Source organism: Mucilaginibacter lappiensis (assembly GCF_900155965.1).
GTDB lineage: Bacteria > Bacteroidota > Bacteroidia > Sphingobacteriales > Sphingobacteriaceae > Mucilaginibacter > Mucilaginibacter lappiensis.
This window is the reverse complement of record NZ_FTMG01000019.1, coordinates 57672-115342: the sequence shown is the minus strand read 5'-3', so window position 1 is coordinate 115342 and position 57671 is coordinate 57672. Positions and strand designations below refer to the sequence as shown.

Below are 57671 nucleotides of genomic sequence, written 5' to 3'. Positions count from 1 at the left end.
GAGCAAGTATTAAGATATTCAAATCAGTAAAATCCGTGTCATCAATTGTTTGGCTTATTTGCTGGCCATAAAACTTTTTAAACCTTAAATTTTAACACTTTTCGGGTCGAAATGGATGGAAAATTGCTCGAAAACTGCTTGAAAAACCCTCATTTTAACACTTTTTAACAAATTTTAACACAGTTTTGAGTGGTTTTAAAAACTTTAAAAAGTATTAATTTATTGATTGTTAAATAGATACATATAAAATGGTCAGTTTTGGGCCCTGTTGGAGTCTTAACAAAACAGCCCGGTTTTCTTTAAAAAAGGAATCGGGCTGTTGACATAAATATACTAAAAATTATAGGGATTGGAAAATTCTATGTTACGTTATTGTTAATCACACGGTAATTGTTGAAGTATAAACTTTCTGATAACAACCGGCACAACAGGAGTATCCTTTACTCTTCCTTTCAAGGCAAATATAGCTACATAACGAGGTTCTGTAATTAAATCTTTTACGGCTAATTCTTTAAAAGCGTCATTAACCGTTAACCCACCGGCATAAAGAAACCGGTAATGCCGACCCTGTTTTTCTATACGCAGGGCTGTGTGTTTTAAATTTCCAAACAATACGGGCTTTTCTGCCGCGCTATCGGGTGCTAATACTTTAAAATGGATAAATTCCTCTGGCTTTTCACCGTTTCCGGGTGTGGATATCGCCTGCACGATAACTTCTTTTGGTTGTTGATTGCCACCAAAGAAATCATTGTAGCCCAATGAAATTCGTATACTTGGGCTGTTAAGACTACTATCGGCTAATAACAAAAGGCCCGCCTGCTGCCATTCTCCGGCCGGAATAAAGCTTTCCATTTGCAATTCGGCTTTAAAGCAGTTTTGGGGCAATTTCCTGATCAACAGATTTTGTATAGATGGCGCACTGGAGGTATCGGGCCAGTTATCTCCTGGTAAAGTAAATAACGTTAATGAGTTCGCCAGGCTATTTCGTTTCATCCAGTACTCATCATTCTTATTAACCACCTGCCATCCCTTGTTTTGAAAACTCTGCTCATCAGTTCTTTTAAAATCATCCGTAAATGAAAGAGCTGCCTGTGATTTATACCACCAATAAAGTGCTATACCGGAAATTAATATGATGATCCCTAATACCGCGAAAACCGGAAAACGATTCTTTGCTTTTGGAGCTACCTCTACTTTTTCAAGATAACGCTCCCGGTATAAAAACCAATAAGGATGATGAGCCTCGTTATTTTTTCTGGTGACCTCGTTTGTATAAGGTGCTTTTAAAACGTACCGGGCAAGTGCATCCAGTGTTGCTATCGATGGGTTTTCTTGTTTTTCATTTTCATTACCCAATACATAAAAAGAATAGTTTTTTAGGCTGCGCCAGCCAATACTAAGACCAGTATGTTCCCAAATCTGATTATAAAAGAGCTTGCTTTCCGTTTCCGATACGGGTTGTTTCAACGGTTGTTTAAAACACAACACATATGCCTCTCGGTACAAAGTCGAAAAAACTAAATAATCGGGATGGTCCATATTGTCAACTAAAGGGCTTTAGGCTATAAATATACAATTCCGTAAGATTTCCGCTGCCTTACCGCATTAATTATACCATCTGCGCCAGTTTTGCAATGTGCAATATCGCCGCGTTTTTATCTTATTCATGAAATTTTTATTGTTATCGGTTTTGTTATTTTTAGGCATCAATGTTAGTGCTCAATCATTGCAGCTCCATTATGATCTGCGCCATACATTGGATCCTAGTCACAACCCACAAAATTTCCCAACGCTTTACTTTGAATATTTTAAAATCCAGGATACCACTAAATCCTTTGTTAAGCTTGGTGCATTCTTATTAAAAACTCAAGTTGATTTTACTGGCGAACAATCAAACATAGGGCAATTTTATATGCAGGTATTCCAGCAGTTTCGTTTCTGGAAACCTAAAATATTTATTAGTATACAATATAGCGGAGGACTTGGCATCACTACGCCAAGACAATACAGTTATTATATTCAAAATACCTATTCGATAGGTTTAACATATCCTTTTAAACTGGGAAACGCATTTGTGAGCAGCGGGGTTGATTTAAAACATACCACTTTCGCAAAACCCAGTTCTGATCTGTCGTACTCGTTCTATTTTTGGAAGGGGCTATTTAACTACAGGATGGAGTTTTCGGGTGATTTTTCCATTTGGACACAAAACAAAAATCATGGTGACAATTTAACCATAGGGTTGCACGGAAAGCAATTATTGTTTTTTGCCGAACCCCAATTCTGGTATAAGCTTAACAAAACGGTTGCTGCAGGTACTAAAATAAACATGTATTACCACACGCTCACTCCTGATGATATTTTACATACTTATCCATCAATCGCGTTCAGGCTTAAATTATAATCATACAACCAGATAGTTAAATCTTAAAATCTGATGGATCAACATTCGCTGCTTCTCTTATTAAACGAATATTTAAATGGTAATTGCTCTGAAGATGAAAGTTCAATTGTAAAGAGTTGGTACCAATCGTTTAAAGATCAAAACACTGAAGTTGCCGACTTGGATGAGCATGAACTACAAGCAATTGGAGAACGGATTTTTCAACAAATATTGATAAGGCTGAAAGAAAAGCGTGAAATTTGAAGGACTGGTCTAACCTTGTGAAATAAAGGGTGATCAATAAATCACTATCTCTTCCGCCCCAAAGTCATTTCTTTCAGAACTTCCTCATTCAGGAGTTTGATGCTTTTACCATCCAGGGTGATGAGTTTGTTTTGTATAAATTCCTGGGTCACTTTAAAAAAGGTTTCGTACACCACACTGGCATAAGAAGAGATATCCTGCCGGGTTAATTCAATATCTACATAGCCATCTTCATTTAAGCCAAACTGATTACGCAGTGATAGGAGTGCCTGAGCAATGCGTTCCTTTACCGGCATGTGCGCCAGGTTGCGCATCCTTTTTTCTGACTCCTGCAATTCATTAGCAAAAAACTTCATGAGCTTGTAAGTGAGCTGACTGTTCACATTTAATGACGACTCAAAGAAATCCATTTCAACATAACACACTACCCCCGGTTCAATAGCCGTGGCCGATATAGGGTAAGTTGAGGTATCGCCCAAGCCTAAATGGCCCAATATATCGCCCTGTTTGGCAAATCGCAAGATCAGGTCTTTTTCCTGGTCCCATTGCTTGTGAACCTTTACCACGCCTTTATACATAAAGTATATACCGGTTACGTCGTCGCCTTCTTTAAAAAGCTGTTGTCCTTTTTTCAGGGTGATATTCTGTTTATGGGCACCTATGGCAGGCAGCCAGTCTTTGAGGCTGTTGCGGCACAAAAAACAGGTGCTCAGATCGCAGGTATGGGCGGTTTTTGTCATAAATGTTGCGTATGCAATAATAAAAAATTCACCTCACCTAATCCTCTCCAAGGAGAGGACTTTGAAACAAAAACTATATAGAACCCTCTCCAAAGGAGAGGGTAGGGTGATGGTTTTATTGTTTAAATAATATAATTCATGTAAAAATATAAAATTAATTTTTTATTTATATTGTTTATGCAATATTTATAATAAAAAAATTCTAATTTTGTACCCCGAAAAGCTGGCCCAAACAATCATTTGCTGGCATCATCAAAATGGAACCATTAAAAAAAGCCGCAAATAAAGCTGGGATACCCATATCGCCCGCGTTAAATTATATAGAGAACCCATCCAATTCCGGAAACGGTTTTATCCAAAAGAAACGACTCCTGTTTATTTCCTGTTTATCGATAACGGTGGCAATTGCTATCAGCCTTATCGCCAAGGTTTTGATCTATTTGATCAATCTGGTTACCAATATTTCTTTTTATGGTTCGTTCAGCCTGGGTTTTCATTCGCCAGCTGGTAATCATCTGGGGTCATGGGTTATTATTATTCCGGCTATTGGCGGTGTGTTGGTGGGTATTATGGCTTTTTATGGTTCAAAGGCTATCCGCGGGCATGGTATCCCAGAGGCTATGGAACAGATATTGGTAAACGAAAGTAACATCAACCCGGCCATTACTTTTCTAAAACCCATATCATCAGCTATAGCTATAGGTACCGGCGGTCCGTTTGGTGCCGAAGGACCCATTATAGCCACGGGCGGCGCTTTAGGATCAACTTTGGGACAGCTGTTCCGGATAACTGCCAACGAGCGGAAGATCATCCTGGCGGCAGGGGCCACGGCGGGTATGTCGGCTATTTTTGGTACGCCTATAGCAGCGGTGTTCCTGGCTATTGAATTGTTGTTGTTTGAGTTTTCGCCAAAGGCTATCCTGCCTGTGGCTTTAGCCTGTATCACGGGTGCAGCGGGTCATCATTTGCTGTTTGAGGCAGGCCCGGTATTTCCCATGCCCGATCTGCCTTCGCCATCAAACCTGGCCTTGGGTATTTACAGTTTTATGGGTATCATCATCGGCTTTTTATCCTTAGGCATCACCAAAATAGTATACATTATTGAAGACAATTTCGAAAAACTACCCATTCACTGGATCTGGTGGCCGGCTATCGGCGGTTTGGCTGTAGGCGTTATCGGCTTTTTTGCGCCGCATACGTTGGGTGTTGGATACGATAATATTACGGGCTTACTATCGGGCAAATGGCCGCTGATCATTATTTGCAACCTGTTGTTTTTAAAATTTTTGTCCTGGGCCATCGCGCTGGGTAGCGGTACATCGGGTGGCACGCTCGCCCCTTTACTTACGATGGGGGGAGCTGCCGGGGCGCTTATAGGCACGCTTATTTTATTGGTGTTCCCTAACTCGGGTATTAGCATTCCGATGGCTGCACTGATCGGCATGTCGGCCATGTTTGCAGGGGCTTCGAGGGCCTATTTAACCAGTATCACTTTCGCGCTGGAGGCCACCATGCAGTCGCATGCACTGTTGCCTTTGCTAGGTGCCTGTACTGCGGCCTACATGGTTTCGTTTTTCCTGATGGAGAACACCATTATGACCGAAAAGATAGCCCGCCGTGGTATTTTTACGCCTGATTCCTTTGAGCCCGACCTCCTACAAAAAATGGTAGTTTCGCAGGTGATCAATGACGAAGCAACGGTCATTAACCTTAATAACAGTATCGCCGATGTACGTGCCTGGGCAAGTACCAATAATATCCATGACAATTACCTCATTGTAGTAAATAATGATGGCGAATTTAACGGTACTTTAAAGCTGACGGATATTTATAACAGTAGCCTTGATCCGGCCTTGCCTTTGGAGGATATGCTCAAAAAAGAGGTGTGGGCCTCAGTTAAAAGTAACGATACACTGCGTTACGCGATGGAAATGATGTCAAAAACAGATGTGGAGGTATTGCCGGTATTGTCATCCGGCGAAGAGCAGGTGATGGGGATATTATCCTACCGGGATATCATTTCGGCCTTTAAAATGGAGGCTGATAAAACCCAGCAGCCTTATGTGAAAATATCCCTTAAAAGGCAGCGTATGAAAATGCTGGTGAAGGGAAGGAAGACCTCACCCAACCCTCTTCAAAGGAGAAGGTTTTAAAAATAGCCGGGCCGGGATTTTATTTGCACATACAAAACCCCATGTCCTTGACATATTCTTTTTGTGTTTAAAAGATCATTCATCAATTAGTGCTGCGAGCCTTTAACGATTTCTCAATACCGTCAATAAAAACTCTCGTAATATCACCGCGTGATTTTGCTGTTCGTCATGAACCGAATACAATAGTGTAACCGTGTCATGGGTCTTGATCAGTTCTGCCAGTTCATTAACGGCTTCCGGGGCTTGTTGTAGCTCCGCGATGTAGTTGTGCTGAAATTCTGTCCAGTTTTGCGGGTTGCCATGAAACTGTTTGCGTAGCTCGGTTGATGGGGCTACATCCTTCATCCAGCGGTCAATTTGCGCCCGTTCTTTGGTTACACCACGCGGCCACAGTCGGTCTACCAGTACGCGCAGTCCGTCTGCTTTTTCGGCCGGGCTATATATTCGTTTTATTAGTAGTTCGCCCATAGGGATTTTTAATTACTGAATTAGTGATTAAGTTAATATTTAATTCCATTAAAAAGCCAAGGCCCTGTGCGATTCCTTCCTCGGAGAAGGGGAGGAAGGGGTTTAACCGTCGGGCAAGTTTAAGCCAGCTGTATAAACCCCCTCCCTGCATTTACGCTCAACCCCACCACACCCCTCCCGTCAATGTCATTAAGTTAAGCACATGGAGCCCCACCTAAATCCTCCCCGGTAGGGAGGACTTTAAAAAATTGAAGCTAAGTCTCCTCTTCCGGGGGAGATTATTACATGAGGGCTTCGCCGTTTAGAGGGGGCTTTTGCTGAATTGCTTTTGCGTTTCCCCTTAACTTAATGACATTGCCACTCCCGTGGGGAGGGAACTGAAAAATATGATTTTAGAAACTACGGTCAAATTTCTTGATTCTTAACTCTTAATTCTTGACTCTCTCTTAACTCTCTGTTTTATACTCCTCTATCTCCTTCAAAAACTCCATGGCTTTAATGATCTTCTTGCCCCCAAAACTTTCAATAAAGCTTCTGACCCATTTACGGTGAATGTTTTTATATGTTAATGTATTGAATAAATAGACAGACAGTATAGTAAATAAAGCAAGAACGGTAAGGTTAATGGCCCAAAATGTTGTTCCCCCATGATTAACCAGTTGCTGATTATACCAAAACGTGCACCAAAAAGGGGTTTGCAGTATCATTATTCTGCTTACCATGTTAAAGGAGCTTTGTATAACTGCCAGCTTTTCTTGTGTGTGGGTGATTGTATCGGTAATGCTCACGCGTTCTAACATAGCCAGGTGTCTGATATAGGCGGCTACAGCAAAAACATTGAACAAGGCGATAAGACCAATTGAAATAGCGAAATAGATATTATTAAGGCTATTGACCACCAGGAAAACCAGGAAAACGGTAAATAGTATACCTACCACCACGCCAAAAACCTGGTTGCGGCGAAACGAGTTTATGTGATCCTCTATTTTTTTGGTTTGCATTTCCCTGATGATCTTATAATTGAGCTGCAATGCTCTTTCCAGCTTCTGATCGTAATCTCGCCACATTTGTTTTATTGTAGACTCTTCCATGGTATTAAGCGTTAATTTTTGAAAATTTTTGTTTTAATTGTTCTTTAATGCGGTTGGTCTTCGTCCTGACGTTTGCTTCAGACAAACCCAGTATCTCGGCTATTTCCTTGCCGCTTTTTTCTTCCAGGTAAAGCAGCATCAGGGCCCTGTCCAGCTCCTTTAGCTCGTTAATAAACTGTTGCAGGAGGTTAATTTGTGTTTCGGGTGATGCCTCTGCTTCCTCGCTAAAATCCATCATACTTTCAGCCAAAGGGACTATCACATCATTCTTCTTTTTTTCTTTCCGATAGGAGCTGATAGCCACATTGAGCGACACCCGGTACATCCAGGTAGATAGTTTACTGCGGTCATCAAAACTGGGAAAGGCCCGCCAAAGCTGAAAGATGATTTCCTGCACCAGGTCCTTTTTATCATTTTCATCCTTCTTGAACGAATTGGCGATCTTGTAAATGATCCCTTTGTTCTGTTCAATTACGGTTAAAAATATTTCCTCTTGTTGATTACTCATTTAATATCTACGATGATTGTGTTGTACCAATTATTCGCACGGGGGAGTAAAATGTTACAGTTTTTTACCTTTTTTTAAATAGAGAGCCGGTGCGGAGAGTCAGTATCAGAATCGTGAGCCGGACTCTAAGGTACACACTCTGGATTTTATCTCTGGAACCTGGCGCTCGGCTTTGTCTTCGAAACCGGGCTCTCAACTCTGTCTCTCGATTCTGTTTCCGGTTCTCCGTTCTATCTCTAAATTTTTTTAAAACAGAGTCAGGGTAAAGTTCATGGGGCGTGTCATAGCTCCAAATACACGATAAATCATATAGACATGAACTTTTACACTAACAATGACAGCCTCTTATTAACTATTTTAAAAATATGGACATTTCTTTTAATAGTATTAGTAGGCACCAATGCCCAGGCACAGGATCATGACCGGGCACGCACCAATGTGGGTTTAGTTTACCCGCTCAGCAGCAACTGGACAAATGCTCCTCGTGATACCAATAGTTTTTCGTTAAACCTTATTGCCGGAGTATCAGCCGCCGAACGCGGGGTTACCATTGCCGGATTTTCCAATATTATCCATAAGGATGCGCGTGGTTTCCAGATAGCCGGATTTTCAAACCATGTAGGCAAAAATGCAGATGGTACTATGGTAGCCGGATTTTTAAACACTTATGGCGGTGGCCACGGTGTGGCCGTGGCTGGCTTTGCTAACATAGCAGCTAGCAGCAGTGGTGCCCAGATAGCCGGCTTTTTGAATAAAGGCGGTAATGTTTCAACCTTGCAACTGGCTGGTTTTATGAATATAGCCCGTGATAATAAAGGTACACAGATTGCCGGTTTTATGAATGTAGCTAAAAAATCAAAAGGTACACAAATAGGCTTTATCAACATTGCCGATAGTGCAGGTACACAAATAGGTATTGTAAACGTCGCCAAAAACGGCGAAAAAAGCCTTGGCGCTACCTTCGATCAAAATCAAACCGCGTTGTTAACCTTCCGCTCTGGTGGTAAAGTGTTTTATGGTATTGTGGGTATTGGTTATAATTTCAAGAATAAAAAGCAAAAGTATGCTTACGAGGCCGGTTTTGGCGCGCATGTGTTAACCATCCAGTCGTTCCGCCTGAATACAGAATTAGTTAATGATGGATTGGAAAGCTTTAAAGGCGGCGACGAATATTGGAGATCAACGTTCAGGCTGATGCCATCATTCCGGATAGCGAATAAGGTGGAGATATTCGCTGGGCCATCTATCAATTATGTGAATACCAATACAGAAGAGGGCAGGGAGATGACCAAAAAATACATTAACAGTTGGACACGCCATGATGGCCGCGACCTGTATGGATTCTATCTCGGTTATACAGCCGGTATACAGGTGGCCTTGTAGACGATACAAAAAGAAAGGTGTCATGCTGAGCTCCGTCGAAGGGTAGAGCGCAGAGGCCACACCACCATGCTTCGACTTAGCTCAGCATGACACCCTCTTTTAGTATAAATCAAATTTTTTTCAAAACACAGTCAGGGTAAAGTCTACCGGGCGTGTCATACTACCAAATAACACAATAAATAGAAATGATCACAAACAAAAACCCAAAAATGAAAGCAATTAAATTATTTGCAACAGCAGCTATCCTGGTTACTTTAGGGATAGGCTCTGCAAAAGCGCAGTCGTCATCACCAGATCTTGAATTTGGTATCAAGGCAGGTGTTAACTTTTCTACCTTAAAAACAGGCCTGAGCGCTATTAACGATAAATCGGGCAAAATAGGTTTTAACGCAGGTGTATTTGCCAGGGCCGGACAAACCATATATTTTCAGCCGGAGATAAACTATGTAACCTTCAGCGATAAATACCGCTTCAATTCAAACTCCTATGAAGCTAAATTCAGGCAATTGAACGTACCTTTAATGGTAGGTTACAAGATTGTGAACACTGCCGATCTGAACTTCAGGGTATCTGCTGGTCCGGATCTGTACTATAACCTTAAAACACCAATTGCTCCGGAAGGCTTTAAGTACAAAAAATTTAGCGCCGGGGGTGTACTAGATGCTGGTGTTGATATTGGCAGCTTAACTTTTGATGCCCGCTACAGTTTAGGCTTAAGCAAGGTTAATAAAGATTTGGGTCAAAAGGTCAATATCTTTAGCCTGGGAGTTGGCTTTAAATTTCAATAATTAAAATAAGAGTCAGGAATCAAGAGACAAGAATCAAGATTCGGGAAACAAGAAAAGCAATAGCAAATTAATTTACTTTTATCTTAGCTCTTGATTCTTGACTCTTATATCTTGATTCTCAATAATACCTAATAGCCAATAATGGATAATAAGGAGATGACGGCCGAATTGATCAATGAAAATGAAGCCGTTTTTGAGCAGCTGTTCAAAAAACACTTTAGGGAACTCCACGCGTATGCTTTCTCGTTACTGAAGGACTGGGATGTGGCGGAAGAAATTGTGCAATCGCTGTTCCTTAAACTCTGGGAAAAAAACGAATGGTCGCATATACAAACATCCATCAAATCGTACCTGTACAAATCGGTATATCATGACAGCCTGAATTATATCAGGCGGCAAAAAGTTCAATTAAAATATCAAACCTCAACAGCGTATGCCATGAAGAACGATACAGATGATGCGGCTGGCAAACTAAAAATGAGCGAACTGGAGCAGCATTTAAGCCGGGCCCTGGGTAAACTGCCAGAAAAGTGCCGGGCTATATTTCAGCTGAGCAGGTTCCAGGAATTAAAATACCAGGAAATAGCTACCCAGCTGGATATATCTATAAAAACGGTAGAAACCCACATGGGCAAAGCGCTGCGGATATTAAGAAAAGAAATGAAAGAGTTTTTACCACTAATTGCATTAATGCTATTTAATATGTTTAGATCATGAAACAGGATATGAGCGAAGATATACTGATCAAATATATTTTGGGGGAGGCTAGCACTGGCGAAAGGCAGGAAATTGAAACCTGGAAAAGAGACAGCGACGCTAACGCCAAAAAATTTGAAGAGGTAAAAATTATCCTGGAAACCAGTAAGCGTTTGGCGCAGGCTAGTCCACTGGGTGAGGCCGAGGCCTGGGAGAAATTTAAGGAGAAAAGAGCTGCCCCTAAGAGAGAACCGGCCAAAGTGGTTCCGATGAGGAGGAATACCAATTGGCTACAGATAGCTGCGGCAGCAGTATTAGTACTAGGCGGCGGATGGATAGGTTATTATCTGTACCAGCAAAATGCCGCTACGCAGGTGGTGAACATCCAGGCCAAAAACCAGGTACGGGTAGATACCTTGCCCGATGGTTCGGTGGTACATCTGAACAAAAACTCGGGTATAAGCTATGTGGGTACTTTTAAATCAAAGCGTGAGATAACGCTTACGGGCGAGGCTTTTTTTGATGTGAAGCATAATGAGGCAGCCCCCTTTACTGTGCATGTGAATGATGTGACCATTAAAGATGTAGGCACAGCCTTTAACGTAAAAAGCAAGGAACACAACACCCAGATCATTGTAGAGAGTGGAATTGTACAGGTAACCCGAAGTAATAATGCGGTAAGGTTAAACCGTAATGAAATGGTGAGCATCAATCCGGAAGATAAACAGTTGAAGGTTGAAAAAAGCACTGACAACCTGTATGGCTATTATAAAGAGTCTGTCTTTAACGCCAATGCAGTACCTCTATCACGTTTGATCGATGTATTGAATCAGGCTTACAACGCGAATATCAAAATTGAGAACGCCGCCCTGCGTAATATTCCCATCACCATCCCCATCAAATGGACTGATCCCTTGAGCAATGTATTGAATGCCATTAAAGGAACAACCCCTGCTATGAAAATCATAGGAACGGGAAATAATATCATCATTCAATAATAAAAGAGGCTGTATCATCAATCATGATTAGCCTCTTTTTCTTTAATCCGTTCGGATACGCAGTGTTATAAAAGTGGGTTTACATGGTTTACACTTTTTATGGTTAATATTGATTTATATAATTGATAATCAATTAGTTATTTATTTTTTTAAGAAAAATGTGTAAACCCACTTTTTGTATAAATATCACTGCTGGTTCAAACGTCCACGCTTGAACCCATACTTAAGTAAGCGTGGACGCTACCTAAAATAATATCCAGGCGTGGACTCCTGGATTGGCGGACAGCCGACCAAAAAAAGCTGAAGCCCTGTGCGATTCCTTCCCTCGGGAAGGGGAGGAAGGGGTTTATGGAACAGGATAATCATCGCGCGTAGAAACCCCTCCCTGCCATTACATCTACCCAGCGCGCCCCTCCTGTGGGGAGGGAATTAAAAACAATTATCAAGGGCGGTCAATTTGATTTGCGATACAGTCCTCTTTTTACCCCTATTTTTTAACTGTAGAGACGCATCACATGCGTCTCTTTTTTGTTACCAAACAAACTGTAAGCCGCCGGTTACGCCGATACTTACAGTAGTGATGTTATTACCGCTGATATGTTTGCTCAGTTCCCAGCCGTGAATTTGGGCATCATCATTTGGGTCGGAACCGGTAATATCAAACGTTGGGCCTGCAAACAGGCGCAGCAACTTATTCAACTTATAACCCGGTAATAATTTAAAGGATTGGGTTTGGTAGAATTTCTTTTTGGTATCGGTAATGAGTTCAACTGTATACTCGCCGTTTAAGGAGAATTTGGAATGATTGACGATATGCGCGCCAAAACCCAGGTCAAATACATATTTGGATGCGGCATTGCCAAATTTATAACCGGCACCAATCAAACCGTACATGACTCTGCCGCCCGAGCGGAAATCAAGATGGGTGAACAGATTTTCATCGGTACTGATGGCCAGGCTTTTTTCGCCGTTTTTGATAAAGTTTAAGATACCTATGGAATAATCGCTGCTATCGGCAACGTTTACCAAAGCAAACTGGAATCCTTTTACTTTTTTGGCTCTATTGACAAGAGCCGTAAATTGCGAACCGGTTTCGCCCGAACGGTTAAATAAACTGGAGAGTTGTATGCCTTTTAAGGTATCTGACTTATTAAATAAACCGGCAAACTGAATACCTTTAAAGTTATGGGTATGGTTAAATATACCGGCAACCTGAAATCCGCTGGCTTGCTGATCAATATTGCCTATGCCCGCCAGCTGCATACCGCCGGTAAAATTCTGGACCCTGTTAAACAAACCTGCTGCCTGCAAACCCCAGGCATTATGTGATACATTGTTATAGAGACCGGCAATCTGGATTCCCCTGGTGCTACCACCCACAAAATTAAACAGGCCTGCCGCCTGCAAAAATTTCATGTTTTTATGATTGATGTTAAATAAGCCGGCAATTTCAACACCATCTATTCCCGCGGTATAACCACCCAGTAGGTTCCACGAAAAATGATCAATGATCTGGCTGTTATACATGCCGTGCGAACTTACGCCTGGTACCAGCGAAACCTGGTAAGGGCTTGAAGCAAAAAAGTTGCCCAGGTTCATGCCTTGTACCAATTGTTTGGAGCTGATAAAAAAGCGGGCAAAGCGGCTATGCTCCACGCCGTTCCCGGAACCTTCGTCAGGGTAATATTTGTAATTCTTGTTATTGTTATGCTTGGAGTCCACGTTAACTACTGGTAATATATAAAGGGCGGTATCGCGGTAATTCTCCTTGCTTACGCTTAAGGAGAGCGCGCCGCCTGGGTTTTTAAGCCGGAGCTCAAAATAACCCTTGTCATTAGTTAAGGTTGATACCAGCTGGTTCTTTTCATAAACGCTGGCTTGTGGTATAGCCTTTTGTCCCGTAACATCATTTACGTAACCTTTAACTATTCCCAGCTCTTTATCAACCTCGGCAGTGATGTATAATTTGCCGGGCGCATGCCTTAATACAATGTATCCGGGTACTTCTTTAAATTCGTAACTATCACCCAATAATTTATCCAACAGGCTAAAAAGCGTTCCGTGGTAACCCGCGACAGATACCATACTATCGGCCGGGACGGTTTTGTTGTTATAGGCAAAATAAAAATTGCCTTTGCTGGCAATTTTATCCAGTACATTGCCCATACGCTGCTGTTTGATCTCGCCGATAGAGATCTCTTTCATCAGGTTATTCTGAGCATAAAGTTTTGTGCAAAAAAGCGCGGGTATAAAAAGCGCAAGGCCATGGGTGATTAGTTTTTGGTTGATGGTCATTAATTTATAGATGCTTTGTGTGTTATAATACACCTGTTTCATGAGCCGATTTGGGGCTGCATAAAGCAAGGCGCGTATATAACACGCTCAAGGGCTTTTACCCTTACGCTGTTTTTAAATTATTTTAGGTTAGATGGCAGTTTTGCCCGATAGTGACAAAATTATTTATAAACAATGAAAGGACTGATATTTTTCCGAAGAATTAATAAAGATATCGGATTGTAATTATAAAACTCTCAGAGTTTAATGATCACTTTTCCAAGTGATTTTCCGGTTTCCAGGTATTTAAAAGCCTCCCGCGTTTTGCTAAGCGGATAGACAGTATCTATGATAGGTTTAATATTATTTACTTCAACTGCGCTTACCAGGTTTTCAAGATCGACCCGGCTGCCAACTGAGTATCCTTGCAATCTTATATAATTCATGATCAGATTATGGGCGTCAAACTCAAAGTTACCACCTGTTAAAAAACCAATTACAGCTACATAACCGTGTTCCCGGCATGAAAGAATAGATTGGCTGATGGTGCTGCTACCACCTACATCAATGGTAAAGTCTACCCCTTTGCCTCCATTAAGCCTCTTTACTTCTTTGCTCCATTCTTTATGTTTTTTGTAGTTAAAAGTTTCGTGAGCCCCTAAAGCTTTTAATTTATCGAATTTTTTGTCGTCGCCTGTGCTGGCAATTATTTTTACGCCTAATGTGTTAGCTATCTGTAACGCAAATAGAGAAACACTGCCGCTACCTTGTATCAGTACCGTTTGCCCGGCTTTGACATCAGCATTAGAAACTAAATTTGTCCAGGCTGTTAATCCGCTTACCGGTAATGTGGAGGCTTCTTCATCAGTTAAATTTGGGGGCGATGCAACCAGTCCATATTCAGGAACGGCCATGTACTCTGCCAGGGTGCCGGGTATTTGCAGACCTATACGCAAGCTGTTGGCTTCATTGTTTGTTTTACCTGCAAGCCATTTCTGAATAAAATTGATCAGTACTCTGTCGCCGGTTTTCCATTTGGTAACCTCCTTGCCCACCTTTTCAACTATTCCCGCGCCTTCAGAAACCGGGGTATGCGGCAAAGGAAGCTTAGGATCTATGAGGCCATTGATAACCTGCAGATCAAGATACTGCAATGCTGCAGCCGTTATTCGTACCAATACCTCGTTTGGTTTAATAATGGGCAGGGGTATATCAACCAATTCTAAATTATCAACTCCAAAACGCTTTATCTGAATAGTTTTCATGACTGTGGTTTATACTGATATAATACCCAGTTGTGGATATTGTTTTTAAGGGCACATCATCTTAACAGATCGTGTATTTAATTATATCCGTAATTATCATCTTTTATCACCGGGGTAAAGGCAGCCGCCAGGACAGGTGCCGATGAACAAACACTCCGTGATATTGCCGATGTAGCTATTGCATCTTTAAAATAAAAAAGCGGAGCCATTTTAAATGGTCCCGCTTTTTTATGCTTTTTCGTTACTGACTGTTTTAATAGTACCGTTTATTTTGACCTTGACCGGGGCGGTAGGATATGATAATCAATGACCCTGCCATCCTTCCATTTCATCTTAATGGTGTAGTTGCCCTCCTGTATGGGACTAAATCATTTTTTTAAATAACTATCCACACTCCAGTAATAAACAGGGATGGTTGACAATAAAAGAGCCGCGGCACTATCAGCAAATACCGAATAGTTAAAAGGTATTCTTGGGCCAACAAAAATGGCCATACACAAGGCAAAGACCAGGGTAAGCGCGAAGCTGCCCAGCGCGGTCAATTTGGTTTTGTACCCGATAATCAATAAAACACCAAATAAGGCTTCGGCAATGGTAGCGAGAATGGCCATGGCACCCGCTGCTGATTTACCCAAAAATGGAAGCAGGGTATTGGTATAAGTTACAAAATTGGCCCAGTTGCCCCAGGCATTACCGTTTATGCCGGCTTCGCCCAATACACCCAATCTGTCCAATACGGGGAGGATAAAACCAATACCAAGTGCCAGGCGCAAAAATAACTGCGGTACTTTAGTTGTGTTATTCATGATGATAGTATGTTAAGGTGCGGGTAAAGTTAGATAACATTTACACACCCAAAGGCTTTACGTAGTTAGACCTTTAAAATTGACATACTTATGGCAGCAGCTATTGTATTAAACAAATACGGGCCTTTTGGGTCCGTATTTGTTTAAATGTTAGCTTTTTGATTTGACAGTGGGATTTCCACACTTCCAAACAATGGTCACTATCGGAATGATCAGCGTTATCCATGAAAGTATATACCATACACCGGTGCCCAACAAGGCAGCCAGCAATCCAAATATGGTAATAAGTGCTAATATCAAGGGGATGCCCCAAACTTTTCTGTTCATCCTTAATTATTGGTTATCAATGATTCGTTATTTTCTTCGGCCGATAGGCGCAGGAAATATTCTGCGTAAAACTTACGGCGCGTAATCCACAGGTAAACACCGCTGATAAGCACCACAATGGCTATGATATCAAATATGGCCCAGATAATTTTTAAAGGCGTACCTCCATAGTTACCGAAGTGCAGGGGCCTTGATATTTCTATGGAACGGAGATACCAGGGCATTTTCACTACGGCAGTAAGCTTGCCCGAAGGTGCATCTACCAATATAGGATTATATAATTGCGATGTTAAAGGGGTATTACCTTTAGCCCAAAACAGGTAATGAAAAGGGCTGCCATATAGATTGCCCGGATAAACAATACTGGTTATGGTGGCATCGGGCAGGGCTTTTTTTGCGGTTTGATACGCAGCCTGTACCGAACTTAAGTCTTCTGTTTTTGGAACCGGTTTGCCTTTGTACTTATCCAGCATGGCTTTAACATCGGTTATTTGCCATAAGCCAAAGAGCGGGGTGGAAAGTTCATTCAACACACCAGTAAAGCCTACCACCAGTAGCCAGGCTGCGGTGGCAATACCCAGCAGGTTATGCAGATCGAGCCATTTAAGCCGGCGCGAACGTCCCGACCGTATGGTTCCAAAATCGAGCTTTTTCATGAACGGGCCATATAAAACTATGCCCGAGATCATGGATATTACAAAGAATATCCCCATCAAACCCACAAACAGTTCGCCGGGCAATTCCATGAACAGATCGCGGTGTAAGGAAAGCATCACGGCTATAAAATCTGGCGGCCGGCTGTTAAGCGGTGGCTCATCCTTAAGCAGTTTGGCTGTGCGTGCATCAAACTGCATGGAATGGGTTAACTTCACATCCGAGGCATAGGAGGGCAGCATATTCACTACCACCTGCGGCTCGTTGTCATCCACAAAAATATAAGTGATTACATCTTTAGGATAACGATGACGCGCCTGGCTAACAAAGTTATCCAGGTTGGCCGTTGGTGTATTTTTAGGCATTACCGCATACGGCGCATCGGTGCTTAACCATTGCTGTATCTCTTCTTCAAATATGAGCGGCAAGCCGGTAAGGCATAGCAGCAGCAAAAACAGGGTACAGATAAGGCTGGTCCACCGGTGAACCCAAAACCACTTTTTGATATTTTTTAATTGTGTCATATTATAATTTAAAAGCTACCGTAGCGCTAAACCTGCGCGGCATCATCTGGCTTACATAGCTACCCCAGTAAACTTTGTTGGTGAGGTTATCCATTTTCAGGCTCACACGGTAAACGGGTTTATCATAGCTCAGTACCGCGTTTAATACCGTATATGAGGGCATATAAAACTCGCCTCGTGATCTGGACTGTTGGATATAAGCTTTTCCACCATAATTACCGCCAAGACCTAAACCCAATCCTTTCAGATCGGTGTTTAAAAAGTGGTAGCTTAACCACAAGTTAACGGTTTGGGCCGGACCGGTCCATTGATGCAGTCCGTCCACATCGGGGTTGGTATTAATGGTATAGATATTATTATAAGCGTAGCCTGCTATCAGGTTAAAACCTCTAAACGGATTGGCTATCAATTCGGCCTCGAAGCCTTTGCTTAACTGGCCGCCATCCTGAACCTGGTAAGCCGAACGACCTGGTGTAAAATCATTATGGATCACATCGCTTACTTTGATGTGGTAATAGCTCAGGGTACTGTTCAGCTTGCCATCAAACAGATCCAGTTTTACACCGCCTTCCCATTGATTGGCCTGGCTCGGTTTAAAGGACGAAAAGTTGCCATCAGGCTGACGCGTTGGGGCATTATTGCTAAAACCATTCATATAATTACCAAACAGTGATACATGATTAGGTACAATCTGGTATACCAGGCCCAGTTTTGGGGAAAAAGCAGTTTGGTTAAACTTTCCGGTTGTAGTATCCTGGTTAATGTTTTTATTACCGTTGTTTACAAAATGGTCAATACGTAAGCTGGCCATAACTAATAAATTATCGGTTAGGTTTAATACATCCGACACATAGGCACTGTAAGTGCTTTGGCTGGTTGCGCTTTTGTTATATGGTTGTTTAGAAAGCGCCGCATCCAGCGATGTTTTGGTCAGCTCATTATACCGGGGATCTTTTCCCTGTATGCGTACCCGGTCAAAACCATATAATGTAAGCGATGAACTGGTGGATGTACCGGCAAAATAATCCAACCCGATCACGACCCTGTTCCGGAGTTGGCCTATTTTAAAATCTCCGTTAAAATTTTGCTGTACCTCGGTATAGTTATAGGTGGTATGTTCATAGGCTGGATTGCGTACTACTACGCTGTCGCCCTGAATGCTGTTATAGCTCCAGTAACCCTCTACACTGGAGTTGGTATGCGAAAAAGAGGATTGTGAGGTCCAGCTATCCGATAGTTTATAATTTACCTGTCCGTAAACGCTTACCGATGGGGTGGTTTCATACAAGTCATTGCTGCTATATGATTTTGTCCAGTCGATACCCAGGTCACGTGGATTGGTTTTGGTGAACGATGCCTCCGGGAACAAACGATTAAAATCATTTGCTTTTTGGGTATAGATCTCGGCATCTAATGATACAGAAAGACGATCGTTTACCTTGTAGAGTAATGAAGGGGCCACAAAAAAGCGCCTGGTAAAACCGGCATCCTGAAAACTGCCTTCATCGTCATAAGCCACATTGGTGCGTAAAAACAAACCTTTGGTCTGGTTTAAAGGAGTGTTTATATCGGCAGTTACCCTGCTTAAGCCAAAGCCACCTACGGTGTAGGCTATTTCGCCGCCAAAGGTTTCAAATGGTTTTTTGGTTACCCGGTTCAATAAACCACCAAAAGAGGTTAAGCTGCTGCCAAATAAAGTAGCCGAAGGCCCTTTTAGTACTTCAATACGCTCGATGTTAGCTACTTCAATGCTGTTGGGCTTATTATCCTGCAAGCCATTACGGAGATAACTGGTGGTGAAAAAGCCGCGCAGGTTAAAGGAGTTTGAGCCATTAACTAAGGCCTGACTTACCCCGGTAACGTTCTTTAATACATCGTTATAACTAACAATTACCTGGTCCTGTAATAATTCTTTAGGCACCACATTGTATACCTGTGGATTCTCCAGGTTTTTCAAAGGCATTTTGGCTACGTAACCGGTTTCCTTTTTTGCAAACTTGTTATAGCCAGAAGTAATCACAACTTCCTGCAAGGCCTGGTTGTCTTCGTTGAGTGTAAAATCAGCGGTAACTGACTCACCTGCTTTAATAACAACTGTTTTGCTTTGTGCAACAAAACCTACATGTTTTACAAGCAGAGTATAAGTGCCCGGTTTAATGTTTGAAATTTCATAAGATCCATTATCATTGGTATGTGCGCCCTTGGTGCTACCTTTTATAGTAATGCTCACTAATGCCTCTGGTTTTGCCCCGGCCGTAGTTGCTGTACCTTTAACAGACCCCGTTTGCGCCTGCGCAAAAGAGGGTAAGCAGAATAAAAGGAATAAAAAGGCGAGGACACATCTGTAAAGTACATGGCGACTTGCTATGATAGGATTAGATGTAAAACGGAACTGCGATATAAAATTCATGGTTGGTGCAAATGCTTTGTTAAGGGCGATTAAAATTTGAACGCGATGCTACCAGAAATGCTCCTTAATTGCTGTGGGTTTACGGTGTACCAGCCAATCCAATATTTTTTATTGGCGAGGTTATTTACTGCGGCTGTCAGGCGGAATTTGCCGGCATCATAAAACACGCTGCTATTTAACACGGTGTATTCCGGAACATAAAACTGACCAGAACTTTTGCTGCTCACAACCAGACTTTTGCCCGAATAATTACCTCCGAAGCCAAAACCCAATCCTTTCGCCGATCCTTTTGTAATACGGTAGCTTAACCACAGATTTGCCATATCTTCAGGGCCCGAGCTGTTTGGCCTTAATCCATTCACGTCATCATCGGCATTGGTGTATTTGCTGTTATTATGGGCGTAGCCTGCCACGATATTGAAGCCGGTAAACGGATTGGCAATAATCTCAGCCTCTAAACCTTTACTTAGCTGCGTACCGTTTTGTACGGAGAAGTTAGGATGATCGATATCTGAACGTACAATGTCCTTCACTTTAATATCGTAATAGCTTATCGTTCCGCTTAGCTTTCCGTCAAAAGCATTCAGCTTAACACCACCTTCCAGTTGATTGGCTTGCTCTGGTTTGAAAGAATGCCCCGCATAATCAGTTCCGGTCTTGTTGGTAAAACCGTTTTGAAAATTACCAAACAGAGATACTTTGTCTTTAAATACCTGGTAAACCACCCCAAATTTTGGTGATAAGGCAGTTTGTTTAAAGCCGCCGCTGGTTGTGCCACTAGTTGGGTTGTAATTGCCCGCATTGTCAAAATGGTCTATTCTCAATGCTGCATTAACAATCAACTGATCGGTGATATTAACAACGTCTGATATGTAGGCGCTGGTTATATATTGTTTATTGGATATAATGTAGGGGTTTTTAGACGCAGGGCTGTTGGCATAGGCCGAATCTACTTTAGCCTTGTTAAAATTTAAGTAATTAGGAATATTGCCTGTCGAGTTGATCACATCAAACAAATCATCGGCAGTTTGCCCACCTGCTGTGCCCGAAAACTCATGGTAAACCACATTGGCATTGTAATTATAATAATCTATACCAGCCACAACCCGGTTTTTTACCGTTCCGATATTGAATTTGCCTACAAAATTTTGTTGAATATCAAGCGTGCGGTCATACCCGTCTATAGTCCAAACGTTACGTGCAATCTGCTTGTTGCCAGCTAAAAGGTAGAAGTATGGCATTGGGCCATATGAATTGGTATTGACTACCGAGATATTGGTTTGCGAGGTCCAATTGTCAGATAGCTTATAATTCATCTGGCCTACAAAATTAAGGTTCGATGATCTGAGCACCAGGTCATTGCTGATATAGGCGCGGTTATAATCTAAATTGAGCTTATCTGCACTGTTAACACCTAGCTGAGGTACGGTGGCATAGAAGAAGAAAGTGGTTGGTGTAGTCCCTTCCGATTTATACAGTTCCGCATCAAATGAAAAAGATAACCGCTCATTCACTTTATAAGTAAGGCTCGGTGCAACAAATATACTGTTATGAAAACCGGCATCCTGCCATGTCTTTTGCGTATTCAATGAGGTATTGATGCGAAACAGAAGGTTTTTAGCAGAATCGAGCGGTGTATTAACGTCTGCCAAAAGACGATTAAAGCCATAACTTCCGCCGCTATAAGCAATTTCGCCGCCAACATGGTCATAGGGTTTTTTGGTAACACGGTTAATCAATCCGCCGTATGATGTTACTGCGCTACCGAATAAGGTAGCCGAGGGGCCTTTAAGCACTTCAATACTTTCAATATTTGCGGCATCTATCGTAGTACTTACATTACTGGGTAAGCCGTTTCGTAGAGAAGTATTCAACTGGAAGCCCCGCAGTGCAAAAGAACTACCATTACCAAATCCAGATCTGTCTGTTGCTGCCCAAAGCCGGTTAATACCAGGCACGTTTCTTAAAGCGTCGTCCATAGAAAAAGCAGACTGTTCTGTCATCAGAGCGCTTGTTACGGTTGAATATACCTGAGCATTTTCCAGGTTATTTAAAGGCATTTTAGCCGCATCACTGCTTTTGGGTGCTGAAAAACGATTTGCTTTTTTACTGCTTACCACTACCTCATGTAATTGCTGACTGCTTTCCTGAAGCGTAAAATCTAACTGGAGGGTTTCACCAGCATTTACGACCACTTGCTTGGTTTGTGTGGATAGACCAATAAGGCGTGCAACCAAACTATAAGTGCCTGGATGGATATTTTTTAGTTCGTAATGTCCGTTCAGATCAACCATGGTGCCATGGGTAAGCCCTTTTAACGAAATAGACACAGAAGCTGCTGGTTTTCCGTCGGCAGTTTGTACGGTTCCGGTAATGGTGCCGGTAGAGGCCGACTGCCCGTAGCACCAATGAGTAGTAGCTAACAGAATAATCAAGCTTAAGAATTTTATGGTTGCTCCGCGATAAAGAGATAGGCTCTTCTTAGCTTGTGTGGAGTTAAAACGTAAAACGGGGGGGTAAAAAAAATGCATAGTTGGTTTAAATAATTAAATGATTAAAGGACCGGTTAAAATTCAGAGCCTGAAATTTTGCAGGCAGGCTCCGGAGTTGTTTGTGATCAGAGAGATCAGGAATAAAAGAGGTGTAGATACAGGAAGATAGGCGTGTGTTAACCTAACCATGACTATAATGTATTATGGAATCTGTACCTCTTGTTATTTCCCTGGTGATAATCACGCCGCAAAATAAATTCTTATTTAGATTAAATCCAAATAAAAATAGCAATAAAATGACATTGTCATATTCTTCAATTAAAACAGGTATAAGAGCGATCATTATTTTCGCATCAGGCAATTAATTAATATATGATTAACCCGGAGATAGCATTACCTGCTTAGATTTGCCCCGGAATTAAAAGAAACTATAATTTATTTATGGTAATAGTAGAGCGCTGGATGGCAGCACGCTGAAGGTTCGAATCCTTCCTCTACGTCTGAACCCAATTTAACTGGTTATGAATTATCCTTTAATCGCACTGATCATTCTATTAGCGCTTGGAATTATTGGCTTACTGGCCTGGAAAAATCAGAAGGATAAGAAAAAGATAGAGAAGGAAATGAATCGTTCTGAGAACAGGCCCACAAAACATAACGAAAATAATCCCAACGCTTAAACGATATCCGGATCTTTCCGGGTTAATACCCTCGTAGTATTGAATTGTTATTTCAATGTTTCCTTAATGTAATCTAGTGGTTTGTTAACATTAAGGTTACATTAAAATGTTTTCTTTGTTTGCTATTCCAGATAGCGAGTTAATGCCCTGTTTAATACTATGATCACCCATTCAATTTTAATGTATGGTTAGCATTTATGCCCGGCCCTCGCAATTCATGTTGGTTCTGTTTGGGCTTTTGTTATGTTTAAACATGGCCGCCCGTGCCCAATCAGAAAAAAGCGCCCAGTTTCAGCAATTACAATCATTAGGGCAACCGCATCCAGATTCGGCACTTATTATACTTAAAAAAGCGCATGCCAAAGCCATTCAGGATAATGATAGCATGGCGGCAGGCCGGATTTTGCAGCAAATGGGACAGATTTGCTTTAACCAGGGGCACTACGCCCAGGCCCTGGATTTTTATTTACATGCCGATAAAATATTCGCGCAGGAAAACAACAAAGACCTGCTGGCGGAGAATATGGGCAAAATGGGGATCCTGTATTATTATAACAAGCAATCGGATAAAGCATTCCAGCTATACAATAAAGCACTGGCGCTTTATACGTCTACCGGCAATAAAAAGGGACAGGCAGAAATATTTGGCGCTATAGGGCACCTGTACGAGAAACATCATCAATACGACAGTTCTTTTTATTACCAGCATTTGGCCCTACGTACCTATAACCAGATTGGGGACAATTACGGGCAGGCAAAAATATACGAAAACCTGGGCAGTATCCACGAGGATCTGGCCAATTACGATTCATCTTACACCTGCTTTAAAAAATCGCTGGAGATTTACCGGCAACACCATGACGAGGTGGCCAGTATTGAGGTGATCAATAACATCGGTGATATTTTGCGAAAAACGGGCAAATATGCACAGGGAATTGAGCAATCGCGCCTGGCTTATACCTTGTCTGTAAAAAACAATAACCTTTATCAGCTTGCTGCCGCCTGCCGTGACCTCGGCAAGGGCTATCAATTGCTTCACCAAATGGATAGTGCCTATCATTACCTTGAACTGAGCCGTAAGTATTCGCTCGAAGTATATTCCAGGGAGAGTCTCAAGCAAACCTCTTTTTTGCAGGTGTTGTATGATATGGATAAGAAGAGTGATGAAATTGTAAGGCTCAATAATATCCGCAAAATAAACCAGATAGTTACCATTGCTATTGTCACTATTGTACTGCTGCTGATTGTTTTGGGATTGGTAACATTTAGCCGCCAACGGTTAAAGATAAGGGATCAGCGCGTTTTGGCTGAACAAAACAAGTCGATATTTGAAGCCCAGCATGAGTTGATGCAACTGGAATTAAAAAATAAGCAGCTGGAAGAGGAGAGCCTGAAACAGCAGTTGGAGCTTAAAAGCCAGGAGCTATCAACACATACATTAAACCTGATCAAAAATAACCAGCTACTGGAAAACATGCGTAATACCCTGCAGGATATGGTGAAGGAAGATAAGCGCGATCAGAAAAAACAAATGCAGCAGATTATCCAGCAAATAAACCAAAGCTTTAACCACGAGCAGCAGTGGAAAGAGTTTACGCTTGCTTTTGAACAGGTACACCAACGGTTTTTCGATAAACTGAAACTGCACAGCAGCGAGCTTACATCAACGGATATGAGGTTGATTGCATTGCTTAAAGTAAATATGGACTCCAAAGATATTGCAGGTTTATTGGGCATCTCCATCGATAGCCTGCGTGTTGCCCGCTACCGTCTGCGCAAAAAACTCAACCTTGAACAGGGCGATAACCTATCCACCTTTATACAAGCTTTATAGGGGGCGGTGAGTGGTGAGTGAAATTAGGGGAAACAGGATAGAATAAAAATCCAGGGAGTTAATTCTAAAAATCGTGGTTCAAATAATCCTCATTTGTCATTCTGAACGGAGTGAAGAATCTGTTCTACAATATGCAAAGCTCGTGAATAGATTCTTCGTTCCTCAGAATGACAAATTGTTCGTTAACTACTCACCACTCATTACTCTCTACAAGGCTTAATAATTGCTTAATGTAACGGTAAAGTAATGATAATGGAGGTTTTTTAAGTTGTTATATGATTGTTAATTAGTGTATTATGATTTCTTGTTGCTGTTGCATATATGCTGCTTGTAACGCTGTTTCCTTTTTGTAACGGCAAATATTCATCAGCAAAGAGATGGTTTAAACACCTTTGCCCCGTCAAAAAAATCAAACACAATTGTATCAATCGTTCACAAAAATGAATAAATATTTACAGACCTTATTATTCCTGCTGTTATGCGTTACCGCAGCGAACGCGACAAAACTAAAGGGCCATGTTTATGACCGTAAAACCGGCGAACCCATGGTAGGGGCCACCGTTAGTCTGGATAAAACTAATAAAGCAACTACCACCGGCCTGGATGGCTCATTCGAATTAAAAGATGTGCCAAAAGGTACATTCAATCTCCGGGTTTCCTATGTCATGTATCAAACAGTGATACAAGAGTTGGAGATAACCAAAGAGGATAACCCTCATCTGAAAATTTACCTCGAAGAAGCCGGAAAGGCGCTGCAGGAGGTAACCATATCCACCAAAAAGAATGCGGCTTCCGAAAACACCGCCAGAAGGCTGGAACAACAGTCGACCCAGGTAATGAACGTAGTATCGGGGAGAGCCATTGAAATATCTCCCGACTTGACCGTAGCCAATGTTATTGCTCGTGTATCCGGTGTATCGGTTGAGCGCAATAGCAACGGCGATGGGCAGTACGCCATTTTGCGCGGCATGGACAAACGCTATAATTATACCCTGGTTAACGGGGTGAAGATCCCGAGCCCGGATAATAAATACCGCTACGTTCCGCTTGATATTTTCCCAGCAGATCTGCTGGATCGCCTGGAGGTATACAAAACCCTGACACCCAATATGGAAGGCGACGCGGTTGGCGGTGCCGTTAACATGGTGATGAAAGACGCTCCCGATCGCCTTCAGATAAACGCCAATATAGCCGGTGGTTATAGCCAACTATTTATTGACCGTAAGTTTATGAGCTACGATTACTCTGGTATCAATTACAAATCCCCTTCGGAAATAAATGGTAAAGCTTACCAGGCTACCCAAAACGATTTTTCGAAAGGTACTTTAAACTACGCTTTAAAGCATCCGGCGCCGAATGTAGTAGGCAGCCTGACCTTAGGACAGCGCTTTTTTGATAATAAATTAGGTGTGCTTGTTGCCGGTAGCTATCAGAACACTTACCGGGGTAGCAACAGTATATTCTATAGTTCAAAAGTTGTTCCGACGGCTCAGTACGCCGCTGTTACCAGCAAGAGCGACAGGGAATATTCGGAACAGCAAAAACGTTATGGCTTATTCTCTAAAGTTGATTATGTGATGGATAAGCGTAATAAGTTGAGCTTGTTTAATACCTATGTTAACCTGACTAACATACAGGTTAGGGATGAGGTTTCAACCAACTTTTCGACCGATTATGACCCTGATAAAGGGAATGCGCAATTGGGTTATTCTACACGTAGCCGTTTAACCAAACAGCAAATTTATAATGGTATGCTGCGGGGCGATCATCAATTGTTTAATGATAAATTAAAAGTGCAATGGTCGGCAGTTTACTCATCGGCAGAAAACGAAGTTCCTGATAATACCACCATCAGTCTGAATGGCGTGCGCGAAAATTTTGTAGACAGGCGCACATTGCTTACCAACGGCACGCCGCTTACCCATCGTTGGGAACGTAATACCGATGAGGATAAAGCTGGCTACCTCGACCTTACTTATACCACGCCGGTTGCAGGTGTAAATGTCGATTTCTCTGCAGGTGGTTTATATCGCGATAAGGAACGCAGCAGTTTCTATAATAACTACGCGCTTACGCCGGTTAACCCCGGAGCAGTATATGGTACCGATTTTCAGAATTATACCGATCTGTCTTTTACGGTAACCAACCCCGGTGGTGCTGTAAATAATCCTTTAACTTATGATGCTTCTGAAAAAATAGGAGCAGGGTATGGTATGTTCAAATTCACTACCAAAGCAGTACAGGTTGTTGGTGGTGCACGTGTAGAACATACCGATCAGGGTTATCGTATGCTTTTCCCGGCCGGCGAAACCCGCCCTACAGGGAATCAAATATATACTGATGTGTTACCAAGCTTAACCATCAAGTACTTTTTAACAGATAAGCAGCAGCTGCATGCTTCTTATTTCAGGTCGCTTAACCGCCCCGGGTTTTACGAGATAGTGCCGAGCAAAGTGGTTAATGAGGAATACCAGGAACGCGGTAACCCCGATCTGAAACGCGCCATTGCCGATAACTACGATTTAAGATATGAGCTTTTCCCGGATGCAGGAACGCAGTTACTGGCAGGTGCTTTTTATAAAAACATCAAAAACCCAATCGAGTATATTTTCCAGGCCGATGCTACCCGCGGGCAGGATACTTACTATACGCCGGGTAATTTTGGTACAGCACATAACTATGGTTTGGAGCTGGATTTCATTAAGTTCTTTAACAAGATTGGTGTAAAGGCCAATTACACTTATACCCACTCCCGTATCACTACACCAAAGGATACCTATGTAACCGATGCTAATGGCGATACCCGTAAAATATCAGTGAACCAATCGCGCCCGCTTTATGGCCAATCTGAGCATATCGCTAATGTTTCCCTGTTGTATAAGGATACCAAAAAAGGCTGGGATGCGCAGATTGCAGGTGCTTATACCGGTCCCCGTATCAACACGGTATCGCAGTTCCTGAATAACGACCTGTGGCAGCAAGGTTTTATACAGATGGATGTCTCGGCCGAAAAACGGTTTAAAAACGGGTTGAGCGTATTTGTTAAAGGCGGTAATCTGCTTAACACGCCAAGCAAGCTGTTCATCAAAGGAACCAATCCGGCCAATGCAGCCCTGAAGGACGACAACATCGAATCTAACGGACATACGCTGATCCGCAGTGATTATTACAAACAAACATACCTGATAGGTGTGCGCTATAAACTTTAAAAAATGTCAATCATTTTAATCAAAAATAGGATGAACTTAAAACCAATATTTACAGCACTGCTGGTATCGGCCGTAGCCATTAGTGGTTGCAGAAAAGCCAATCTGGATGTGGATACGAGCTCCGGCAACGGATCGGCCAGCGGCGAAGTTTCAGGTGTTTGGGCCAAAGGCAGCACCCAGATCATCAAGGGCGATATTATTATCCCGGCAGGCAAATCATTAACCATTGAGGAAGGTGTTACCGTATTGATGGATACCGTTGCCAAACCAGAATTTATCGTAAAAGGTAATCTGTACTCGATGGGTACAGCCGAGAATCCAGTTAGGATCACTGTAGCCGAACAATACCGTACCGATGCCAAAAAATTCGGAAAGATGTGGGGTGGTATACTCGCGGCCCCAAGCTGTGCAGAACTGGTGCTAGATCATACCATTTTGGAGTATGGTGGTAATACCACATCAGATGCGTCAACCTCGGTAAAACAAGGCTTGTATAAAGCTGTTGCAGGCGAAAACTTACCGGCCCTATGGTTCTCGAACGTTAACGGTAAGCTTATCGTGGTTAACTCGATTGTTCGTAACTTCCAGGAGGATTGTACTTATATTGAAGGCGGTAAGATCATTTTTGCCAACAATACTTTTTATACAACCGGGGTAACCGGGGGCGAGGCGATGAATTTTAAATCGGGCTGTTTGGCCGATGTGGGTTTTAACCTGGTTTATAGTGCCAATACCAATGCCCTTAAGTTATCAAACTCAGGCGATCGTAACCCGCAGGCTTATATTATTGCCTATAACAATACCATGGTGAATACCGGCTGGCGCAGACCGTCAGCCAAAGGGGGTTCTATCTGGCTGGAAAATAACGTACATGCCGATATTTATAACAACCTGTTTGCCAATACCCGTTTTGGTATCAAAAGAGATACTAAATCAACCGAAGATAAACGTACGGTGATCGGCAATAACCTTTATTATGGGTATGATCAAACCACGGTAAATCAGTTTCAGCCATCAAAAGATATTGTTGCAGGTGTGAACGATATTATCAGTACCAAAGCGGGTGACAACGACCCTAAATTTGTGAATTACCCGGAATCAACCCCGGTACTTAACGCGGTATTTAATACCGCCTGGGATTTTCATTTGCAAAGCGGTTCACCGGCTTTAAATCATGGTAAAACCGACTTTACCCGCCACCATGCTGCAGGTATTACGGTAAATGGGGTAACCTACGTATCGCCAGATCCGGCAACTTACATCGGCGCATTCGGAACAAAATAAACAAACAGAAAAATCTACAGCCCCTGCTTATGCAGGGCATTTTTTAATATAATTAATGAACAAACTAAACACTTTTTTATGGGCATCACTGGGCATCGTGTTGTTTAACACCGCTTATGGCCAGAGCCAGGTACGTGATCACAAGGGAAATATGATGCCTGCAGTTTCCCCGCAAGCTATTAAGCCTGTTATTATTACCGAACCTGTTTTGTTTGATACCGACGATCCGGCAATATGGATAAACCCGGTCGATGCTTCCAAAAGCCTCGTCATAGGAACCGATAAAAATAGCGAAGGGGCACTTTATGTATTTGACCTGCAAGGAAAAGTTGTTAAGGATAAAGTGGTACGTGGTTTAAAACGACCCAATAATGTCGATCTGGCTTACGGCCTGATGTTAGGTGGCAAGCCTACCGATATTGTTATTACTACCGAACGTATGACCCATAAGTTGAGGATATTTTCCATGCCGGATATGAAGCCGGTAGATAATGGTGGCATTGACGCATTTGTTGGCGAAACAGGTTTTGAATACCGCGACTTGATGGGTATATCTATTTATACTTCAAAAGCAGGTAAGATGTACGCCATAGCCGGTCGTAAAAATGGGCCGAAAGATGGCAGTTACCTGTGGCAGTATTTGTTGGAAGACGATGGCACCGGAAATGTTAAAGCCACCCTGGTACGCAAGTTTGGCAAATACAGCGGTAAAAAAGAGATAGAAGCCATTGCAGTGGATAATGAACTGGGCTATATTTACTATTCCGACGAGCAGGTTGGTGTGCGCCAGTACTATGCCGATCCGGAGAAAGGGGATAAAGAACTGGCCATGTTTGGTACATCAGGTTTTGAGGCTGATCATGAAGGGATCTCTATTTACAAACTGACAGACAAAACAGGTTATATCCTGGTATCTGACCAGGGAGCCAACCGTTTCCAGATCTTTAGCCGCGAGGGAACAAAAGCCAATCCTTTTGAACATAAGCTGGTGAAAATTGCTGATGTAGCAGCCCAGCAAAGTGATGGTTCAGATGTTGTAGCTACACCGCTTAATGCTACGTTTAAACACGGTATTTTTGTGGTGATGAGCAATGACAAAACGTTTCATTACTATCGTTGGGAAGACATTGCAGGTAAAGAATTAAAAATTAAATAAAAAGTTAAGTAACTGATTATTAAATCAATTATCAACAATAAAAAGGTCGTTTTGAGATTTCTCAGTGCGACCTTTTGCTTTGCCTATACCGTTGATAAGCGTTTAAACTCATAAATAAATTGCTAAAAATATTAGTATTTTATTAAAATTTAATTTAGGTTTGTATCTCAGAATCGCGACCAGTATCTGGCTTTTCTGATAGCTATAAAAACACACTAATGAAAATTGAAGATAAGATATACGGTAATTTTGAGGTGGGACCAGTGTTGGAAGAGCTTATCTTGTCGGCACCTGTGCAGCGGTTGAAGAACGTTCACCAGGGTGGGGCAATATTCCTGGTAAACCCGGCTTTAAACCAAACCCGCTATGCGCATTCTATCGGCGTACTTTACCTGGTAAAGCATTTTGGCGGAGGGATTGAAGAACAAATAGCTGCTTTACTGCACGATGTTTCGCATACCGCTTTTTCGCACGTAGCTGATTATGTGTTTGAAAATATTAAGGAAGATTATCACGAAACCATATTTGATGAGGTGATCAATCGCTCAGAAATTCCTGTCATCCTCAAAAAATACGGGTTTGATAGCACCACTTTATTTAAACAGGCTCATACTATTTTGGAGCAGCCACTCCCCGGGCTTTGTGCCGACCGGGTTGACTATACTTTGAGAGACTTATACCAGGCTGGCTTTATCGGACTAACCGAAATCCGGAACTTTATCAGTGAACTCACCATTCAGGATGGTTGCATGGTGGTCAGGTCTGAAGCGGCAGGCGACTGGATCAAAAATCAGTTCCGGCGTTTAAATGAGGCTTATTTTAAAAAGCCGGAGCATGTATACGCCAACCTGAAACTGGCCGAACTTATTAAAGACGCTTTGACCGAAGGGCTACTTCAAAAAAATGATCTTTTACGGGATGATTTCCAGGTATTGCGTAAATTAAATACAAACATGGTCATGAGCCAGCGATTAACTGATATCGGAAACCTGGTACACTTTAAACAATTTACCCATAAAGGGGCAACAGAACGATTTAAGCAAAGATCGCTATACCCTTTGGTTATGGTTTAAAATTGTATCTTCAATAAGAAAATAAATAAAACCTAAACTTTATACAAAACGAAACAAGCCCGGAGATTTCTCCGGGCTTAGTTCAAGAGAACGAAGCGAAAACTTATTTTTTTAAATGGCAGTCTTTAATTATGAATTATCAAAAATGACTTGAAAATCTATTTCAATTTAACTCACAACATCATCAGTCAGAAGTTGAATATGCTAATAACCAAATGGCTTTCGTTTTTTTCGCCACAAGTATCAGTGTTTCGCTAAAAGTATAAGGTCCAGCCATAAACCAGGTATTCCAAGGGGAGAAAGTTCTCAAGCAATAGTTATTTCGGTTCTTGTAATCGTCTTCAAAAATCTGTTCGCAAAATGATTTTGCCAAGTGAAAAGCTGTTTCAGAAGATCCTTGAAAATTCGTGCTCCCATGTATAGAGCCTGTGAAAAGTATTTCAGCAAGGGTTTCATCGACTATTTCGTTATCGTTTAATTCTTGAAGATCAACTTCTAAGAGTAATGCGTTTGCACTTATATATTGACTGGGGCCGCTGTAAACTTCTTGTTGAAATTGATCTAATACCGTTTTAGACATCAAAAAGGTACGACTTACTTCAGATGGATTAATCTTGCCTTCTAAATAAAGTGTATTTAAATCCTCATCCCTTTCAAATTGGAAACAAGTAAGAAGAAAAAGATCAGAAGTGAAACTATCCTTTAAAACTTTGCAATATTCATAATCCTTTTCTATTACATTTATACACATAATTAATACGTCTGGAACTCTTAACCGAAAACTAAAACTACTGATATTTTCTTTAAGGAGAGCAAATCGCTCATCTCTTTTAAATTGCGATTGCTCTTCCTAATAAAGCTTTGGGATAAATTGTAGAATTTATTTTTCGAGAAAATTTTATACAAAAACTAAGCCCGGAGATTTCTCCGGGCTTGTGTCATTTTAAGCTTTAGTGCACCTTTACTAGTATAATGGGTATTAAATTTTTGATGTAGGTTAGATGCCGGCTATTTGTAACGATATTATTTACCTTTCACCGCGGCCAAAACCGCAGCTCCATAACCTGTTGGGTCGCTGTTAAAGGCATAAACAAATACGCCTCCTTTTTGGCCCTGCGTTGGTGTCCATTTAGCAATATCAACAGCATCACTTTGAGAGCTACCTGTTTCCGCATTGTGCCCATAAACCATTTTGGCCGATGGTATTTTATTGGTACCCGTAGCATAATTATTCATTAACTGGGTACGGGTTGAGTTACCATCATAAGATTGTACGCCGAAATAAGTAAAGTTGTTTACAAAATTGCTGGCAATATTGTTCCAGGCATAGCAGTCCAATCCTGATGCTATTTCCAACTCATTGCTGGCCGTAGTGCCGAAGTATTTTGTCATTTCTTTGATGCAATTGATATAGTTTGCATTGGCAGCCATGCTTGAACTATACCAACCATAATAACCAATCTTATTATACGCTGGGAAGGCCGGAATTGGAGAAGGTGCTGCCCCGCTATGCTCTACATCTAAAGTTATACCGTCTAAATGTAACTGATCAAGCAATACCTGTTTCATTTTTAAAGCATAGGCCGATGCACTAGCGTACCCGGCAGGTTTTGTGGTTTGCCAGCTGGCTTCGTCGTCTATGTTTTGTATTACCTTAATTCCGCGTGCTTGCAGCTTTTTTATATCACCATAAAAAGCACCATAAGATTTGTAAGCACCAATATAGCCACCGCTGGCAGGATATTTTATGGTATCAATGTAATTTGGAAGTTTAACCACAAACAAAACCACAATATCTACCCCGTCTGGAATATCAGTCAATTTATAAGTAGGATTTCGTCCATCAGTTACAAAGTAGGCGATGAATTTTTGAGCATTAGTACTGTTAGTTACTGCTCTGTTAATCGTATGATTTGCCGGAGCTTTTACCTGGCTATCTTTTTTACAGGATGGAGCGAATGCCAGCACTGACATGCAAAGCACGAAAAGCCCGGTTAGGGAAATAAATTTTTGTTTCATAATTGATTTAAAAGGGGGTGTCGGTAAAATTGGTATGGTAGTTTTTAGATGCGTTTTGATATTGCCCGGTATCGCTTCTTACAAAAAGAGTTTAAATGGATAGTTTAGAAGGTCAAAAAAAGAACCCTTCCTAAAAAGGGTCCTTATACTAACCACTTAATCAACCATATCCAGGTCTCACTCCGGATAGCAGCCAATTTTTTTAATTGCCGGACATTAGGGCTGCCAGCATTTTTGCGTAATAACAGTGTTATAACCTATCTAACACATAAGTGAATGTAAATCAAAAAGATGTGATTTTGTATTATTATGGTTACACAAACGTTTGCGTAAATTGGGAGTCCATGATAACAATATCTGTAGCAGGTTCGGTATTATGATTCTCAATTGTTAATAATTAGAACTATTAGCGGGTAAAACTCCTTAGAACAGAGGTGTTTGCATGCGAAGTTTTAACAGAGCGTAAAATAGGCATTGGATTATCACGCAAACGTTTGCATAAAGGTTTTACACGGGGATATTTTGTCAGGTTTTTGAAAGGTTAAGCTTTGTGCACAGTAAAAACATCGCGCAACATGGCAGGGGCGCCAGCTCTAACGGAATAATAGTTACCACTTAGTTGTAATTGATCACCGGTTTGGGTAATAGTGATTTGCAGAAACCCATGCTCATCATCACAGAAAGATTTCAGGTGAATCCCGGGGAAAGGCAATGGTTCAAAACGACTGTCATCCAGCGTCGCAATACGGTGCAGTTCATCAAAACCACCTGCGCCCGAAACGACATAGGGTACTTCGATACCATCTGCATATAATTTATGAAACCGCTGATAGTTATGTACATGGCCGCTGAAAACAATGTCTGGTCGTACCCCAGTTGTGTTAAAAGCATTTTCCAGTACCTTGATCATCGGCAGGCTTGATCCATGATTGGTATCGGCGGAATATGGTGCATGGTGTAAACATAAGATCAGCATTTTATCTGATGGCGCCGACTTCAGCTCATTATGGAACCAATTCTCTTGGTCTTTGGAAACTGCGCCATACTTTGGTACATTAGTGTGCAAACCGATGATAGTGGCCAGGGGTGTTTCCAGCGTCCAGAAGATATTGGGCTGGGTCATGCTTTGCCTTTTACTTTTCCCGCTGAAAACAACATGCCGGGGTTCAGTGTCACAAAATACAGTGGTAAAAGCATCCAGGCTTTGGTATGGACTTTTGCTGTCCGGGTTTACATCACTGTCATGATTACCCGCTATTGCGAAAATCGGTCCGGGGTATTTTTCAAAAGGTTTAAAAAACTGATCAGAATATTGTGATGCCTCCCCATAATGATAAACCAGATCGCCAAGATGATATAAAAAGCTGCCTGGCTTATATTGCAGGCTCATTTGGTCAATTATTTCCTGACTGGCTTCGGGATTACCTGTGCCGCCGGTATCGCCAACCATGTGAAAATCCATTTGATTGGGGTTGGTGACCGGGTGAATATCAACTACATGAAGATGATAAGGGTATTTACCTATGGGTTCCGGGAGCGGTTGAGTTTTAAAAGTATCGTCCGGCTGGTCTTTTTTTATGACAGGGGTGGTATAATTCATTATTCATGCAGTACAAGGATGGCTTTAACAGACCGGCTCATGATCTGGTTAACGGTACTCCGGTTAAATAAACGGTATATAATATTATGATGATGTTTAACCAGGCAGAGGATATCAGTTTCGTTTTCTTCAATAAATTCCATGATCCCACTGAGTGGCGTGCTGTCCTTCAGGTAATTAAACATAAGTTCCGTATGGGGGAGAAGCTCTTTAAGCCGTGCCTCTCCGGTTTGGATATGTTTAACATCTGATTTTTCGTCCACGTACAGTACCTGCATTTGTTTGGTATGGAAGGCTTTGATCATTTCATTAAGCGCAGTAACATCGTTTGGCGACAACTTTGTTTCATAATCAGTTGCCAGGGTAATGGCCGGAACATCCGGAAACCGGCTTTCCAAGGGAATGATTAATGTTGGTGTCTTTACCCTGGCGACCATCATGCTGGCATTGCTGCCAACGATACCGCTCAGGCCGGTAGCGCCGGTAATACCCATAGCCAGGAGTTCGACAGGGTAATTGTCAATATAATGGGTGATAACGGTTTTTAGAAAACCGATGTCGCATCGGGTGGTTACACTAACACTTTTAAATTCATCTTTATCTGTATAAACCGTTGCCCAGGCCTTTAATGCTTCTCTTTTATTGCGGTAATAGTCTTCAATGAAAATGGCATTATAAATACTGTTGTTGATGCCCTCGGTTGGGTGAATGGCATGAATAACGCATACTTCCAGTTTCAATAATACCGCGAGCGACATCGCATACTCCATCGCATTTGCGGCACTTGGCGAAAAATCAGAGGCAACCAGAATCTGTTTCATTTTAGGATAATTATCTATATAAACAAATGAAATAACATAAACAGCAACATCGCTAAAAGAATAGCTACCGGCAAAGTTAATACCCAAGCCAATGCTATATTTTTAAGGGTTTTATTGTTAAGATTACCCTTGCCTCCCGATGCAACCATGGCACCTGCAATACCGCTGGACAGGACGTGTGTGGTACTTACCGGCAGACCAAACGCTGTACTAAGTCCGATAGTTGAAGCCGCCACTATCTCGGAGGTAGCACCCTGGGCATAGTTCAGGTGTTCATTCCCTATTTTTTCTCCAATAGTAACAACTATCCTTTTCCAGCCAATCATGGTGCCTAGTCCGAGTGAAAGGGATATGGTAGCAATAACCCATATGGGCGCAAAGTCGGTAACATGTTCCAGTTCGTTTGAGGCTAATGTAAGTGTTTCTTTTTCCTCCGGGGATAGAGTTACACGGTTATCTTTTAGGAGTGCCCTGATATCTTTAACAACGCTTTCTACCTGTTTACGGTAACGGTAAGTTTTGGCGGCATCTTTTTCATTCTTCTCGGCCAGGCAGGTTTTGGTTTGATTAACCGCATCCATCAATTTTGTAAATACTATATTTTTAGATGCATCATTTTTTAATTTCTTAGCGATTACCTGTTCGGTTTGGTTCAATGCAGCAGATATCTTGCTATTCGGAATTGCATGATTGACGGCAAAGCGGGCAGGCAGAAACGCGATCAGGATCAGCATAAATAAACCTACACCTTTTTGCCCATCATTACTGCCATGGAAAAAACTCACCAATGTACAGGTAGTAATCAGCAATATTCTGATGTGGATGGGCGGCCGGTCATTCTCGCCAGAGGGAATATGAAAAAGGGCATGTGATTTGGTCACATGCTTCAGGAACAGCATGAGTAAGGCGGCCGCGCCAAAGCCAATAATTGGCGAAAGAATCAGCGATGACCCAATCTCTTCAGCTTTTTCCCAGTTCACCCCGGGGCCGTTATAGTACCAGGTAAAGGCCAGGCCTGCCCCAATCATTGCTCCAATCATAGTATGCGAGCTGGAGCAGGGAATGCCGAGATACCAGGTGCCAAGGTTCCAGATAATAGACGCTAATAGTACGGATAAAACCAGGCAGGCACCCACGCTGATGGGAAGGGTCATCAGTTTATCCAGTGGTACCAGTTTAAGAATACCCATGGCAACGGTTACGCCGCCCAGGAAAACGCCCAGGAAATTCCAGGTGCCAGACCAGGGGATTGCGTAAATTGGTTTCAGGGCTTTGGTATAAATAACCGTTGCTACTGCATTGGCTGTATCATGAAACCCATTTACGAATTCAAATCCAATAACTGCCAGAATGCAGAGGATGAAAACGACCATGAGATAACCGCTTAAATCAACCTGGCCAATAAAAGGGAAAAAAGTTGCAATAAGTGAGTGATTCATAGAACTACGCTTCTGACGTCAGATTTCATAATCTGCTGCATGCTTCTCAAATAACCACTTCTTAGGTTGCCTTAAGATCAATTTAATATTACTATATCATTCAATTACTGGTTTGGCTGATTTCTGTAGATATCGAAATCAAAGTTCCGGTAGTTATTACAAAAAGCAAATGATGATCATTAATAAGATAACGGCCGTATTCTTCAGTATAGATCTAAGAAATTTCAAGGCCGTTGTAATTTGATTTTCTACCGTACGTTTCGAGATACCGAGCTGCTGTGCAATTTCATCATTTGTTAAATTACGCATCCTGCTTAAAAGAAAAATTTCGCGGCAGCGTTTAGGTAAATCGCTTAATGAAGTTTCTACAGATTTTTCTAATTCTAAATAGGTTATATTTTCATCAACACGATCTGTGCAGTTATTTACAGCGGTGATATGATCATAATTCTCAATATATAATATGGCAGAGGATTTTTTTGCTTTTAACTTTTTATAAACATGATACCGTGCTGCAGAGGTGAGATAGTTTTTTAAACAGTCTATTTTAAACACGCTTCTTTTTTGCCATATGTTCAAGAAAATATCCTGCACAATTTCCGAACAAGTTTCCTTGTCCTTTAAATATGAAAAAGCGGTTCCGTAAATAACACTCCAATAACGTTCAAATAGCGTTTCAAACGCTTTGGTATTATTGCGTGTTATTTCCTCCCACAGTTCAGAATCGGAGCAATTGTTTAAATACATAATTGGTAAAAATAAAAGTAGGTAATTAATTCAATAATGAATTGTATTTGTTACAATTAATATTGAAGTTTTGCTATGGGGTAAAATTTATTTTTTATTTTATGTGTGTCCGGTGGATAAAAAGTCTCTACACTTCAATAACCGGATAAACTTTCATGAGCCCACAAGAATTTATTGATCTTTATGAGAAATACCTGTCTGGTAATTGTACCCCAGAAGAAATAAATCAGCTCGAGGCATATCGTGATAATTTTGAACTGAAAGATTTGCCGTGGAATGATAGGATGGGAAATAAAGAAGAAGTTAGGCTTGATATACTATACCATTTAAAAAATAACATAACTGCGTCAAAAAAAAGTTTTAAAGGATATTGGATAGCAGCCGCCGCGATGTTAATTTTTGCTGTTAGTTTACTATGGGTGATTGGTAACAGAGCTCATAACGGATCAACTGAAATAGTTAAAAATTCATCAGTAGGAACTAAAGGGCCGGTGATACCGGGGAACAACAAAGCTACTTTAACACTTTCAGATGGTTCCAATATCGATCTCACAGATTCCAAAAAAGGCTTACTGTCAAAACAGGGAAGCGTAGCTGTAGGCAAATCCGGTGAAGGCGAAATAGTGTATAATGCCAAACATGGCGAAGCAAAAAGCGTAGTTGCTTTGTACAATATAATCAGTACGCCACGGGGAGGGCAATATCAGGTTGTTTTATCCGACGGTACAAAAGTATGGCTTAACGCTGCATCTTCCATAAAGTTCCCAACGGTTTTTACTGGTCATGAAAGAAAAGTAGAATTAACAGGTGAAGCTTATTTCGAAGTAGCGAAAAATAAGGATATGCCTTTTAAAGTCGCTGTTGATCATATGAGTGTTGAGGTTTTAGGAACACATTTTAATGTCGATGCTTATAAAGACGAAGAAGTTATTAAAACCACCCTTTTAGAAGGGGCGGTAAAATTAGTAACCAGCGATCATCAGGCTTACCTAAAACCAGGACAACAAGCCACACTAAATCAGCAGCAATCATTTAATATCCGATCCGTGAATACGGAAGAAGCCATAGCCTGGAAAAATGGCTATTTCATATTTAACAATGAAAACATTCAAAGTATCATGCGGAAAGTTTCACGCTGGTATGATGTTGAAGTTGTATATAACGGTAAGGTTGATGAACGGGATTTTGGTGGTACGGTATCACGTTTTGATAGTGTTGCCGATGTATTAAAATCATTAGAATTAACCGGTACAGTTCACTTTAAAATGGAAGGAAGGAGGATTATCGTAATGCCGTAAACTTACTTATTACTACTAATAAATAAGTTACCATAAAACCAGGAGCGATTGCAGCGCCCCCGGTTAAATAGGCTTGCTTTTTAAGCAGCTAAAAGGGTAACAATCAATTGCTTCTACAACCAATTTAATTAAACCTTTTTTCAAATGTATAAAGATAATATTGCATTTCCATGCAGGAGGGTCTCCTGTGTGCCATTTAAAATTTTTAGGGTGATGAAACTTGTGTTAATTTTATTAATTACCACTATTATTCAGGTAAATGCTGCTTCTTATGCCCAAACTGTAAGTCTGAACTTAAAAAATGCTTCCCTGAGAGAAGTTATAGAAGAGCTAAGGCAACAAACCGGGTACCATTTTTTATATAAGATGCAGATGCTGGATGAAACCCGGAAGATCAGTCTTTCGGTAATTAATGAGCCCCTGGTGCAGGTACTCGAAAAATGTTTTACAGATCAGCCGGTAACCTATACCGTTAATCACAACACCGTTATTTTACGGAAAAGGATAACAGATAATAGTAGTCAAGCCCAGGCAGTAAAAATAACGGGTACAGTTACCGATGAAAAGGGCTTGCCATTGCCAGGTGTTAGTGTAAAAGTAAAAGGTACTAATACAGGAATAATTACCGATGGTAATGGTAAATACGCCATTACTGTTAATGATAATAAGGCTGTATTGGAGTTCACTTTTTTAGGGTTCACCAAACAGGAAGTTAACATTAATGGCCGTGCCGAAATAAACGTAAAGTTATTGGAAGCCCAAACCGCTTTAAATGAAGTTGTGGTTATCGGGTACGGAACGGTAAAGCGTTCGGATCTTACAGGGGCCGTGGCATCGGTTAAAGGCTCAGATATTAAAGCCCAGGGTGTAAGTGATGTTACTAAAGCGTTACAGGGAAAAATGCCCGGAGTTACTATAGAAGCAGCAGGGGGTGATCCCGGATCCGGAACCCGCATCCTGATCCGTGGGGTTGGTACTCTGGGTAATTCGGCACCGTTATACATTGTTGATGGGGTACAGGTAGCCAGTATCAATAACCTGAATCAAACTGATATTGAATCTATTGATGTATTAAAAGATGCGTCGGCTGCCGCTATTTATGGTTCAAGGGCTGCAAATGGAGTGGTATTGGTTACTACCAAATCGGGTAAGAACGGGGCACCCGTGGTGCAATTTACTTCTAACGTTGGGCAACAGAAAATAGCGCATAAGATTGATGTTCTTAATGCTCAGGAATGGGCTACAGTAAGTAATATGGCGCATGATAACGCGGGTTTACCCCGGCTCGATATCGCTAAAAACCCAGATCAGTTAGGTGCAGGTACCAATTGGCAGGATGCTATATACAGAAATGCTCTTGTTCAACAATATAATATGCTCGTAAGCGGCGGCAGCGAATCAACCAAATACAGCGTTTCTGGCGGGTATAATGATCAACAAGGCATTGTTGATGTAACCGGCTACAAACGCTATAATATGCGCGTGAAAACAGAAACCACTAAGGGCCGCTTGAAATTTGGCGAAACCGTGTTGCTTTCAAGAGAAAAGTTTATCACCATGCCAGGTGGCTGGGGTGGTCAGGGTGGAAACCCGGTAGGCTCAGCCGCAAAAATGATCCCTGTTTTTCAAATTTATGACCCAACAGCTGTGGGTGGTTTTGCTGGAGCGTATGGTCCGGTAGTTAACGTGGCCAATCCGGTAGCTCAGTTAAATCTGGAAAATATTAACCGCGAGTACACCAGTATTTTGGCTAATGCCTATGCCCAGGTAAATCTTCTGCCCGGCTTGAATTATAAAATGAACCTGGGGTATACCAATGGCTTTAACAGCAATTATGATTATGCTAAAAGATATAGTGTAGGTACACTGTTCTCTCATCCAACCAATGATATTAACCTGAGTAAAGATCAAAACGTATTAACATTGTTGGAAAATACGCTGAATTACGATAAACATTTTGGCAAACACAGCATACAAGCTTTAGCGGGTTATACCTATCAAAGCACTAAATACAACTATACTGCAGCAGGCAGGACAGATTTACCGGATGGAATTGACCAAATAGACGCGGGTGCAGGTATTTCAACTTCGGGAGGTAACAGTACAGTGAGTAATTTGGTATCGGTGCTTGGACGTGTTATCTACTCATATGATAACCGTTATTTGTTAACCGCCAGTTTCAGGCGCGATGGCTCATCCCGGTTTGGTGATGCCAATCGCTATGGTGATTTTCCTTCCGTTGCTTTAGGCTGGAATATCTCCAACGAAAAATTCTTCCAGTCGCTAACCAATACTTTTTCCACCTTAAAATTAAGGGCGAGCTACGGCGTTTTGGGCAACCAGGAAATAGGTGATTATCAATATAGCGCTGCAGTCGCTTCAAACATCAACTATGTTGTTGGTACCGATCAACAAAAGTGGTTCGGGTCAATTCAAACCGCCTTTGCATCACCTTATATCAAGTGGGAGAGTACCAAAACCTCAAACGTTGGTATGGATGTGGGCTTTTTTCACGATAAACTGAATATAACAGTTGATTATTTTAATAAAAAAACTTCTGATCTCCTTTTAAACGTTCCTATACCTGGCTCTGCTGGTTCCACATCAAACCCGGTGGTAAATGCCGGAGCCCTGCGTAATAACGGTATAGAGTTTGGCGCAAACTTTAATGATCATATCGGCAAATTAAATTATAGTGTTTTTGGTACTATAAGTGCGGTAAGAAACAAAGTATTAGCCCTTGGTACAGGCTCACAGCAAATATTTGGTGGGCAGCCCACGCATCACGGAGCTTCCAGTACTTTAACTGAAGCCGGTGGCTCTATCGGGTCTTTTTTCCTGATAAAAGATATAGGCATATTTAAGTCGCAGGCAGAAATTAATAGTTATGTTAATAAGGATGGTAAGCTGATACAGCCTAACGCTGCTCCCGGCGATGTTAAGTTTCAGGATACCAATGGCGACGGACAAATAAACGATAACGATAAGGTTAACGCGGGAAGCCCATTTCCTAATTTCGAATATGGGTTTGGCGTAAACGCTTCTATGTATGGTTTTGACATCAACCTATTTTTCCAGGGTACGCAGGGTAATAAAATTTACAATGGTTTAAGGCAGGATCTGGAAAGTACAAACCTCGATTTTAATTATTCCAAATCGATGCTTAACGCCTGGACACCTCAAAATCAATCTAACATACCAAGAGCGGTTACCAGCGATCCTAACTTTAATAACCGTACATCAACCCGTTTCCTGGAAGATGGCTCTTATTTAAGAATGAAAACCCTGCAAATTGGATACACATTAAATAGTGCACTGGTAAAAAAAATGAGGATAACTTCTTTACGGGTTTATGCAAGCGCTGATAATCTTTTTACCATAACCAAGTATACCGGTTTTAACCCCGACTTAGGGAGAACCGGGAGCATTTTTGATAGGGGGGTAGATTTTGGCCATGTGGCCTATCCGTTGGCCCGCACTATTTCATTAGGTGTTCAATTAACATTGTAATTAACTGGCGCTATTAAAACTTAAATTATGAAAAATTTAATAATTATATTTTGTATAGCTGCTGTGTTTTGTGGCTGTAAGAAAAGCACATTAGAACTTCAAAATCCTAATCAGATAACTACAGAAACTTTCTGGAAAACCGAAAGCGATGTGCAAAGCGCCTTTGCTGCAACCTATGGGCTGTTAAGGGATGTAAACGGCGGCTTTTGGGGCGTACGGGGTATTGAGCTTAGTAATGGCCGCGGTGATGATTTTTTTATCCGTAACGATGTGGCCGATTTGTATAAACTATCAACATTTACCAATACGGCCGATAATGGGCCTGCCAATGATCTGTGGAATACATCGTACCGGGCAATTTTCAGGGCAAATCAAATATTAGCTAACGTTGATAAGGTGCCTTTGAGCGCTTCGGCCCAAAAAGCTTATATAGCTGAGGCTAAGTTTTTGAGAGGGTTGAATTATTTTATCCTGGCCATTAATTTTGGAGATGTTCCACTGATATTAACCGTACCGGCTACAACGCAAAACTATTTTACAGCCAAATCCCCCGAAGCTGATATCTGGAAACAGGTGATCGCCGATTTTACAGCAGCCGGCGCCGATCTGCCCGCGTCTTATTCTTCTCAATGGGTTGGCAGAGCAACTAAGGGTGCAGCCCTGGCTTACCTGGGCAAAGCCTACGTATATACCAAAGATTGGGCCGATGCAGAAACCGCATTAAAACAGGTAACAGGGTTATCCTATCAACTGATGCCTAATTATGGCGATAACTTTATCGCTTCTAAAAAGAACAATCAGGAATCGGTGTTTGAGATTCAACTGGCTGATGTTGGCGGAACCAATCCCTGGGCGGGTGAAAATGCAAATCAATCATTAGGGGTAACTACTGCTCAGGAATTTGCACCGTCAGAAGTAAGCGGGTGGTTTGAAGTGAGTCCTACCGATAAGCTTTTCAACGAATTTCAAAAAGAAAAAACTACAAGTAATGATTTTGACCCGAGGATGTATGCCACTTTAGTTTGGGATTACCCCGGTTGTACTTTTTACAATAAACCCTTTAGTAGTTTTACACTGATATTCGGCTATCATTCTCTATTTAAAAAATATCAGAACTACACCCAAAATAATGAACTCACGGGAGCAAGTGGCGCTTCGGATTATACATCAAGTAATAATGAAAGAGCTTTCCGTTATGCCGATGTATTGTTGTTACTGGCCGAGTCTTTAACCATGCAGGGGAAGGTACAGGATGCCTATCCTTATATGAAACAGATTCGGGATAGGGCCCAATTGGCTGCCTTACCGGGTGGATATACCCTAGACCAGATGATGACCGAAATAATGCACCAGCGGATGATTGAGTTTGCCAGGGAGAACCAACGTTTTTACGATCTGAAACGCTGGGGAAAATTGGCGCAGGAGATTGGCAATAGCGATAAAGTAGGGAAGCAATTTTATGTAGCGGGTAAATATGATTATTTCCCGATCCCTCAAAATGAGATCAATAGTAATCCATTAATGAAACAAAACTCCAATTGGTAACAATCAATTGGTTATAACCTAAATTGCCTATTCACCTTTTTTGATCTGGTTACTTCCACAAACAGAAGCAACCGGATCATTCTGTTAAAATATAAATACCAATTATAAACAGATGAGAAAACTAACTTTGCTTTTGTTAATTGCCTTTTTACAATTAACGCTTATAAACGCTGTTAAGGGCCAATTAAAAAGAAGTTCTGTAACGTCAGATTACAAAATAGATCTTTCTGGTAAATGGGCCTTTCAGGTCGATTCTCTTGATCAGGGAATACCAGAAAAGTGGTATAAAAATACGCTGAGAGGTAAAATAATACTTCCGGGATCAATGACCACAAATGGGTTGGGGAATGATATTAACGTAAATACCCCCTGGACAGGGAGTATTGAGGACTCCACCTGGTTCCGTAACCCAGAGTACGAGCAATATCGCCAGCCGGGTAATATCAAAATTCCGTTCTGGCTTCAGCCCGATAAATATTATAAAGGAGCGGCCTGGTATCAAAAAAAAGTAACTATTCCTGCCACATGGTCTAAAAAGCATATTGAACTATACATTGAAAGAAGCCATTGGGAAACAATTATTTGGGTAGATGATAAGCAGATAGGTATGCAAAATAGCCTTTCTACTGCCCATGTTTTTGATCTTTCTAATGAACTATCTCCAGGGGAGCACCAAATAACCATTCGTGTTGATAACAGGATAAAAGATTTTAATGTTGGGCAAAACTCGCACAGTATTTCCGATCATACCCAAACTAACTGGAATGGGATGATTGGTCAGTTATTCCTGAAAGCTAAGCCTTTAGTATACATTGATGATGTACAGCTATACCCGGATATCAAAAATAAACTGGTTAAAGCGCATGTACAGATCATTAATCGTACCGGGAAAATAGTTAGTACTTCCATTAACTTGTTAGCTGCTTCCTCCAAAGTCACAACGTTAAAAACAGTATCAAAAAAAGTATCGGTAGCAAAAGATACCGTGGTAGAAATAACTTACCCGATGGGCGAAAAGCCATTATTATGGAGCGAGTTCAGCCCTGATGTTTATAAAATGCAGGTGAGGTTGGCTACTGCTGCAAATGAAAAAGATGAAAGATCGGTAACATTCGGCATGAGAAGCTTTTCGAGCCAGGGTACACAATTTACCATTAATAATAAACCGACATTTTTACGCGGGACTTTGGAGTGCGCGGCCTATCCAAAAACCGGTTTCCCGCCAACAGATCTGCAATCATGGATGCGGATCTTAACGATTTGCAGATCCTATGGACTAAACCATCTGCGTTTTCATTCCTGGTGCCCGCCCGACGCTGCTTTTGAAGCTGCCGATCGTTTAGGTTTTTATTTCCAAATTGAGTGTGCTTCCTGGGCCAATCAGGGGGCTTCTATTGGCGATGGAAATCCTTTGGATCAATATATCTATGATGAAAGTAACAGGATAGTAAAAGCCTATGGCAACCACCCGTCTTTTTGTATGATGAACTATGGTAACGAGCCCAATGGCAAAAACCTGGTTAAATACCTGACAGATTTTGTAGCCTATTGGAAAAAGAAAGATCCCCGCCATTTGTATTCTACTGGTTCTGGCTGGCCCATTATTAGTGGCAGTGATTATAACAGTACACCAGATCCTCGTATCCAGGGGTGGGAGCAAGGCCTTAAAAGCATCATTAACGGCGAGTCTCCCAGGGCTGATTATGACTGGACCAATATCATTAAAAAATGGCAACACCCAACAGTAAGTCATGAAATTGGTCAATGGTGTGTTTATCCCGACTTTAAGGAAATAAGCCAGTATGATGGTGTATTAAAAGCAAAGAATTTTGAAATTTTCCATGATCAGCTAAAAAAACAGGGATTGGGAAATTTGGCTGAAGATTTCCTGTTTGCATCGGGAAAATTGCAGGTTTTATGTTATAAGGCAGATATCGAAGCTGCTTTACGTACACCCGGTTTCGGTGGATTTCAATTATTGGGGTTAAATGATTTTCCAGGGCAGGGTACAGCCCTGGTAGGTGTGCTTAATCCGTTTTGGAGGGATAAAGGATATATTACCGGAAAGGAGTATAGCCAGTTTTGTAATGCGATTGTGCCGCTGGCCCGTTTGCCCAAAATGATCTACCTAAATAATGAAATATTTACTGTACCTGTGGAGATTGCTCAATTTGGGCGACAGGAACTAAGCAGTGTAACCCCCAAATGGAGTATAAAGAATGACAAAGGGGATGTTTTATTTAGAGGAGAGTTGGGGACAACAAATATCCCTTTAGGAAATACCATAAAGCTGGGTGTAATTAAGCAAGCATTAAACTCAATAACCAAACCAGCTAAACTTACATTGGCTGTATCGGTTGCCGGTTATGAGAACTCCTGGGAGGTATTTGTTTACCCAGCTGTACTACCCAAAGTTAATCAGGAAATCATGGTTACAAATACCATTGACAACAAAGCAGCTGAAACCCTCAATAAAGGTGGCAAAGTATTGTTGACCTTAAAAAAGGGAGCTCTAAAAGGAGATAAGGGAGGCAATATAGCCATTGGTTTTTCAAGCATATTTTGGAATACCGCCTGGACCCATAGCCAGCCACCCGTTACTTTAGGTATTTTATGTGATCCGCAACATCCTGCTTTTAAGGAGTTCCCAACACAACGTTATAGTAATTGGCAATGGTGGGATGCGATGACACACTCCAATGCCATCCGCCTTGACTCAGTAGCCACCGATTTGCAGCCAATTGTAAGGGTTATTGATGATTGGGTAACAGCGCAATCGCTGGGTTTGATATTTGAGTGCAGGGTTGGAAACGGTAAATTGATTGTATCGGGTATCGATTTGCAATCTGATCTGGATAAACGACCAGAGGCCCGTCAGTTATTATATAGTCTTCAAAGCTATATGAATAATGATAAGTTTGAACCCAACCTGAAAGTTGATATTCAAAAAATAAGATCATTGTACCAAACGAGACCGGAACCTAAGTAAGCGACAATACTCAAGCCATTCAAAACTTTTAAGTGTGCCAACAATTGGGTCGATTTAATACCTTTTACGATACCGTAAAGGGTATTTTTCATTTTTAAGTATATGTTTAAATCAAATAGAAGTGTTTTTTGGTTCGTGCCCAGTTAGGTTATAAGAACTAATTAACAGAATTTAAAAACCTGCATTTTGAAGCTAAAAAGCGTTTTAAACACAAAAAAGCCACTTAGTTTACACTAAATGGCTTCTGATTGCTGTGGTATCAGCTGGGATCGAACCAGCGACACAAGGATTTTCAGTCCTTTGCTCTACCGACTTAAACAGTGTTTTAAGCGGCTTTTGACCTCTTTAAACTACCGAACGCGCCAAAAACGCGCCAAAGTATGTTTACAATACCTACAATTGTAACGAGCAACGACCTAAAGAAACGTTCATACGTTACGTTCTATTTTAACAACCAAAGGATAAGGGAATACAATGGGAACAATCTAAACATCAAACTCAAACCTAATCTAGCAACTTCTATAAGCGCGAGAGATGAGTTACTACAGAGGCTTCAATTCGAGCTTCGTAAAGCCTTGGAGGTTGGGGCCTATCCCAGTATAAATAAGCCTTTAACCATAGAGCCTATTAAAGCGGAAGAACCTATTGTCATTACAGCTAAATCTCTACTAGCAGAGGCCTTAAGTGACAAGCTAAACTCACAACTCAGTAAAACCTACAAGAGAGACCTTAAAACCATTCATGACCAATTCGTAAGTTTCATGCAGCCATCAGAACTGGAAGCTTCTATTGAGTCCATAACGAAGATGCGAACAGAGAAGTTCCTATCACAATTTGGATCTTCAGGAACCTACTACATGAATAAGCGAAGAAACTTAGGAGTGCTCTTTTCAGCAGCCAGTCGCCTAATCGATAAGCCACTAAAGTCGGTAAAAGACACCAGTCGAAGAAAATCTAAAGCTAAGTTACACGAGAAATATGAGCAAAGTCAGCTTAAACCTATCCTTAATTACCTTAAAGCTCATTACCCTAACCTTTATATTTGCTGCTTACTGACCTATAGTTCATGGCTTAGGCCTCATGAGGAGATACGGCTATTAACGCTTGACAACTTTAAGAACAATATGACCGAAGTTCACCTTGGAGGTGACGAGAACAAAGGTATGAAAGTGCGGGTGGTTTATATACCGGATTACGTGAGGGCAGAACTCTCACCGGTGTTATCCAAGCTTAACCGAAAAGATAACATATTTAGTCTAGCCCCAGTCCCATTTAATGAGTCATACTTCAATACCCAATGGTCTAGGGCATATGCGAAGATGTTTGTTCTTGGTTTGGTTTATGAAGATCAAACCATCTACTCATTCAGGCATACGGCCGCTGTCAAAACGTATAGGCGCACAAAAGATGTGTTCCTATTACAAAAACTATTAGGGCACTCGACAATAGTAGTTACGCTTAAATACCTAAGAGGATTAGGTGAGCTTAATACAGACGAACTCAAAGAAGCAGCACCACAGCTTGACTGACGATTACTAAATAATGAGCAGGACATGGAAGTGTCCTGCTTTTTTTATAATATAGCGACATGGGTTACGCTATCAAACTACAAGTGCATCCAGCACTGATTAAAAAGTACAATCTTGGATTTCAGTATGGGGTGGAGACATTGGATGAAGCTATTAAAGCGAATGAGTTGCTACCTGCTGTTTTTGAAGACGATGTAATTGGTAGAGAAGAAGAGGGGAATCGAATTGAATATGGATTTAAGAAAATAGTTGAGAGTTATGGTATTAAAGAACATTATGATGACGTACTATACAACATACTATGTGAGCATGAAACAGCGGTAATAAAATATACTAATGCTGATGATATGAGGACGGATGGCGAGAGTAAGTCATTGAAGCGTAAGGCAAAAGAGATAGCTCAGCTACTTCAAATATACAATGAGAACCCTAACGAAAAGCAGATCGAGGTAAAGTTTACACCAAGTAAAGGAGAGTCACTTAAAGTTAAGTCCAAAGAGTTTAACCAATGGATTCACCGCGTCATCAAGGATGCTCTTAACGAAGCTAATTTCCCCATGGATGAGTTAGCTAACTATTTAATGTTTCTAATTCCTGATGATAACGGCTTGCTTGATGAAACGCTCGTTAAGCAAGCAGCTGAATTGCCCATTACAGCATTAAGCAGAGATAAGACTAAAATTGTAACAGAGTTCCTGTTGAGCATCCATTACTTTATATCCCAAGAGGGAATATTCTCACAGGAGCCAGGGGTTAAGTACTCCAATGCTTCACTTCTATTTCTTTATGAAGTAGCGGTGTTGTTTCGATGGATAGTTTCTAAACATGAAACAACTGAAAAAGCAGATTATATGCATAGTCTATTTGCCAATTACCACAAACGTAATGCGCTATCTTATAGGGCTATATGATATTTTAATTTCTCCAAAATAGTATTGCCCCCAGCCTTAGCGAGTCTTCACACCTTTGTTCAAGCGAAAGCAATTTGGCTTCGCTAGAACAAAACAAGATGAGCATTTTTAGTATGCTTCACGAAGGGTCCGAGGGATCAGGTCGTGATAACCAACAAGGCACAGTTAGTGCAAAACAATATTTAGGATTGGAAACAGGAAAGTCCTATAGTACTCCAAAAGTCTTTTTAGCTTACTGTCTATCTCTAAGAGAAATTGAGTTGAAAGACTTAGAAGTTATCATTAGGTGCATGAATGAACGGCTAAGAATTAACCGATTCACACCCGAAAGGCCTGATAAAATAGGTAAGCTTTACAGCTACCTTAACTTCACGAGAGCATACGCAAATGAAACGGGTAAGCTTATTCTTGAAGCAGGAATGAAGGAATTGCTAGATGACTACATCAATGGAAAGGCAATTGTGACGTTTACGTTAACTGAGCTTATTGATGAATCCAAAAAGCACTAAATGTGCTTATACCAGTGGGGCAGTCGCTCCACTGGTTAATTAACCAACAACATTTTTTAAATCACCACAACGGCTTATATAGCCGTATGGGCAAACTATAATCCAATGACGCCGAGATACAAACAGGTTAAACTAAATGAAGGTCAATTTCTTGACCAGATTGAACCCTTCAAATCAAAGGGGATACCAACAGACCACATTATACACAAGACAGTAACAGGCTGTGGAGTAACAACGCTTGAAATTATGTTCCCACGCCATAGCATCATCATATTACCTAATGTCCCGGTGATAAAGGGCAAGGTTGATGAACATAACGAAAAGGCCGATAAGAATCATCGTATTCAGGGTGTTTATAAAGGGATCAGTACAGAAGCGATTGAGAAGTATCTAAAGTCTGATGCTGTCCACAAGAAAATACTTACAACACCAGAGGGATTTGTAACAAAGGTAATAGATGCATTTGGGGAGGACACAAGCATTATGCTTAATGCCTTCTTCCTGCTGTTTGATGAGTGTGAACGCATCATCACTGATATAAGCTATAGAGGCAACATCGCTGCACCTATCCAGTATTTCTTCAAGTTTAAAAATAAAGCAATGGTATCAGCCACAACACTACTATTCAGCGATTCAAGGTTTGACACATTCAAACATATCGTAATTGAGCCTACGTATGACTATAGCAAACCTATCATAGTAGTTGAAACAAACAATGTACTTGAATCATTTAGACGTTATGTAGAGGATTTAAATAGTGAACGTATGGCTATCTTCCTTAACTCAACCAATACTATATTCGCAATCATAGATGCTATGGGCATCAAAGACGAAAGCTATGTTTTCTGTGGCCGCGATAGCGTAAATAAACTACGTAGCAAGCACTTTTATAATGCTACGCATTTGCTGGATTTAGAAGATATGAAAAAGTACAACTTCTTTACCAGCCGTTTCTTTTCTGCGGTGGACATTAAAGCTAAGCATAAGCCTGATCTTATACTGATGACAGATGTTTATTTTGCCGAGCACTCCATCCTCGACCCACCCACAGAAGTAATACAGATTAGTGGCCGATACCGAAACGGCATCAAGAGTCTTGCACATATCAGTAACTTCAATCCACACTTGGTATCAAAGACTGAAACAGAATCGAGATATTATTTGCAAGGTTGCTTTGATACTTATAAGGGCTTCAAGAAAAGCTACAGCCGAGAAACCCACCCGGGAAGTAAAGACACACTAAAAGCGGCGATTGATAGCTCGCCAGTACATGGCTTCTTTGATGAGGGGATACTTAATAGTTTTATGGTTGACAACTTCATTTCAGAGGAGAGGGTAAAAGGCTATTACCAAAGGTCAGCTAATCTGATGAAGATATACACAGGAAGTAAGCACTTCAAGCCGACATTTAAGAAAGAAGATTATGCTCTGGGGGATTATGAAACATTAAGAAGAGGAATGAAGATGTTACAGAAAGACCTGCGAAAAGAAATCGCAAATCAGATACATAAGCTTACTTCAAGAGTTGGGCATTATGCGCTCGAACCGGAGGGGGTTCGAGAGTACCTGCGAAATAAATTTCCATTAATCGCTATGGCTTATGATCTGATAGGAATAGAAGGGCTTGAAAAAACCGGATATGTAGAGAGTGAAATAAGGAAGGCAATTAGAATAGCCGAAAAGCTGGAACTTCACAAAAGATTGGCTATGGAGGTATACAATATATTTGATGAACATACATCTCCCCCAGACCCCATAATTATAAATAAACTCCGTATAATATATTTGGCGAACGGAGTTGATGAAAGAGCTTGCGCTTCCCATATTCTTAGGTTTTTTAATGGGCAGCGTAGCACTAAAGATGGTCAGCACATTCATCACTTACGTGACAGGAAGATATGAATTATGCTTACCCCTCCCTACAATCTATCTATCAATCCAACATCATTAAGTTTTTAACTTTTATACGGGGAGGTAAAAAACTTGGATTGGTTAGAATAACAAAGCAAGGCTACCCGAGGGTGGCTTTCTTTGTTTACAAGCTACACATTGCTGAGTTAAGGCTTAAAACATGCGTTTTACATGGTTTAAGGCTAAGATGATACAAATTGCCAGTCTCAGCCTTTAAGAAGCCAGGCAACGCTTTTACTGAGGTATACAAACGTAAAGCTTCTATAAGATATCTATCAATTGCAATATACTTGTACATTCAGATAGTGTTATTTTTGATGTAGGAAACCTAAGATTAATTGCAGCATATACTTCCTGAATACAATTTGCAGCCTGTGAGTAGGGGATATTCTCGAGCCTTAGAACCTGTTTCACTAAGGAAACGTGATTTTCCTTTCGCATTGATTCCATAATTTCATGTTCTGGTGCTGTCTTGTTGAATTTCATCCTTAGTTGGGCAAGCATATCCTCATTGTCAGGTTTTGTGTCCTGTGTTTTAGAAATAGTTTTCTGCAAGCCTCTAACAGCTTGCAATATCTCGCCTAAGATATCTTCATCGGTACGCTCAGGGACATTAGTCTCAACTGCCGGAGTTGCTTTTAAATCTGTTTCTAAAGATGGCCAATGTAGGTCAAAGTTCTTTCTCAATGGGCTTTCGCTAAGGTTTGCTTCCTCGGCTTGTGATAACATTATATTGATATCTGATATCAATCGAAACACATCTTCCTTATCAAATTTAGTATTCTGGAATGATGATAGAGGGTTAGTAACATCACGCTCCTTAACATCAAATAGGAAAGTACAATTCCTTGAACCTTCTTTACTACTAATGGCACCTGCTTCGTAGTGCAAATATTGCGATGTTATATTGTCCTTCGTTAAGCAAAGTATACATACCGTAGATTCCTTTAGTGCAAGTGATAGTTTATCATCCCACTTCTCACCCTTTGCAATATCAACAGATATCCAAGGCTTTACTGCTTGTAAAACTAACGGCAGCCAATCTCTTAACGATATAGCAATATGTTTACTTCTTGGACCTGACCAGCTTAGAAATACTTTCATAAAATGTTTTAAGTAATAAGGATAAGTAGGATGCAATGTAGGATTTTAATTTAATTCTTGGAGTGCTGATGCAAAACTCCCCACGTCTTATTTATTGGGTACACCTTTAAGGTATTAGCTAAAACTTAATAGCCGCTACTACTAAAGCTCGCCCCCCTTGGTCAATCCTATAGCTCATTCTACCCATAGCGAAAACTAATTCCAGTTCTTAACCTCATTTGTACCTTACGAGCATATAGAGGCTTGATTTGCAGCCCCGGCCTTGTTAGTAAGGCAAAGAGCAAAGTATATCGCTTGCTTTCAGCCACAGGCTGCCTGCAAATCAAAAGCAGTTGCAACCTGAAAAGGTTGAACGCACCTGCTTAGACTATAGTAACACTGCCTAGCAGCACTCACTTTGCCCTTCCTTACTTTTTATAAGCTTAGACTATTAAGCTACACCCAATCAGCACTTGCTGTAAACCAACCATGCTAACCCACTTAAAATATATAGATAATGCACAATCCAAGCACCACTACAAGCAAAAAGGCTATGTCAGCCTATAACATGGCAGTCAAGACAGCTTACTTTAAATTATTAAAGGCAGCTACCCAGCTCATAGCTACCGTAGAACAACACGAGCTACGCTGCACACTACAAAGGGAAATCAAATCAGAGATTAGCCTCGGCAGTAAGGTACACGAGGTCATATCACCAATAATCTACCTTAGTTTAGAATGCAACGATGCTGATAGGCTCTCTATACACTTTGGCTTTGAGCTGTTCCAAGGAGACAGTGAGTACGCTCATATTACCTCTCGTTTCATACGCATGCTTTACAAGCTTACTGCTGTTGAACAGACTGGCATCAACATAGAAGATTGCATCAGTACGGACTATGTGCTTACAAGCTGCTCTGAGCTTTATGAGGTAATCGAGGATAGTCCATTTAAGGAGCACACCTTCAAACTGATCAAGCATAAGGTGACAGCAGCACAAAGAAAACAACGGTTGTCAGTAGCATAGCTGAAATCTGTTTACTAACTTCGCATAAACAAAGGAGGGAACGGCCAACATACCATTACACAGACATACCATCTTACTAAAATATAAGCGTTAAGCTTTGTTTGTTCAGCTCTCGGGAAACCTAGGAAATTTCACAGTAAAGCAGAATAAGCAGGTTCAACGCCCACGCGCAAGCGTAGGGCGAAGACTTGTTTGTTGCTTTACAGGCTCTCCTAGGTGCCTCCGAGGCTCAGACTAAGTTCAGTCCTGCGCTTTCGTGCTTTATTAACCTACCGAAGAGGCTGCCCGGTAACCTAAACAAGATACACACATGAAAAAAGTCCTTCTCCTTGCCTCACTTACAGGCTTAATGCTCTCCTCATGCTCAAAAAAAAGCGATACACCAGCCAAACCTCAAACCCCAATAAGTAAAGCTATTGATGCAAAGTATATCCATGATGGTGCTGACGAAAACTCTTTAGTAGTTGAGTACTCCTCTTTCAATGCCAATGCTGATTGTGATAAGACTGTTTACCAGGCAGCTGTTGAAACTGTACAAGGCGGTAGTGGCATAAATAATGTCACCGTTGTGGGTGCAAACCTAACGATGGTGTTTACGAGGGGTGCGCTTGCTCAACCGGCAACAACCTCATTAACCTATGGTACCAGCCTTTACAAGACCGTAACTCAAAACTGGTCATGGAGTGGCTATCTTACCATCAAAAAGCAGAACACATCTCTAACATCAGACCAATTCAACAAAGCTATTAGTGTCAAAGTCAATGCTGTTAATACAGGTGATGTTGCTGCCATCTCCTCTAAAACGATAGCTGGGGATTTTATGAACGTAGAGTATGCCTTAACAAAGATTGGATCACTGAACTCGCAGTTCTTATCATATGAGGTTCAAGCCAGCACCCCAATCACACTTACTAGCCAATATCAGGTTTCATGCCTTATTCCTGGATTCGTCTCTCCCCAAAGCATCGTGGTACTTGATATATCAAAGGTATCGCCCACAGTTCAGCAAAAAGATTTGGGAGGTGGAGTTACGTCATACACGCAGACCCTGGACTATAATGGAGTGAGTAAATCGCTTTCTCAGTACATAGCTGGAAGGTACTTTGTAGAGAAGGTCTATCCGATAGTAAAGTAATCATCGTAGTTATTAACCATCAATCAGAACACGTATGTCTGCTAATAAACTTCGACTTATCATATGGTTTGTCTTGAGTACAGTGCTTTATATCATATTATCTATAGTCCATCTAACACCGGACTTCAGTGAATGGGCTGCTATTTCCAGGGGCATCTTCGTAGTGGGAACACTGGGTTTCGCTATTTGGGTGATAGTCTCACCGTCTGATAAGTAATAACGAGAGGGCTTGTCTAAACAAGCCCTCTTTTGTTAACCTTAATTGTCGTTAAATTAGGATATGGAACTAAACCAAATAGAAAAATCGTTCAAACAAGCGATCTCAGAACTTAACCGGATAAATGGGCGGTTATATGTTCTTAATAGCTTTGTTACCCAGACAAAGGACAGGATCGAAAAGGAAAGTTCGATAAGTCATGAACTTATGACTTCCGGACTAGCGTTTAGAGATATAACGCTGGACAAGGAGGCGGAATCTAATTTATTTATGTCCACAGACTATTACAGGCTGCACAGATTAAACCTAAACGATGAGGTGGACATGATTATTAGCCGTGAAAGCCTATTTCAGGTATCACAAGCCTATGAGATTGTAGAGTCTTTTCTCTACAGTCTTGTTGCTGAACTCATTAGGTTAAAAAGCAGCTTACAGTTGTTTGTAAACACAAACACTAATAGCAGTACTTTCGCCTCTATACGCAAAGCTCTAAAAGGATTTGGGGAAAGGAAGAACAACCGACATTTGCTATCCATACTAAGAGCGAACGCAAGCGTTTTCCGTGAGTTTGAAAAGGAAAATATTTATGACCTGGATTTCGAGCAGTGGTATGAAATGCTTAGTGAAGTCAGACATTGTGTTACTCACAGTCGATCTGTTGTAACTCCGGAGATTAAAAAGGCTTTACCAAAGTGTTTCAACGATTTTTTTGAAATAAAAAAGTATGGAGAGGAGGAGGTGATCTTTGTTAATGAATCGAATGGTAGGGAAATCATCTCACGTATCGCAGACTATATCTTTCTTGTGTACAAAGCCGTAGCGGAACTTTGCTACGAAACTGAGATTAATTTCCATAGCATTGTACCGATATTGAACCCTGAGTAACATAAGCCCACACTTACCTTTCCCGCTTCTGTTGCTTACAACAGGAAAGGTAAGCTGTGCTTATGGCTGGACGCAGAGGCCATCCACACACCAGGAAGAGCGGTGTTCTTCACTTATAAGCTGAAACAACAAATCACGCCAGGCTTCACATCGCTCAATAAGTGCTACGCACACATTTCACTCCGTTGCTTTCATACCCACGCTCTATAGGTGGACATTATTTCTTTATAGGCTTTTACACTATACCAATTCTAAAGAAAATGTCCCACCTGTGCCTATAGGAAGCAGCCTGTCATGCCTGTTGTGGTAGCAAAGTCGTTCAGAACATGAGCTGTCTCTGTCTTTATATACCTTTCGCTTATGCTACGCTTTTACTTGGTCTGTTCGACCAGGTAACGCTTGCAACACTCAATATCTATAAAGTCAGGCGCTCATTATAACTTTTGCTCACCTGCGGCTTCTCTCGGGCTTCATCACTGTCATAGCTTTTGAATAGTCAATAGCACTACCCCACGCAATCAAAAGGCAACGCCAGTGCCTTGTGAAGCATTCTGTGAAGTCGCTGCTTTGCAGCTGTCTCTTCACAGACCCTCGTTCAATTCGCAGGCGGTTCGCAGACTCATATGATTAAGTAGTATATTACACATCTATACACATATACTCATGCAATTTTGTGAATTTACGAACGAGATGAAAGAGGGAATTGTCAAGGCTTATCAGCACTCATTCCTGATGTCGGATGAATTGTTCGACAGCCCATATGATTTCTTTAAAGATTGTGCAGATGATCTTGAGGCGCACGTTAATTATTTGACGCCTTATATCCTAAGGGAAAATATTAAACCGCAAACGGATGATGGTAAGTTCAATCTGAACTACCTATCTGTAGACTATTGCTTAGGCGTAGATTTACCAATATACGTAAGCAAAGAAGGAAACACTAAACGTGCTTTTATAATCGCGGAAGACCCTTTGCGTAATCCCAATGATGAACGGATTAAAGTAAGTCAAGAGCACACTTTATTGAGTACCCCTT

Annotated in this window: 44 protein-coding genes (1 of these 44 only partly in view); 25 read left to right on the top strand and 19 right to left on the bottom strand. The window is 41.3% G+C overall.

What is annotated here, in order from left to right; translation table 11 throughout:
* Positions 1 to 375: 375 nt before the first annotated feature.
* Positions 376 to 1467: a hypothetical protein gene (locus BW976_RS25825; RefSeq protein ID WP_139332427.1), complete on the bottom strand. Its 1092-nt coding sequence runs from the start codon at positions 1465 to 1467 to the stop codon at positions 376 to 378.
* Positions 1468 to 1666: 199 nt separating this feature from the next.
* On the opposite strand from BW976_RS25825, the gene BW976_RS25820 reads away from it, so the two are divergent.
* Entirely contained in the window at positions 1667 to 2404 is a 738-nt protein-coding gene (locus BW976_RS25820) for a DUF5020 family protein (protein ID WP_076378011.1), read from the top strand.
* 33 nt (positions 2405 to 2437) lie between these two features.
* The gene (locus BW976_RS25815) at positions 2438 to 2647 is read left to right on the top strand and encodes a hypothetical protein (RefSeq protein WP_076378009.1); all 210 of its coding nucleotides are present in this window, start codon (positions 2438 to 2440) and stop codon (positions 2645 to 2647) included.
* 44 nt (positions 2648 to 2691) lie between these two features.
* On the opposite strand, the gene BW976_RS25810 is transcribed toward BW976_RS25815, so the two are convergent.
* Entirely contained in the window at positions 2692 to 3387 is a 696-nt protein-coding gene (locus BW976_RS25810; protein ID WP_076378007.1) for a Crp/Fnr family transcriptional regulator, read from the bottom strand.
* Between the two features lie 257 nt (positions 3388 to 3644).
* On the opposite strand from BW976_RS25810, the gene BW976_RS25805 reads away from it, so the two are divergent.
* Positions 3645 to 5540 carry a chloride channel protein gene (locus tag BW976_RS25805; RefSeq protein WP_076378005.1) on the top strand — a complete coding sequence of 632 codons (1896 nt, stop codon included), beginning with the start codon at positions 3645 to 3647 and terminating at the stop codon, positions 5538 to 5540.
* A gap of 102 nt (positions 5541 to 5642) precedes the next feature.
* Here the strand turns inward: BW976_RS25805 and BW976_RS25800 are convergent, their stop codons facing one another.
* The 3 genes from BW976_RS25800 to BW976_RS25790 all read right to left on the bottom strand — a co-directional run bounded on the left by BW976_RS25800 (position 5643) and on the right by BW976_RS25790 (position 7607).
* Positions 5643 to 6008 carry a DUF488 domain-containing protein gene (locus BW976_RS25800; RefSeq protein WP_076378003.1) on the bottom strand — a complete coding sequence of 122 codons (366 nt, stop codon included), beginning with the start codon at positions 6006 to 6008 and terminating at the stop codon, positions 5643 to 5645.
* 446 nt (positions 6009 to 6454) lie between these two features.
* Positions 6455 to 7099: a hypothetical protein gene (locus tag BW976_RS25795; protein WP_139332426.1), complete on the bottom strand. Its 645-nt coding sequence runs from the start codon at positions 7097 to 7099 to the stop codon at positions 6455 to 6457.
* Positions 7100 to 7103: 4 nt separating this feature from the next.
* Positions 7104 to 7607 (bottom strand): RNA polymerase sigma factor, encoded by a 504-nt coding sequence (locus tag BW976_RS25790; RefSeq protein WP_076377999.1) that lies wholly within the window; start codon positions 7605 to 7607, stop codon positions 7104 to 7106.
* Between the two features lie 315 nt (positions 7608 to 7922).
* Between BW976_RS25790 and BW976_RS25785 the strand changes: the two genes are divergently transcribed.
* The 4 genes from BW976_RS25785 (at position 7923) to BW976_RS25770 (ending at position 11472) form a co-directional block, all read left to right on the top strand.
* Positions 7923 to 8990 (top strand): hypothetical protein, encoded by a 1068-nt coding sequence (locus BW976_RS25785; RefSeq protein WP_076377997.1) that lies wholly within the window; start codon positions 7923 to 7925, stop codon positions 8988 to 8990.
* A gap of 209 nt (positions 8991 to 9199) precedes the next feature.
* Entirely contained in the window at positions 9200 to 9778 is a 579-nt protein-coding gene (locus BW976_RS25780; RefSeq protein WP_175614184.1) for a porin family protein, read from the top strand.
* Positions 9779 to 9919: 141 nt separating this feature from the next.
* Complete coding sequence (locus BW976_RS25775; protein ID WP_245834785.1) at positions 9920 to 10495, top strand: RNA polymerase sigma-70 factor; 576 nt, start codon at positions 9920 to 9922, stop codon at positions 10493 to 10495.
* On the top strand, positions 10492 to 11472 hold the full coding sequence (locus BW976_RS25770; RefSeq protein WP_076377993.1) for a FecR domain-containing protein: 981 nt from the start codon (positions 10492 to 10494) through the stop codon (positions 11470 to 11472). The genes BW976_RS25775 and BW976_RS25770 overlap by 4 nt, the downstream gene beginning before the upstream one ends.
* Positions 11473 to 12003: 531 nt before the next feature.
* Here BW976_RS25770 and BW976_RS25765 read toward each other — a convergent pair.
* From BW976_RS25765 to BW976_RS25740, 7 genes are all read right to left on the bottom strand, one after another.
* Positions 12004 to 13767 (bottom strand): peptidase associated/transthyretin-like domain-containing protein, encoded by a 1764-nt coding sequence (locus BW976_RS25765; protein ID WP_175614183.1) that lies wholly within the window; start codon positions 13765 to 13767, stop codon positions 12004 to 12006.
* Positions 13768 to 14003: 236 nt separating this feature from the next.
* Positions 14004 to 15011: a zinc-dependent alcohol dehydrogenase family protein gene (locus BW976_RS25760; protein ID WP_076377989.1), complete on the bottom strand. Its 1008-nt coding sequence runs from the start codon at positions 15009 to 15011 to the stop codon at positions 14004 to 14006.
* Between the two features lie 368 nt (positions 15012 to 15379).
* Positions 15380 to 15817 carry a DoxX family membrane protein gene (locus BW976_RS25755; protein WP_076377987.1) on the bottom strand — a complete coding sequence of 146 codons (438 nt, stop codon included), beginning with the start codon at positions 15815 to 15817 and terminating at the stop codon, positions 15380 to 15382.
* Between the two features lie 150 nt (positions 15818 to 15967).
* Positions 15968 to 16144: a hypothetical protein gene (locus BW976_RS29590; protein ID WP_175614182.1), complete on the bottom strand. Its 177-nt coding sequence runs from the start codon at positions 16142 to 16144 to the stop codon at positions 15968 to 15970.
* Positions 16145 to 16146: 2 nt separating this feature from the next.
* Positions 16147 to 17322 (bottom strand): PepSY-associated TM helix domain-containing protein, encoded by a 1176-nt coding sequence (locus tag BW976_RS25750; protein ID WP_076377985.1) that lies wholly within the window; start codon positions 17320 to 17322, stop codon positions 16147 to 16149.
* Position 17323: 1 nt separating this feature from the next.
* Entirely contained in the window at positions 17324 to 19732 is a 2409-nt protein-coding gene (locus BW976_RS25745) for a TonB-dependent receptor (protein ID WP_084192358.1), read from the bottom strand.
* A gap of 29 nt (positions 19733 to 19761) precedes the next feature.
* Positions 19762 to 22167, bottom strand: coding sequence for a TonB-dependent receptor (locus tag BW976_RS25740; RefSeq protein ID WP_245834784.1), 2406 nt, complete (start codon positions 22165 to 22167; stop codon positions 19762 to 19764).
* A gap of 578 nt (positions 22168 to 22745) precedes the next feature.
* On the opposite strand from BW976_RS25740, the gene BW976_RS29585 reads away from it, so the two are divergent.
* The 6 genes from BW976_RS29585 to BW976_RS25715 all read left to right on the top strand — a co-directional run bounded on the left by BW976_RS29585 (position 22746) and on the right by BW976_RS25715 (position 31460).
* Positions 22746 to 22904, top strand: a complete 159-nt coding sequence (locus tag BW976_RS29585) for a hypothetical protein (protein ID WP_175614181.1) — start codon at positions 22746 to 22748, stop codon at positions 22902 to 22904.
* A gap of 253 nt (positions 22905 to 23157) precedes the next feature.
* The gene (locus tag BW976_RS25735) at positions 23158 to 24738 is read left to right on the top strand and encodes a tetratricopeptide repeat protein (RefSeq protein WP_245834783.1); all 1581 of its coding nucleotides are present in this window, start codon (positions 23158 to 23160) and stop codon (positions 24736 to 24738) included.
* Between the two features lie 440 nt (positions 24739 to 25178).
* Entirely contained in the window at positions 25179 to 27947 is a 2769-nt protein-coding gene (locus tag BW976_RS25730; protein ID WP_076377983.1) for a TonB-dependent receptor, read from the top strand.
* A gap of 30 nt (positions 27948 to 27977) precedes the next feature.
* Positions 27978 to 29231, top strand: coding sequence for a hypothetical protein (locus tag BW976_RS25725; protein WP_076378079.1), 1254 nt, complete (start codon positions 27978 to 27980; stop codon positions 29229 to 29231).
* Between the two features lie 55 nt (positions 29232 to 29286).
* Positions 29287 to 30387, top strand: a complete 1101-nt coding sequence (locus BW976_RS25720; RefSeq protein WP_084192356.1) for a phytase — start codon at positions 29287 to 29289, stop codon at positions 30385 to 30387.
* A gap of 218 nt (positions 30388 to 30605) precedes the next feature.
* Positions 30606 to 31460 carry an HD domain-containing protein gene (locus BW976_RS25715; RefSeq protein ID WP_076377981.1) on the top strand — a complete coding sequence of 285 codons (855 nt, stop codon included), beginning with the start codon at positions 30606 to 30608 and terminating at the stop codon, positions 31458 to 31460.
* Between the two features lie 184 nt (positions 31461 to 31644).
* On the opposite strand, the gene BW976_RS25710 is transcribed toward BW976_RS25715, so the two are convergent.
* The 6 genes from BW976_RS25710 to BW976_RS25685 form a co-directional block, all read right to left on the bottom strand.
* Positions 31645 to 32211 carry a hypothetical protein gene (locus BW976_RS25710; RefSeq protein ID WP_076377979.1) on the bottom strand — a complete coding sequence of 189 codons (567 nt, stop codon included), beginning with the start codon at positions 32209 to 32211 and terminating at the stop codon, positions 31645 to 31647.
* A gap of 272 nt (positions 32212 to 32483) precedes the next feature.
* Positions 32484 to 33479, bottom strand: a complete 996-nt coding sequence (endOF3, locus tag BW976_RS25705) for an endo-beta-N-acetylglucosaminidase F3 (RefSeq protein WP_076377977.1) — start codon at positions 33477 to 33479, stop codon at positions 32484 to 32486.
* Positions 33480 to 34020: 541 nt separating this feature from the next.
* Positions 34021 to 35079, bottom strand: a complete 1059-nt coding sequence (locus BW976_RS25700; RefSeq protein ID WP_076377975.1) for a metallophosphoesterase family protein — start codon at positions 35077 to 35079, stop codon at positions 34021 to 34023.
* Positions 35079 to 35900: a universal stress protein gene (locus BW976_RS25695; RefSeq protein WP_139332425.1), complete on the bottom strand. Its 822-nt coding sequence runs from the start codon at positions 35898 to 35900 to the stop codon at positions 35079 to 35081. Before BW976_RS25695 ends, BW976_RS25700 begins: the two co-directional genes overlap by 1 nt.
* Positions 35901 to 35914: 14 nt before the next feature.
* Positions 35915 to 37339, bottom strand: a complete 1425-nt coding sequence (locus tag BW976_RS25690) for an inorganic phosphate transporter (protein WP_084192355.1) — start codon at positions 37337 to 37339, stop codon at positions 35915 to 35917.
* Positions 37340 to 37495: 156 nt separating this feature from the next.
* The gene (locus BW976_RS25685; RefSeq protein ID WP_076377971.1) at positions 37496 to 38086 is read right to left on the bottom strand and encodes an RNA polymerase sigma factor; all 591 of its coding nucleotides are present in this window, start codon (positions 38084 to 38086) and stop codon (positions 37496 to 37498) included.
* Between the two features lie 155 nt (positions 38087 to 38241).
* Here BW976_RS25685 and BW976_RS25680 point away from each other — a divergent pair, with 155 nt between their 5' ends.
* The 8 genes from BW976_RS25680 (at position 38242) to BW976_RS25640 (ending at position 52279) form a co-directional block, all read left to right on the top strand.
* On the top strand, positions 38242 to 39384 hold the full coding sequence (locus BW976_RS25680; protein WP_076377969.1) for a FecR family protein: 1143 nt from the start codon (positions 38242 to 38244) through the stop codon (positions 39382 to 39384).
* A gap of 213 nt (positions 39385 to 39597) precedes the next feature.
* Positions 39598 to 42894 carry a SusC/RagA family TonB-linked outer membrane protein gene (locus tag BW976_RS25675; protein ID WP_175614180.1) on the top strand — a complete coding sequence of 1099 codons (3297 nt, stop codon included), beginning with the start codon at positions 39598 to 39600 and terminating at the stop codon, positions 42892 to 42894.
* A gap of 27 nt (positions 42895 to 42921) precedes the next feature.
* Positions 42922 to 44439: a RagB/SusD family nutrient uptake outer membrane protein gene (locus BW976_RS25670; protein WP_076377965.1), complete on the top strand. Its 1518-nt coding sequence runs from the start codon at positions 42922 to 42924 to the stop codon at positions 44437 to 44439.
* A gap of 112 nt (positions 44440 to 44551) precedes the next feature.
* Positions 44552 to 47428, top strand: coding sequence for a sugar-binding domain-containing protein (locus BW976_RS25665; protein WP_084192354.1), 2877 nt, complete (start codon positions 44552 to 44554; stop codon positions 47426 to 47428).
* Positions 47429 to 48285: 857 nt separating this feature from the next.
* Positions 48286 to 48957 (top strand): tyrosine-type recombinase/integrase, encoded by a 672-nt coding sequence (locus BW976_RS29580; RefSeq protein ID WP_175614179.1) that lies wholly within the window; start codon positions 48286 to 48288, stop codon positions 48955 to 48957.
* A 59-nt stretch (positions 48958 to 49016) separates the two neighbouring features.
* Positions 49017 to 49868 (top strand): hypothetical protein, encoded by an 852-nt coding sequence (locus BW976_RS25650; protein ID WP_076377961.1) that lies wholly within the window; start codon positions 49017 to 49019, stop codon positions 49866 to 49868.
* A gap of 98 nt (positions 49869 to 49966) precedes the next feature.
* The gene (locus BW976_RS25645) at positions 49967 to 50377 is read left to right on the top strand and encodes a hypothetical protein (RefSeq protein ID WP_076377959.1); all 411 of its coding nucleotides are present in this window, start codon (positions 49967 to 49969) and stop codon (positions 50375 to 50377) included.
* A gap of 105 nt (positions 50378 to 50482) precedes the next feature.
* On the top strand, positions 50483 to 52279 hold the full coding sequence (locus tag BW976_RS25640; RefSeq protein WP_076377957.1) for a hypothetical protein: 1797 nt from the start codon (positions 50483 to 50485) through the stop codon (positions 52277 to 52279).
* A 270-nt stretch (positions 52280 to 52549) separates the two neighbouring features.
* Here the strand turns inward: BW976_RS25640 and BW976_RS25635 are convergent, their stop codons facing one another.
* Entirely contained in the window at positions 52550 to 53392 is an 843-nt protein-coding gene (locus BW976_RS25635; protein ID WP_076377955.1) for a TIR domain-containing protein, read from the bottom strand.
* A gap of 496 nt (positions 53393 to 53888) precedes the next feature.
* On the opposite strand from BW976_RS25635, the gene BW976_RS25630 reads away from it, so the two are divergent.
* The 4 genes from BW976_RS25630 to BW976_RS25615 form a co-directional block, all read left to right on the top strand.
* Positions 53889 to 54398 (top strand): hypothetical protein, encoded by a 510-nt coding sequence (locus BW976_RS25630; RefSeq protein WP_076377953.1) that lies wholly within the window; start codon positions 53889 to 53891, stop codon positions 54396 to 54398.
* Positions 54399 to 54708: 310 nt separating this feature from the next.
* Positions 54709 to 55533 (top strand): hypothetical protein, encoded by an 825-nt coding sequence (locus BW976_RS25625; RefSeq protein ID WP_139332424.1) that lies wholly within the window; start codon positions 54709 to 54711, stop codon positions 55531 to 55533.
* A gap of 280 nt (positions 55534 to 55813) precedes the next feature.
* A complete protein-coding gene (locus tag BW976_RS25620; RefSeq protein ID WP_076377949.1) occupies positions 55814 to 56635 on the top strand; it encodes a hypothetical protein in 822 nt (273 codons plus the stop codon).
* A gap of 690 nt (positions 56636 to 57325) precedes the next feature.
* A protein-coding gene (locus BW976_RS25615) for a uracil-DNA glycosylase family protein (RefSeq protein ID WP_139332423.1) crosses the window boundary here: on the top strand, positions 57326 to 57671 show its 5' end (the start). Its footprint extends 425 nt past the window's final position; 346 of the gene's 771 nt are visible here — the first part of the coding sequence; its start codon is at positions 57326 to 57328; the stop codon falls past the right edge of the window.

Excerpts from the sequence above, each read along its gene's own strand:
- BW976_RS25625 (WP_139332424.1), top strand. The coding sequence starts at position 54,709 with ATGAAAAAAGTCCTTCTCCTTGCCTCACTTACAGGCTTAATGCTCTCC.
- BW976_RS25715 (WP_076377981.1), top strand. The coding sequence starts at position 30,606 with ATGAAAATTGAAGATAAGATATACGGTAATTTTGAGGTGGGACCAGTG.
- BW976_RS25640 (WP_076377957.1), top strand. The coding sequence starts at position 50,483 with ATGACGCCGAGATACAAACAGGTTAAACTAAATGAAGGTCAATTTCTT.
- BW976_RS29580 (WP_175614179.1), top strand. The coding sequence starts at position 48,286 with ATGAATAAGCGAAGAAACTTAGGAGTGCTCTTTTCAGCAGCCAGTCGC.
- BW976_RS29590 (WP_175614182.1), bottom strand. The coding sequence starts at position 16,144 with ATGAACAGAAAAGTTTGGGGCATCCCCTTGATATTAGCACTTATTACC.
- BW976_RS29585 (WP_175614181.1), top strand. The coding sequence starts at position 22,746 with ATGAATTATCCTTTAATCGCACTGATCATTCTATTAGCGCTTGGAATT.
- BW976_RS25805 (WP_076378005.1), top strand. The coding sequence starts at position 3,645 with ATGGAACCATTAAAAAAAGCCGCAAATAAAGCTGGGATACCCATATCG.
- BW976_RS25815 (WP_076378009.1), top strand. The coding sequence starts at position 2,438 with ATGGATCAACATTCGCTGCTTCTCTTATTAAACGAATATTTAAATGGT.
- BW976_RS25650 (WP_076377961.1), top strand. The coding sequence starts at position 49,017 with ATGGGTTACGCTATCAAACTACAAGTGCATCCAGCACTGATTAAAAAG.
- BW976_RS25775 (WP_245834785.1), top strand. The coding sequence starts at position 9,920 with ATGGATAATAAGGAGATGACGGCCGAATTGATCAATGAAAATGAAGCC.
- BW976_RS25680 (WP_076377969.1), top strand. The coding sequence starts at position 38,242 with ATGAGCCCACAAGAATTTATTGATCTTTATGAGAAATACCTGTCTGGT.
- BW976_RS25690 (WP_084192355.1), bottom strand. The coding sequence starts at position 37,339 with ATGAATCACTCACTTATTGCAACTTTTTTCCCTTTTATTGGCCAGGTT.
- BW976_RS25700 (WP_076377975.1), bottom strand. The coding sequence starts at position 35,079 with ATGAATTATACCACCCCTGTCATAAAAAAAGACCAGCCGGACGATACT.
- BW976_RS25710 (WP_076377979.1), bottom strand. The coding sequence starts at position 32,211 with ATGTGTATAAATGTAATAGAAAAGGATTATGAATATTGCAAAGTTTTA.
- BW976_RS25745 (WP_084192358.1), bottom strand. The coding sequence starts at position 19,732 with ATGAATTTTATATCGCAGTTCCGTTTTACATCTAATCCTATCATAGCA.
- BW976_RS25770 (WP_076377993.1), top strand. The coding sequence starts at position 10,492 with ATGAAACAGGATATGAGCGAAGATATACTGATCAAATATATTTTGGGG.
- BW976_RS25810 (WP_076378007.1), bottom strand. The coding sequence starts at position 3,387 with ATGACAAAAACCGCCCATACCTGCGATCTGAGCACCTGTTTTTTGTGC.
- BW976_RS25785 (WP_076377997.1), top strand. The coding sequence starts at position 7,923 with ATGAACTTTTACACTAACAATGACAGCCTCTTATTAACTATTTTAAAA.
- BW976_RS25780 (WP_175614184.1), top strand. The coding sequence starts at position 9,200 with ATGAAAGCAATTAAATTATTTGCAACAGCAGCTATCCTGGTTACTTTA.
- BW976_RS25695 (WP_139332425.1), bottom strand. The coding sequence starts at position 35,900 with ATGAAACAGATTCTGGTTGCCTCTGATTTTTCGCCAAGTGCCGCAAAT.
- BW976_RS25820 (WP_076378011.1), top strand. The coding sequence starts at position 1,667 with ATGAAATTTTTATTGTTATCGGTTTTGTTATTTTTAGGCATCAATGTT.
- BW976_RS25755 (WP_076377987.1), bottom strand. The coding sequence starts at position 15,817 with ATGAATAACACAACTAAAGTACCGCAGTTATTTTTGCGCCTGGCACTT.
- BW976_RS25635 (WP_076377955.1), bottom strand. The coding sequence starts at position 53,392 with ATGAAAGTATTTCTAAGCTGGTCAGGTCCAAGAAGTAAACATATTGCT.
- BW976_RS25760 (WP_076377989.1), bottom strand. The coding sequence starts at position 15,011 with ATGAAAACTATTCAGATAAAGCGTTTTGGAGTTGATAATTTAGAATTG.
- BW976_RS25630 (WP_076377953.1), top strand. The coding sequence starts at position 53,889 with ATGCACAATCCAAGCACCACTACAAGCAAAAAGGCTATGTCAGCCTAT.
- BW976_RS25800 (WP_076378003.1), bottom strand. The coding sequence starts at position 6,008 with ATGGGCGAACTACTAATAAAACGAATATATAGCCCGGCCGAAAAAGCA.
- endOF3 (WP_076377977.1), bottom strand. The coding sequence starts at position 33,479 with ATGAAACAAAAATTTATTTCCCTAACCGGGCTTTTCGTGCTTTGCATG.
- BW976_RS25645 (WP_076377959.1), top strand. The coding sequence starts at position 49,967 with ATGAGCATTTTTAGTATGCTTCACGAAGGGTCCGAGGGATCAGGTCGT.
- BW976_RS25720 (WP_084192356.1), top strand. The coding sequence starts at position 29,287 with ATGAACAAACTAAACACTTTTTTATGGGCATCACTGGGCATCGTGTTG.
- BW976_RS25795 (WP_139332426.1), bottom strand. The coding sequence starts at position 7,099 with ATGGAAGAGTCTACAATAAAACAAATGTGGCGAGATTACGATCAGAAG.
- BW976_RS25685 (WP_076377971.1), bottom strand. The coding sequence starts at position 38,086 with ATGTATTTAAACAATTGCTCCGATTCTGAACTGTGGGAGGAAATAACA.
- BW976_RS25790 (WP_076377999.1), bottom strand. The coding sequence starts at position 7,607 with ATGAGTAATCAACAAGAGGAAATATTTTTAACCGTAATTGAACAGAAC.
- BW976_RS25735 (WP_245834783.1), top strand. The coding sequence starts at position 23,158 with ATGGCCGCCCGTGCCCAATCAGAAAAAAGCGCCCAGTTTCAGCAATTA.
- BW976_RS25750 (WP_076377985.1), bottom strand. The coding sequence starts at position 17,322 with ATGACACAATTAAAAAATATCAAAAAGTGGTTTTGGGTTCACCGGTGG.
- BW976_RS25670 (WP_076377965.1), top strand. The coding sequence starts at position 42,922 with ATGAAAAATTTAATAATTATATTTTGTATAGCTGCTGTGTTTTGTGGC.
- BW976_RS25730 (WP_076377983.1), top strand. The coding sequence starts at position 25,179 with ATGAATAAATATTTACAGACCTTATTATTCCTGCTGTTATGCGTTACC.
- BW976_RS25765 (WP_175614183.1), bottom strand. The coding sequence starts at position 13,767 with ATGACCATCAACCAAAAACTAATCACCCATGGCCTTGCGCTTTTTATA.
- BW976_RS25620 (WP_076377949.1), top strand. The coding sequence starts at position 55,814 with ATGGAACTAAACCAAATAGAAAAATCGTTCAAACAAGCGATCTCAGAA.
- BW976_RS25725 (WP_076378079.1), top strand. The coding sequence starts at position 27,978 with ATGAACTTAAAACCAATATTTACAGCACTGCTGGTATCGGCCGTAGCC.
- BW976_RS25675 (WP_175614180.1), top strand. The coding sequence starts at position 39,598 with ATGAAACTTGTGTTAATTTTATTAATTACCACTATTATTCAGGTAAAT.
- BW976_RS25665 (WP_084192354.1), top strand. The coding sequence starts at position 44,552 with ATGAGAAAACTAACTTTGCTTTTGTTAATTGCCTTTTTACAATTAACG.